The organism is Pseudomonas sp. FG47, assembly GCF_057809115.1.
In genome coordinates this window covers 1-56541 of the sequence record NZ_JBMDJI010000024.1, presented here as the reverse complement: position 1 = coordinate 56541, position 56541 = coordinate 1, and the positions used below count along the sequence as shown (strand labels likewise).

Here is a 56541-nt window from a genome sequence, read left to right as displayed (position 1 = left end):
CTTCGGTATCATCACCTGCATCTTCCTGCCCATGAGTTTTATCACCGGTCTGCTCGGCATCAACGTTGGCGGAATTCCGGGCTCCGACAGCCCCTACGGATTCCTGTTCGCCAGCCTGATCGTGCTGGGCCTGGCCGTGGGGCAGTGGCTGTTGTTCCGGCGGTTGCGTTGGGTATGAAAGGCACCCCCGCGAGGCTCTTTAGCACTCATTTTGAAACATTCGTCCCACTTCAGTGTGTGACCCATCGCCCGGCGCCCACGTCTTTGACTGACATTGCGCGAGGTGCCCATGCACGATCCGTTTGAAGAATCCTTGCGCGACCTGCTCAAGGCGTCGCCGTCCGGCGAGAACCGCGACGACGCTGCCTGCCTGGGTCGCGTGCTCAAGACCGCCAACCGTCAGGTCGGCGCGGGCGATCTGTTCAGCTTGCTTGGCCGTTGGAGCCAGGCGCTGCTGATTGCCGTGAACAATGGCTCGGCGCATGTCGCGCCGGTGCGTCGCAACTCTACCCGCATGCCTGCCGCCGGCAGCAAAGCAGATAAGGCCGATTGAATATGGAACTCGATCTCTGGACCCAGAGCCTGGTCACCGCCATGACTGCCCTTTGGACCAAGGTGGCGAACTTCATCCCCAACCTGTTCGGCGCGCTGGTCGTGGTGCTGCTCGGTTTCGTCGTGGCCAAGCTGCTCGACACCCTGCTGTCCAAGGTGCTGGCCAAGTTCGGCCTGGACCGCCTGATGAGCGGCACCGGGCTGACCAAGATGCTCGCCCGGGTCGGCATCCAGGTGCCGATCTCGACCCTGATCGGCAAGATCGTCTATTGGTTCGTGCTGTTGATCTTCCTGGTTTCGGCCGCGGAATCCCTGGGCCTTGAGCGAGTCTCGGCGACCCTCGACATGCTCGCCCTGTACCTGCCCAAGGTGTTCGGCGCGGCGCTGGTGCTGTTGGCCGGCGTGTTGCTGGCGCAGTTGGCCAACGGCCTGGTGCGCGGCGCCGCCGAAGGTATCGGCCTGGAATACGCCGCTGGCGTCGGGCGGATCGTCCAGGGCCTGGTGATCATCATCAGCATCTCGGTGGCGATCAGCCAGCTTGAGGTCAAGACCGACCTGCTGAACCACGTGATCGTCATCGGTTTGATTACCGTTGGTCTGGCTGTTGCCCTGGCGATGGGCCTGGGCAGTCGTGAAATCGCCGGGCAGATCCTGGCCGGGATCTACGTGCGTGAACTTTTCCAGGTGGGCCAGCAGGTGCGTATTGGCGAGGTCGAAGGGCATATCGAGGAGATCGGCACGGTGAAGACCACCGTGCTGACCGACGAGGGCGAATTGGTGTCGCTGGCTAACCGTGAGCTGCTCGAGCAGCGCGTGAATAGCCGCTAACCGCGCAAAAGCTGTTAATGTATGCCGCCGCGAAATCGGCCCACGGGGCCGAGCGGCGACATTGACCTGACTGTCGGCCAGATCCGTTTTGAATAAAGTTCATTCGCCGCCCATGCGCTATGACCCCCGAGAGCTCACCGACGAGGAGTTGGTGGCGCGTTCGCATGAGGAGCTGTTTCACGTTACCCGCGCCTATGAGGAGCTCATGCGGCGCTACCAGCGCACGCTGTTCAACGTCTGCGCGCGGTACCTGGGGAACGACCGGGATGCCGATGATGTCTGTCAGGAGGTCATGCTCAAGGTGCTCTACGGGTTGAAGAACTTCGAGGGCAAGTCCAAGTTCAAGACTTGGCTCTACAGCATCACCTACAACGAATGCATCACCCAGTACCGCAAGGAGCGCCGTAAGCGCCGGTTGATGGATGCCCTGAGCCTGGACCCTGTCGAAGAGGCGTCCGAGGACAAGGCACCGAAGCCGGAGGAGAAAGGCGGGCTGGATAAATGGCTCGTGCATGTGAACCCAATCGACCGGGAAATCCTGGTGCTGCGTTTTGTCGCAGAGCTGGAATTCCAGGAGATCGCCGACATCATGCACATGGGTCTGAGCGCCACGAAAATGCGCTACAAGCGTGCGCTCGACAAGCTTAGAGAGAAATTTGCAGGGGTGGCTGAAACTTAGTCGCCTGCAAATACCTCTAACCAACCGGCGAGTTCTGCTAGACTTGCCGTCGAGTTGTCCCCCGGATTTTGGTGGGACCGCTTAACTATCACCAGATGGGGATTTAACGGATGAAATTGAAAAACACCTTGGGCCTGGCCATTGGTTCGCTCGTAGCCGCCACCTCGATTGGCGCTATGGCACAAGGCACTGGCGCTGTAGAAGTCGAAGGCTTCTACAAGAAAGAATTCTTCGACAGCCAGCGTGACTTCAAGAACGACGGCAACCTGTTCGGCGGCTCGATCGGTTACTTCCTGACCGACGACGTTGAACTGCGTCTGGGTTACGACGAAGTCCACAACGCCCGTGGCGATGACGGCAAGAACATCAAGGGCTCGAACACCGCCCTGGACGCCGTTTACCACTTCAACAACCCGTACGACGCCATCCGTCCGTACGTGTCGGCTGGTTTCTCCCACCAGTCGCTGGGCCAGACCGGCCGTGGTGGTCGTAACCAGTCCACCTTCGCCAACGTTGGCGCTGGCGCCAAGTGGTACATCACCGACATGTTCTACGCCCGTGCCGGCGTCGAAGCTCAGTACAACATCGACCAGGGCGACACCGAGTGGGCCCCGAGCGTTGGTATCGGCCTGAACTTCGGCGGTAGCCCGAAGCAAGCTGAAGTCGCTCCGGCTCCTGTTGCCGAAGTCTGCTCCGACAGCGACAACGATGGCGTCTGCGACAACGTCGACAAGTGCCCTGACACCCCAGCCAACGTTACCGTTGACGCTGATGGCTGCCCGGCTGTTGCCGAAGTCGTTCGCGTTGAGCTGGACGTCAAGTTCGACTTCGACAAGTCGGTCGTCAAGCCAAACAGCTACGGCGACATCAAGAACCTGGCTGACTTCATGAAGCAGTACCCACAGACCACCACCACCGTGGAAGGTCACACTGACTCCGTCGGCCCAGACGCTTACAACCAGAAGCTGTCCGAGCGTCGTGCCAACGCTGTCAAGCAAGTCCTGACCCAGCAGTACGGCATCGAATCGACCCGTGTTGACTCGGTTGGCTACGGTGAGACCCGTCCGGTCGCCGACAACGCCACCGAAGCTGGCCGCGCCGTTAACCGTCGCGTAGAAGCTCAGGTAGAAGCCCAGGCCAAGTAATTGGTTTGATGCTTCACGAAAAACCCGGCCCCGGCCGGGTTTTTCTTTGCCTGCGATTTAACGGGCCCGCACGTCTGTTTTTTGTAGGAGCGGCCTTGTGTCGCGAAGGGCCGCACAGCGGCCCCGGCAATCTTCGTGGCGAAGCTGAAAATGTGCGGACGTTACGCGCCCCATCGCGACACAAGGCCGCTCCTAAAGGGCGTGTGAGGCGCTCAATGCTTGAGCAAAATCAGCAACAGCACCATATTCAATAGCAGCGACATCAAACCCAGTGTGCGCCAGACTTTTACCGGCTCGCGCTCCAGCAGCGGCCGTGGCCGCTCGGCGGGGGCCTGGCGGTCGCCATGCTCGAGCAGCAGCAACCATTGCTCGGCGGTCTCGAAACGCAGTGCGGGGTTGGCGGTTACCGCCTGCTCGAGGTTGCGCTGCAACCACTCCGGCAGATCGGGACGATAACGCCCGGCATTGACCGGGTTGCCGAAGCGCGGGCGCTGGAAGGCCTCTACCTCGCCATAGGGATAATGACCGGTGAGCAGGTGATAGAGCGTCACGCCGACGGCATACAGGTCCTGGCGCGGGCTCGGCGGCACGCCGTCGAAGGCTTCCGGCGCCAGGTAGGAAGGCGTGCCAGGCAGGGCGTGGGGTTGATCCTCGGATAGACCCGGACAGTAGGCCAGGCCGAAGTCCAGCAGGCGCAACTGGCCATCGTCGCCCAGGTGCAGGTTTTCCGGCTTGATATCGCGGTGCAGCAGATTGCGTCGGTGCAGTACGCCAACCGCCTGCAGCAGCTGGCGAGCGATTTCCAGCCACTGAGCCAGGGGCAGCGGGCCATGGGCTTCGAGTCGGGCGGCGAGGGTCGTGCCGGCATATTCACGCATCAGGTAGTACAGGTACTGGCGCTGGCTGGCTGGGTGGGCTTCGGGGAAGTGGCGGCCGGCAACGCGGCGCAGGAACCACTCTTCCAGCAGCAGGCCCTGGGCGGCTCCAGGTTCGTGTTCACGGCCTGGGGGCAAGGTTTTCAGCAGCCAGGGCTGGCCTTGCTGATCGCGCACCCGATAGAGCAATGACTGCCGGCTCTGGGTCAGCAGCCCTTGTACTTGCCAGCCATCGACCTGCTGGCCTTCGCGCAATGGTCCTGGCAGCGGCCACTGCCCGAGTTGCGCCAGAGTATCGCCGAGGTTGCTTGCGCCCAGGTGCTCGACCTGCACCAGCAGGGCGCTGGCGTTGTCCTGGCTGCCGCTGTGGTGGGCGGTGGCTACCAGCGTGTCGGCAGCGTCCTGCAGGTCGGCTTGCTCACGCAGGATCGCCTGGATGCGCTGGTCGCCGACGCTGGCCCAGACGCCATCGCTGAGCAGCAGGTAGCATTCGCCCTCGTGCAACTCGCCGTCCAGGTAGTCGACCAGCAGGTGCTGGTCCAGGCCCAGCGCGCGCTTGAGCACATGCTGCATGCCGGGCTGATCCCAAACGTGGTCTTCACTCAGGCATTGCAGGTGTCCGGCATGCCAGCGGTAGACCCGGCAATCGCCGACATGGGCGAGGGTGAAGCGCCGCCCACGCAGCACCAGGGCGCTAAGCGTGGTCAACAGTGGCTGGCCGTTGCCCTGGGCGCGCAGCCAGCGGTTCTGCGCGCTGAGCAGGCGATCGAGGGCCTGGGCCACGCCCCAGGTGGCAGGGGTGGCGTAGTAGTCCAGGGCCAGGGCCTGCAAGCTCGCCCGCGCCGCCAGGCCACCGTCGGCGCACTGGCTGACGCCGTCGGCGAGGGCGCACAGGTAGCCTTTACTGGCGGCCAGCTCCGGCGTGGGGGTGACCAGGCGCAGGGCATCCTGGTTCTCCGCGCGCGGCCCGATGGCGCTGGCCTGGGCGAAACGCAGGCGCAAACTCATCAGACCCGCGCCACGGTGACGGCCGCCGCGCCCCAGGTGGTGCGCCAGCGTTGCTTGACGCCATGCAGGCCGAACCAGGCCAGCAGGCCGAGGCTGGCGAACAGCCACAGGCCGAGCTGGTAGTCGCCGCTGTGTTGCTTGATCGCGCCCAGGCCGGCGGCGAGCAGGAAGCCGCCGATACCACCGGCCATGCCGATCAGCCCGGTCATCACGCCGATCTCCTCGCGAAAACGCTGCGGCACCAGTTGGAACACCGCGCCGTTGCCGGCGCCCAGGCCGAGCATGGCGCTGACGAACAGGGCCAGTGCCGCGACCGCGCTGGGCAGGTTGAAGCCGACGGCGGCGATGCACACGGCAGCCACGCCGTACATCGCCAGCAGGGTGCGGATGCCGCCGAAGCGATCAGCCAGGGCTCCGCCCAATGGACGCATCAGACTGCCGGCGAACACGCAGGCGGCGGTATAGTAGCCTGCGGTGACCGGGCTCAGGCCGTACTGGTCGCTGAAGTAGCCCGGCAGGGCGCTGGCCAGGCCGATGAAACCGCCGAAGGTGACGCTGTAGAAGAACATGAACCACCAGCTGTCACGGTCGCCAAGGGCCTTCAGGTAGTCGGCCGTGGCCTTGGGTCTGGGCCGTTGCGGGGCGTTGCGTGCCAGCAGGGCGAACAATGCCAGGGTCAGCAGCAGCGGCAGCAGGGCGAAACCGAACACGTTGTTCCAACCAAAGCCTGCGGCCAGAGCCGGAGCCAGCAGGGCAGCGAACACCGTGCCGGAGTTGCCGGCGCCGGCGATGCCCATGGCCTTGCCCTGGTGTTGCGGCGGGTACCACTGCGAGGCCAAAGGCAAGGATACGGCGAACGAGGCCCCGGCGAAGCCGAGGAACACGCCTAGCAGCAGCGCCTGTTCGTAGCTGTGCACGCCCAGGCACCAGGCACAAGCCAGCGCGGCGATCACCACCACCTGGCCAATCAGCCCCGCGGTCTTGGGTGACAGGCGATCGACCAGCAGGCCCATGGCAAAGCGCAGCAGCGCGCCGGCGAGGATCGGCGTGGCCACCATCAGGCCCCGTTGTTGTGCAGTCAGTTGCAGGTCGGCGGCAATCTGCACCGCCAGGGGGCCGAGCAGGTACCAGACCATGAAGCTCAGGTCGAAGTACAGAAAGGCGGCGAACAGGGTGGGCACATGCCCGGATTTCCAGAAGCTTGTATTCATCGAACACCTCGTTGGGCGCGGAAACGAAAAGACGCCGCTGCCCGGTCCACGGCCGTGGAAGGGCGAGCGACGTCTTTGTCGGGGTATATTGGCAACCGCCGTTGGCTACCTGGGCATTCTCTGAGCAAGAGACGGGCCAAGCGTGTTGGCGCAGGTGGCCGCTCCTACAGTTGAAAAATGGGGTTTTAGCCAAGCATCTGCGACATGGCGATGATTTGTTCGGCCACCTGGATCAGCTTCTGCTGGCGGCTCATGGCCTGGCGGCGCATCAGGGTGTAGGCCTGCTCTTCGTTGCAGTCCTTGAGCTTCATCAGCAGCCCTTTTGCTTGCTCGATACGCTTGCGCTCCGCTAGTTGCTGGTCGCGGGCCAGCAATTGCGCGCGCAAGGCCTGGTCGGCCTCGAAGCGTGCCATGGCCACGTCGAGGATCGGCCGCAAGCGCGTAGCGTGAATGCCCTCGACGATGTAGGCGCTGACCCCGGCTTCGATCGCCTGGCGCATCACCCCGGGGTCGTGTTCGTCGGTGAACAGCACGATCGGCCGAGGGCGGTCGCGGCTGACCAGCACCACTTGCTCCATCACATCGCGGCCAGGTGACTCGGTATCGATCAGCACCACGTCCGGGCGCACCGTTTCGACGCAGGCCGGCAGGTCGATGCTCAAGTTGCCGGCCTCGATCACCTCGAAACCGGCCTCGCTCAGGGCGGCCTTGAGGCGGCCGACTTTTTTCTCGGTGTCGTCGATCAGCAGGATGCGCAACATGTTCGCGCCCTCAGCGTCCGGCCCGCAGGGCGGGTGTCGTATCCAGCGCATGCAGAGCGAAACTGCGCGCGTAGCCATGGGGGTCGCTGCCGTCCCAGCGGCTGCCATCGATCAGCAGGCTGCTGCGCAGGGGCAAGTAGGCGCAGGGCACGCCCAGGGCCTGGGCGGCCTCGCGGTACAGCGTCAGTTGCTGGACCTGGCGTGCCACGCCGAGGTAGTCCGGGTCGTCGCGCAGGATTCCCCAGCGGCGGAACTGGGTCATGAACCACATGCCGTCGGACAGGTAGGGCAGGTTGGCCCGGCCCTGGTCGAACAGGCGCAACCCATGGGGGTCGTGCCAGCGGTTGCCCAGGCCATCCTGGTAGTCGCCGAGCAGGCGCGGCTGGATGCTGCCCAGCGGGCTGTCCAGATAGGCGCTGCCGCTGAGCAGTTGCGCGGTGCCACGACGATTGTCCTGGCTCTGCTCGATGAAGCGGGCGGCGGCCAGCACCGCGCGGATCAACGCACGAGCGGTGTTGGGGTAATGCGTGACGAAGTCCTGGGTGCAGGCCAGGACCTTCTCGGGGTGGCCGGGCCAGATCGCCTGGCTGGTGGCCAGGGTGAATCCCTGACCCTCGGCCACGGCGTCGGCCGACCAGGGTTCGCCCACGCAGAAACCGTCGATGCGTCCGGCCTGCAGGTGGGCGCGCATCTGCGCCGGCGGCACCACCACGCTGTCGACGTCGCGTAGCGGATGGACGCCCAGGCTGGCCAGCCAGTAGTACAGCCACATGGCGTGGGTGCCGGTGGGGAAGGTCTGGGCGAAGGTCAGGCGTGCGCCACCCTGGTGCACCCGCCGCGCCAGTGCCTCGGCGCTGGTCACCCCCTGGCGTTGCAGCGTGGGGGAGAGGTTGATGGCCTGGGCGTTCTGGTTCAGCCCCATGAGTACCGCCAGGGCATTGGCCGGCCCGCCGCCCACGCCAAGGTGCACGGCATAGACCAGCCCATACAGGCAGTGGGCGGCGTCCAGCTCGCCATTGAGCAGGCGGTCGCGCAGGCCGGCCCAGGAGGCCTGGCGGTGCAGGTTGAGGGTCAGCCCCTGTTGCTGGGCGAAACCCTGGGTGGCGGCGACCACCACCGAGGCGCAGTCGGTCAGGGCCATGAAACCGATGTTCAGACAGGGCTTTTCCGGTGCATCGCTGCCGTTGACCCAGGCCAGTGGCAGTGTCGGTAGGGGTGTGTTCAAGGCATTCCTCGGACGTTGACAGATGACGACACGAGGTTGGCTTAGCAACCCATGTGCCATGACCCTGTCGCCGTGGCGACGCGCTGGCTATAATCGCTCCCTCACACACCGCGAGTCCGCCCGCCCATGTATACCCTGGCCCGCCAGTTGCTGTTCAAGCTCTCCCCGGAAACCTCCCACGACCTGTCGCTGGACCTGATCGGCGCCGGTGGCCGCCTGGGCCTCAATGGTTTGCTGTGCAAGCAGCCGGCGGCGTCGCCGGTGACCGTCATGGGCCTGAACTTCGCCAACCCGGTGGGCCTGGCCGCCGGCCTGGACAAGAACGGCGCGGCCATCGACGGCTTCGCCCAGCTGGGCTTTGGCTTCGTCGAGATCGGCACCGTGACCCCGCGTCCGCAGCCGGGCAATCCCAAGCCACGGCTGTTCCGCCTGCCGCAAGCGAGCGCGATCATCAACCGCATGGGCTTCAACAACCTAGGCGTCGACCACCTGCTGGCAAGAGTTCGCGCGGCGAAATACACCGGTGTGCTGGGCATCAACATCGGCAAGAACTTCGACACCCCGGTCGAGCGCGCCCAGGACGATTACCTGATTTGCCTGGAGAAGGTCTACAACGACGCCAGCTACATCACTGTCAATGTCAGCTCGCCCAATACCCCAGGCCTGCGTTCGCTGCAGTTCGGCGACTCGCTCAAGCAACTGCTCGATGCCCTGGCCGAGCGACGCGAGCAGCTTGCCCAGGCGAATGGCAAGCGCGTGCCATTGGCTATCAAGATCGCCCCGGACATGAGTGACGAAGAGACCGCCCTGGTCGCCGCGGCGCTGCGTGAGTCGGGCATGGACGCGGTGATCGCCACCAACACCACTTTGGGCCGCGAAGGGGTCGAGGGGCTGCCGTTCGGTGGCGAGGCCGGCGGTTTGTCGGGCGCCCCGGTGCTGGCCAAGAGCACCCATACGGTTAAGGTGCTGGCGGGTGAGCTGGGTGGAAAGTTGCCGATCATCGCTGCCGGCGGCATTACCGAAGGGCGTCATGCCGCTGAGAAGATCACTGCCGGGGCCAGCCTGGTGCAGATTTATTCGGGCTTCATCTATAAAGGGCCAGCGCTGATTCGCGAAGCGGTGGACGCTATTGCGGCGATGCCGCGGTCGTAACCGACAGGTATAAAAAAGGGGTCCCTCAAGGGACCCCCTGGGCCGCAGCCCGCCGCCCGGATGGGGCGCGCATGGTGACTCGAATTCAGTGTCCTCGTTCAGCCAACGGCGTGATTTTCGTTGAGTCTATGGATGCCAGCGGTGCCAGTCATGCCGTCCCAGTTATCGCCGCGGCCCTCGCGCCAGCCGTTGATCCAGGCTTGACGGACGGACGGCAGATTGAACGGGCAGAGTTCGCGGGATTTGCCGGTGACGCCATACTGGTAGCCACGTGAATATGCTCTTTCCAACGGATCACGCTTAAGTCTTCTCATAGGGTGTTGCCCTCACTTGTTGACTGTAATGTCCCGTCGGCCTCTCCGAGGCCGGGCAGAATCGTTCTGCCGGTATGCGCCCGCTGCCGGCGTGGCGGGCTGAAAGTGCCGCCCCGTTGCGGGACGACCTGAGATCAGTTCTATCGAATGCGAGTCACAGTGTGAATGATCGATTTGTCATAAGGACGTAACCTTTCAGAGGGTGAAAGGATAAGTAAATAAATGCGACTCAACCTTGTTTGCCGTTGGGCCCGCTATGATCAGGGTTTAGTCAGCGTTGACGTCATATGGCCAGTGTTGCTGGTTGATGACTGAAATATTTGGTAATGCGACGAAGGGTCACATGCGTACCCGTCGTCGAGGAAATTTTCATACTGCTCAGCGATCAAAGCCACTTTCGCCATCGGCGAAGGCGCGATCTGCCGAGCGGCCCGGCCCGGCGAGAGGTCTCGCCAGGCCACCCGGGCGCCTGCTGGAAGGGTGTGCGGGAAAACATCGGTCGCCGATGCGTCGGCGGCCATCTACCTAGCCCAAGGCTCTGGATTGCACATGTCGGACCGTTTCGAACTTTACCTTACCTGCCCCAAAGGCCTTGAAGGCCTGCTCGCCGAAGAGGCTCGCCAACTGGGCCTGAACGAGGTGCGTGAGCACACCTCGGCCATTCGCGGCGATGCCGACATGGAAACCGCCTACCGCCTGTGTCTCTGGTCGCGCCTGGCCAACCGCGTGCTGTTGGTGCTCAAGCGTTTCCCGATGAAGAACGCCGACGACCTGTACGACGGCGTGCACGCGGTCGACTGGGCCGATCACCTGGCCGCCGACGGCACCCTGGCCGTTGAGTTCAGTGGCCATGGCTCGGGCATCGACAATACCCACTTCGGCGCGCTCAAGGTCAAGGACGCCATCGTCGACAAGCTGCGCAACCGCGAGGGCCTGCGCCCGTCGGTGGAGAAGCTCGACCCGGATGTACGGGTGCACCTGCGCCTGGACCGCGGCGAGGCGATCCTGTCCCTGGACCTGTCCGGCCACAGCCTGCACCAGCGCGGCTATCGCCTGCAGCAGGGCGCTGCGCCGTTGAAGGAGAACCTGGCGGCGGCGGTGCTGATCCGTGCGGGTTGGCCGCGCATCGCCGCCGAGGGCGGCGCCCTGGCCGACCCGATGTGCGGCGTGGGTACGTTCCTGGTCGAGGCGGCGATGATCGCCGCCGACATGGCCCCTAACCTCAAGCGCGAACGCTGGGGCTTCAGCGCCTGGCTCGGCCATGTGCCGGCGCTGTGGCGCAAGGTGCATGACGAGGCCCAGGCCCGTGCCGAGGCCGGCCTTGCCAAGCCGGCGCTGTGGATTCGTGGCTACGAGGCTGACCCGCGGCTGATCCAGCCAGGTCGCAACAACGTCGAGCGTGCAGGCCTGGGTGACTGGGTGAAGATCTACCAGGGCGAAGTGGCCAGCTTCGAGCCGCGTCCGGACCAGAACCAGAAGGGCCTGGTGATCAGCAACCCGCCCTACGGCGAGCGCCTGGGCGACGAGGCCAGCCTGCTGTACCTCTACCAGAACCTCGGCGAGCGCCTGCGCCAGGCCTGCATGGGCTGGGAGGCGGCGGTATTCACCGGTGCGCCCGAGCTGGGCAAGCGCATGGGGATTCGCAGCCACAAGCAGTACGCTTTCTGGAACGGCGCGCTGCCGTGCAAGTTGCTGCTGTTCAAGGTCCAGCCCGACCAGTTCGTCACCGGCGAGCGCCGCCAGGGTCCCGTCGAGGCGGTGGAGGGCGAGTCTCGTCGTCCGCAGCCGGTGGCCAGCGAGCCAGCACGCCTGTCCGAAGGTGCGCAGATGTTCGCCAACCGCCTGCAGAAGAACTTCAAGCAGTTGGGCAAGTGGGCCCGCCGCGAGAAGATCGATTGCTACCGGGTCTACGATGCCGACATGCCCGAGTACGCCCTGGCGGTCGACCTGTATCACGACTGGGTGCATGTTCAGGAATACGCCGCACCGCGTTCGGTCGATCCGGAAAAAGCCCAGGCGCGCCTGCTCGATGCCTTGACCGCGATCCCCCAAGCCTTGGGCGTCGACCCGCAGCGCGTGGTGCTCAAGCGCCGCGAGCGTCAGAGTGGCACCCGTCAGTACGAGCGCCAGGCGACCGAAGGACGTTTCATGGAAGTCGAGGAGGGCGGCGTCAAGCTGCTGGTCAACCTCACCGACTACCTGGACACCGGGCTGTTCCTCGACCACCGGCCAATGCGCCTGCGCATCCAGCGCGAGGCCGCCGGCAAGCGCTTCCTCAACCTGTTCTGCTACACCGCCACGGCCAGCGTGCACGCAGCCAAGGGCGGCGCGCGCAGCACCACCAGCGTCGACCTGTCCAAGACTTACCTGGATTGGGCTCGGCGCAACCTGTCGCTGAATGGCTTCTCCGAGCGCAACCGCCTGGAGCAAGGTGATGTGATGGCCTGGCTGCAGGGGGCGACGGAGAGCTACGACCTGATCTTCATCGACCCGCCGACCTTCTCCAACTCCAAGCGCATGGAAGGGGTGTTCGATGTGCAGCGCGATCATGTCGAGCTGCTCGACCTGGCCATGGCCCGCTTGGCGCCGGGCGGCGTGCTGTACTTCTCCAACAACTTCCGCAAGTTCCAGCTCGACGAACATCTGGCCGCGCGCTATGCGGTAGAGGAAATCAGCGCCCAGACCCTGGATCCGGATTTCGCGCGCAACAGCCGCATCCACCGCGCCTGGCAGCTACGTTTGAAGTAAGCCGACGAGGTACATGGCGCGGCCACTGGCCAGTGGCTATAAAGCACTACAGGGCAGGACAATTCGCAGGACGCTGACGTTGGTGAGAGTCCTCTATGTCGAACCCGGACGTACCTGCGAAGCTGCTGGGCCTGCTCGGCGACCAGCTGTCGGCCTGGGGCGTGGCCCTGGCGGCGCTGGTCGCCGGGTGCCTGCTCACGGCTGCGTTGGCTACCGCCACCCACGCCTTCCACAAGCAGCAACTGCGCCAGCGCTTCGAGCTGCTGGCCAGTGAGCGCTACAGCCGTATCGCCGAGCGTTTCGAGGAACAGGAGCAGCGCCTCGATGGCTTGCGGCGGTTCTTCAGTTATTCGAGCCAGGTCACCCCCCGCGAATTCGACGGCTATGCCCGGCCGCTGTTGCACCGCACCCAGGCCTATTCGTGGGCGCCCCGGGTCGAGGCGGCGCAGCGCGAAGCCTTCGAGCAGCATGCCAGTGCCTGGCTGGGGCAGCCTTACCTGATCCGCGACCGCGACGCCCAGGGTGCGTGGCACCCCGCGCCTGCGCGTGACTATTACTACCCGGTGCTGTTCACCCAGGCGGCCAGCCGGCAGGGCCAACCCTACGGCCTGGATCTGCGTGGCCAGCCGCTGCGCGAGGCGACCCTGGCCAGGGCCTTGAGCCCCGGCAGCATGGCGGTGTCGGCACCGCTGGACATGCTCAATGTCGAGCCGGCCTACAGCCGTGGCCTGCTGATGGTCGCCCCGGTGTTCGCCGACTCGGCGTTCGCCGATGCGCCGCCCAGCGGTTATGTCATGGCATTGCTGAGCCTGCGCCAGCTGATCGTCGAAAGCCTACCCACCGTGGCCGACGGCAACCTGGTGGTGCGTATCCACGACCTGTCCAGCGAAGGTGCGCGCGAAGTGCTGTTCGATTCCGGCAATACGCCGGCGCGCATGGCCCTGGCCAGCAGCCACCTGCTGCATCTGGCCGACCATCATTATCAGCTGGATATCCGTCCCAGTCTGGATTTCCTGGCGGCCAACCGCTCTTCGGCGGTGAACGTGGTGAGTGTGCTGGGCGGGCTGCTCAGCCTGCTCTTGGCGGCCTTGCTGTACAGCCTGTTCGGCCAGCGCCAGCGTGCCCTGGGCCTGGTCGCGCGACGCACGGCGGAACTGCGTGTCAGCGAGCAGTCCTTGCGCGAGACCCACAACCAGTTGCGCAGCGTGCTCGATGCCGCGACCCAGGTGGCAATCATCGCCACCAGCCTGCGCGGGGTGATCGACACGTTCAACGCCGGCGCCGAGCGCATGCTTGGCTACTCGGCCAGCGAGGCCTTGGGGCAACTGACCCTGGAGGATCTGGTGCAGCCCGACGAGCTCCACCGGCGCGCCCATGCCTTGAGCCAGCGCTATGGTCGCGAGGTGGGGGCGGGCCAGGCGATGTTCGCCGAAACGGTGCAGGAGGGAGCGGGCGAGCCGGCCGATTGGACCCTGGTGCGCAAGGATGGCAGCCACTTGCTGGCCAACATGCTGGTGACCGCTGTGCTCGACGAGCAGGGGCTGTGGGTGGGGTACCTGGCGATCTGCATCGACGTCACCGAGCGCCGCCGGGTACATGAAGCACTGGCGGCCCGTGACCGCCTGTTGGAGAAGCTCAGCGACGAGGTGCCGGGAGGCATCTACCAGTACCGCCTGGACGTCGATGGCCATTCCTGTTTTCCCTACGCCAGCCGGGGCTTGCACGACATCTACGAGGTCGACCTGGCGTTGTTGCGCCAGGACGCCTCGGCGGTATTCGAGCGCATTCACCCTGACGACCTGGAGCGGGTGCGGCGCTCAGTGCGCTATTCCGCCGAGCAACTGACGCCGTGGCGAGAGGAGTACCGGGTGTGCTTGCCGCGCGCGGGGCTGCGCTGGGTTAGGGGCGAGGCGACGCCGGAGATCGGCGACCATGGCTGTACGCTCTGGCATGGCTATCTCACCGATATCTCCGACCTCAAGCGGGTGGAGGAGGAGCTGCGCACGTTGTCGATCACCGACGCACTGACCGGTATTTTCAACCGTCGCTATTTCCAGGAGCGTTTACGCACTGAATTGGACCGGGCGCAGCGCGGTGGGCTGGACCTGGCGGTTATCATGCTCGATATCGATCATTTCAAGCGGATCAACGATCAGTTCGGCCACGCGGTGGGGGACCATGTGCTGCGCAGCCTGTGCCAGCGCATCGGGCGTCGGCTGCGGCGCACGGATGTGTTCTGCCGGCTGGGAGGCGAGGAGTTCATGGTGCTGTGCCCGGGCAGTCATGCGGGTCAGGCACAGGTGCTGGCGCAGGAGTTGTGGCAGGGGGTGCGCAGTGTGCCGGTGGAAGGGGTGGGGCGGGTAACGGCGAGCTTTGGCGTGGCAGGGTGGCGGCCCGGGGAAGGCGCGGATGCGCTGTTGTTGCGGGCGGATGCGGGGGTGTATGCGGCCAAGCAGGCTGGGCGGGATCGAGTTGAGGGGGAGTTGCCTTGAGGTTGGTGGGTGTCCGGCGAAAGCCTGGCAGCGCTCGATCTCATCGGCGCCGCAAGGCTTTCGCCTGGCCTGCTAAGGTATCACCCCAACCGTACCATTACCCACCTTCGGCTGCCGGTAAAGGTCCAGCAACACCTGGTCCAGCACCTGCGAAGCGCCCCATGGCTTGGGGTCATTGAGAATGGCCGCCACCGCCCAGGTGTGACCGTTGCTGTCACGGCTGAACCCGGCAATCGCTCGCACGGTGTTCAGGGTGCCGGTCTTGATATGCCCCTCGCCGGTCATGGCCGTGCGCTTGAGCCGCTTGCGCATGGTGCCGTCCATGCCCACCAGCGGCATCGAGCTGATGAACTCTGCCGCATAGGGGCTCTTCCACGCCGCCTGCAGCAACGCCGCCATTTCCCGGGTGCTAACCCGCTCGGCACGGGACAGCCCCGAGCCGTTCTCCATCACCAGGTGCGGCGAGGTAATGCCTTTTTTCGCCATCCATTGGCGTACTACCCGCTGGGCGGCACGGGCATCGTCGCCGTCGGCGTCGGTGCGGAACTGCGCGCCGAGGCTGAGGAACAGCTGCTGGGCCATGGTGTTGTTGCTGTACTTGTTGATGTCGCGGATCACTTCCACCAGGTCCGGCGAGAAGGCTCGGGCCAGCAGGCGTGCGCTCTTGGGCACATTCTCGAAGCGGTCGCGGCCCTGAATGCTGCCGCCGAGCTCATTCCAGATGGCCCGTACCGCGCCTGCCGCATAGGTCGGGTGGTCGAGCAGTGCCAGGTAGGTCTGCGAGTTGCAGCCATCGGCCAGTTGCCCGCTGACCGTCACGCTGACGCCGTCGGGCTGCACCACTGGGTTGTAGCGCACCTCACCGCTGCATTGCTTGCCCGACAAGGCCTTGACCTGGTTGTCGATGCGAATGCTGGCGATCGGCGGTTCGACCGAGACTGTCACCTTGCCGCCGTCGTTGCGGGCAACGAAGCGCAGGGCCTTGAGGTTGACCAGCAGCGAGTCCGGCTTGACCAGGAACGGCTTGTTGTCGTCGCCGCCGTCGTCGTTGAACTGCGGCAGGTTGGGCTGCACGAAGTGGCTGCGGTCCAGCACCAGGTCACCGGTCACGGTGCGCACGCCGTTGGCGCGCAGGTCGCGCATCAGCAGCCAGAGCTTTTCCATGTTCAGCTTGGGGTCGCCGCCGCCCTTGAGGTAGAGGTTGCCGTTGAGAACGCCATTGCTCAGGCTGCCATCGGTGTAGAACTCGGTCTTCCACTGGAAAGTCGGCCCCAGCAGCTCGAGGGCGGCATAGGTGGTGACCAGCTTCATGGTCGAGGCCGGGTTCACCGACACATCGGCGTTGAACACGGTCGCGGCCCCTGGGCCGTCGAGTGGCAGCATCACCAGGGACAGGGCCGAGTCTTGCAGTTTGTTGGTCTTGAGTGCCTGCTGCACCTTCGCTGGCAGGCTGGTGTTGACGGCGGCGGCCTGGACCGACAGGGAGAAGGGCAGGAACAGGCCGGCGAACAGTAGTGGGCGGAGCGTCTTGATCATGAGTGCGCGAACCCTGCGGGCGAGGGAAAAGACAACGGGGCTGTAAGAAATGATGGCCCCAGGACGAAATATAGTGCGCATTATGCCCCAAGCGAGGCGCGCATGGGCCGCGTTTGACGGAAAAGCGCCGTTACCCTGCGGAAACTGGTAAAGTGCCGCGCGTAATTAATTGAGAGGATTGTTTCATGGCTACCAACCGTTCCCGTCGTCTGCGCAAGAAACTGTGCGTTGACGAATTCCAGGAGCTGGGTTTCGAACTGAACCTGGGCTTCAAGGAAGACCTGTCCGATGAAGCCATCGATGCCTTCCTCGACGCCTTCCTGGCTGAAGCCATGGATGCCAACGGCCTGGACTATGTCGGCGGCGACGACTTCGGCCTGGTCTGCAAGGCTACCCGTGGTTCGGTCAGCGAAGAGCAGCGCGCTGCTGTCGAGACCTGGCTCAAAGGCCGTAGCGAACTGACCGAGATCGAAGTCAGCCCGCTGCTGGACGCCTGGTATCCGGAAAAGCCGGTCAACCCGGCTTCTTGATCGGCGCAGGCGGTGCGCGCCTCAGCGCGCCGCCTCACCCGACCTGGCCAGGTTCAAGTGCCTGGCCAGGGCCATCTCCGCGCGCCGCATATGCCGCGCCAACGCCTGCCGGCGTATCCTCTGCTCACCCACGGGCAGTTCTGAGTCCTCCAGTGCTTCGCACGCCTGCATCAACGCCCTTGCCTCCAGCATCCGCGCCGCGCTGAGGATCTTGTGTGCCTGCGCCGATAGCGCCGTGGGTGCCTGCTCGGGGTCGATGGCCATGAGTTTGTCCAGGTCCTGACCCAGGCTCTGGTGCAGGGCACTGAGCAGCCGCTCGCGGTCGGCGACGCTGTCACCCACGATCACGGACAGACCTGCGAGGGTGAAGGGCGCCGTTGGTGCAGGGCAATGGCCGCACTGGCGCGGCAGGCGGGCAGCCTGGGCAAGGTGCTGGCCGAGGACCTGCAGACCGATGGGTTTGAGCAGGCAGTCGTCCATGCCCGCATCGAGGCACTGCTGGCGCACCTCGGGCTGTGCATTGGCGGTATAGCCGAGCAGGCAGCAGGGCGGCCGACCTTGTTGGCGTTCTTCGGCGCGCACGGCCCTGGCCAGTTCGTAACCATTCATCAGCGGCATGTTGCAGTCGACGATCAGGACGTCGAAACAGCCCTCGCGCCATTTGTGCAGCCCGTCGCGGCCATCGCTGGCGGACTCCTGGTCCAGCCCCAGGTAGCTCAACTGCTGGGCCATCAGCAACAGGTTGGCCGGGTGATCGTCGACGACCAGGATCCGCAGGTGCGAATCGGGTCGGGCGATATCGCTGGCGAGCAACGGCACGCTTTCGCTCGGGTCGATGCAGTGCAGCGGCATCACCAGGCGAACCCGGGTGCCCACGCCTTGCAGGCTCTGCAGGTCGAGCTCGCCGCCCATCATGGCGCACAGGTTGCGGCTGATGACCAGGCCCAGCCCTGTGCCGGCCCGCGCACCATCGCTGTAGGGGTTGGCCTGCACGAAGGGCGAGAACAGGCGTTGCAAGTCCTGCGCATGGATGCCAATGCCGCTGTCGCGTACTTCCAGTTCGAGCATGGGGGTATCGGACCCGGTGTCCTGGCGCAGGTCGACGGTAATGCGTACCTGGCCTTGTTCGGTGAACTTGATGGCATTGCTGACCAGGTTCGACAGCACCTGCTTGAAGCGTACCGGGTCGAGCATTGCATGGCAGCGCGCGCGTTCATTGATCATCACGTCCAGCGTCAGGCCCTTGTGGCGGGCCAGGCCTTCGAACACCCGCCCGACCGACTCGACCAGTGCCGCCAGGTCCACCGGCTCGGGCGCCAGGGACAGGTGTCCGGACTCGATCCGGGCGATATCCAGGATGTCGCCGATCAGCCCCAGCAGGTCGTTGGCCGAATGATGGGCGACCTCCAGCGCCGGGCGGTCGAGCTTGCCTTGGTCGGCGCGCCTGAGGGCCAGCTCGAGCATGCCGATCAGGGCATTCATCGGCGTGCGAATTTCATGGCTGATGGTCGCCAGGAAGGTGCTCTTGGCGCGGTTGGCGTCATCGGCCTGCTGTTTGGCCATGCGCAGGTCCTGGACCAGTGCGCGACGTTCGCTGATGTCGATCCAGCCGCCGATGATGCCTTGCATTTCGCCAAGCGAGTCGCGATAGGGCAGGATCCAGTGGTAGATCGTCAATTGCGCGCCATTCAGGCGCAAGGGGCGATCGATGATCAATGGCCCTCCCTGGGCCATGACCTGACGATAATCGTCCTGAACCTGTCGGGAATATTCGTCATCGCTGAACGGGCTGTCCTCAAGGCGCTTGCCGATGACCTGCTCGAGGTCCACGCCCAGGGCCTGTAGGTAGCTGTCGTTGCAACTTTTCAGGCGTCCCTCACGGTCGCGCACGTACATGGGATGAGGAGTGCCGTTGAGCAGTGCGCCCATGAACTCCAGCTGGTCGTTGAGGGCCCGCTCGGCACGTTGGCGCTGCTTGATCTGGCGGCGCAGGCGGGCATTCCAGGCCAGGGAAATCACCAGCAAGACGCCGATCACCCCCAGCACTTGCAGGATGATGCGGCGAAAGCTTCGCCAGTAGGCGTCGTCACGCACACCGTGGTCGCGCCAGCGACTGTTGATTACCCCCAGCTCTTCCGGCGAGATGCTCAGCAGTGCCTTGTCGAGTATCGACGCCAGCTCGCTGTCCTTGGAGGTGGTCGCCATCGAGAAGGTGGCAGGTTCGGTGCCCACGGTGTTGCGAATGACCAGGCCGGTGCTGCTGGCGAGCATGTGGTTGGCGTCGATCAGGGTGGCGATCGCGGCGTCCACCGCACCGCTGTTGAGCAGGGCCAAGGAGTAGTAGGTGCTTTCGGTGGCCACTTGATGGACCTGCGGGTGGCGGGCGCTGAGTAGCGTGGTCACGGCACTGTCGCGGGGCACGGCGACACGTTTACCCTTTAGTTGCTTGAGGCTGGCCGGCTGATCTGCGCCGGCTTGACTGACCAGCACATAGGCGCTTTCCAGGTAGGGCCTGCTGACCTGTAGCGGATCTCCCTGGCGGTTATCGGTGGACAGGCTGGCGATAATGTCGGCGCGGCCGGTATCGAGCTGTTCGAGCATGTCGCTATCACCGCTGGCGCGGCGGATCTCGAAGCGCAGGCCTGTGCGCAGGCGAATCAGTTCGAGTAGGTCGGCGACGATGCCGCGCAGACGGTCATTGCTGTCGAAGAACGTCAGCGGTGCGGCGGTCTCGTTGACCACTACACGCATGATCGGATGGTTGTGCAGCCAGTTTTCCTCCCGTGGCGACAATTGCAGCTTGCGGTCGGTCAGCAGGCTGCCGCTGCTGGCACTCCAGCGTTTGAAGATATCGTTGCGGGTGGGCAGGGTCTGGGCATCGAGGGCGGCATCGACCAGTGTGCGCAGCATGAGGTCGTTCTCACGCAAGGCGAAGCTGAAGCCCACGGCTTCATGTTTGCCGAAATTGGCCATGCGCAGGTGGGGCAGGTGGCCCTGGCGGATCAGGTAGTGGGTGGACACGGTGTCGCCGATGAACACGTCGGCCTGCTCGAAAGCCACCGCGTTCAAGGCCTGGGTCGATGACTCGAACGTCAGCAGTTCGGCCTTGGGGTAGTTGGCGTGGATTTCTTCGGTTGGCAGGTAATGGTAGAGCATGCTCAAGCGCATGCCTTCCAGGCCAGTGTCCAGCGCTCGGGTTTCGTCTTCGCGGGTCACCAGCACAGGCTGGTCGATGGCATAGGGGCGGGACAGCGCCAGCCCTTCGGTGGTCGCCTCATAGCCGTTGGCGCTGCCGAGCAGGTCGATCTGGCCGTTCTTCAGGGCGGCCACCGCCGCTGGCCGGCTAGGGAAGCGTTGCACTCGCACCGCCAGCCCCAGGGCGTTGCCGATCAGGCCAGCGTAGTCGGCGGTGAGACCCTGGTACTCGCGGCCACCAGTGGCGATGTCGAATGGCGGGTAGTCGGGGGCCGAGGTGCCTAGGACCAGTTCGCGGCGGGTCGACAGCCACTGGTACTGATCAGCGGTCAGGCTCGGTCGGATTACCGCCGGCGATGACCGGCTGAGCAAGGTGTAGGTGCGCCCCTGGTCCACGGTGACGCAGGCGCCTTGCAAAGGCGCGCCCAGGCTCAGGCAGAGCATTGATGTCGCCAAATACCTCCACATGCCGACCTCAGACCAGTGCGTTGCGCTTGGCGATTTCGATCAATTCCACCAAGGTGCTGGCCCGCAACTTGTGCATCAGGCGCTTCTTGTAGGTGCTGACGGTTTTGCTGCTGAGGAACATGCCAGTGGCAATTTCCTTGTTGCTGCGGCCTTGGGCAAAAAGTTGCAGCACCATCAACTCACGGTCGTTGACCTGACGGAACAGTTCGAGCTCCTGGCTGCTGCTTGCCAATGCCGGAGTGAGTGCCTGGCTGGGGAAATAGTTGTACCCGGATAATACTGCCTTGATGGCGCTGAGCAGTTCGCTGAGGTCCTCTTGTTTGCAGACATAACCGGCGGCGCCGGAATGCATGCAGCGAATGGCGAACAGCGCGGGTGACTGAGCCGTCAGCACCAATATTTTCAAGGGTGTGGCCATGGCCTGGAAGCGAGATAGCACTTCCAGGCCATCGAGCTTGGGGATGCTGATATCGAGGATAACCAGGTCGGGCAAGGTTTCGCGGATCATCTGCATGGCATCTACACCATTGTCCGACTCGCCTGCGATGGTGTATCCCTGTGTTTCCAGCAGCATCCGGATCGCCAGGCGAATAACTGGATGGTCATCGACAATAAAGACTGTTTGCATATTCAACATTCCATGCTGCACGGTGAAATCAGCAGGCACATTAGCGTAGTTGAAAGAGCAGTGGCAGGCGCTGGGTTGCCGAAACAGGGATATAGGAATTGACTTACAGTATAAGAGCTATATTGCTACGTGTCGTGTGGAAGTAGGCGGGTAAATATCGGAATCTTGTAATTATTTACTGTGAGTGGGTTGGTTGAGTTTATTTGTGGCTTGTTGTTGTAGGAAGTTTCATCGTTCAGAGTATTGCCGCTGTCGTGATGTGTGCGCCTTGCCGGCAAACCACACACTAGTGCCTGGTTTGCCGGCAAGGCTGGCGCCTGCGGGTTGCGTGCTTGACCGGACATCCCTTACTTCGGGCTGGAGCGCCCGGTCATTTCCAGGGCCATCTCACTGGCGAAGCTGTCGGTCATGCCGGCGATGAAGTCGATCATCCGCAGGAATGCCCCGTGCAACGAACCGTGGGGGTCGGGCGCATTGTTGCCGATCAGGTCGAGCACTCGCCGGCTCTTGAACGACGGCGTGCGCCCGCCGTGTTGTTCCAGGGCCGCGCCACAGAAGGTATTGAGGAGAATTTCCAGGGTGGTGTAGGCGCCGATCTCGTGTAGGGTCTTGCGTTTGTCCTGGAAGATTTTCTTGCGCGCCATATCCTTGGCCTGGAGCACACAGCGCTGGGCCGGACCGTGCATGTGCTCGACCAGGTCGCCGGGCAGGCGTCCGGCCAGCAAGGCGGTCTGCTGCTCGACGAAGGCCTGGGCGGCGGCGTTGGTCAGGTGCTCGATGGCCTTGCCGCGCAGGATCGCCAGCTTGCGGCGGCGCGAATCGCCCGGCCCGAGCAGGCGGTAGGTGTCCGGCAGGTCGTCGCCGACCAGATCCAGCAGCAGCGCCTCGACTTCAGCGTACTGCAGCAGGTCCATTTCCAGCCCGTCCTCGAGGTCGATCAAGGCGTAGCAGATGTCGTCGGCGGCTTCCATCAGGTACACCAACGGGTGGCGCGCCCAGCGCTGGTGTTCGAGCTGCGGCAGGCCCAGCTTGCCGGCGATCTGTTCGAGCAGGCCCAGCTCGCTCTGGTAGCAGCCGAACTTGTGTTTCTTGTAGCCCAGGGCATCGGCATGGCGTGCGGCCCAGGGGTACTTGAGGTAGGCGCCGAGGGTGGCGTAGGTCAGGCGCATGCCGCCGTCGAACTGGTGGTATTCCAGTTGGGTGAGCACGCGAAAGCCTTGGGCATTGCCCTCGAAATTGAGGAAGTCGGCGCGTTGGTCGTCGCTCATGTCGTCCAGCCAGCCGCGCCCGGCGGCCTGCTGGAACCAGTGGCGGATGGCGTCTTCGCCGGAGTGGCCGAACGGTGGATTGCCGATGTCATGGGCCAGGCAGGCGGATTGCACGATCATGCCCAGGTCGCTTGGCTCGCACCAGTCCGGCAAGCTGGCGCGTAGGGTCTCGCCGACGCGCATGCCGAGCGAGCGGCCGACACAGCTGACCTCCAGGGAGTGGGTGAGGCGAGTGTGGATATGGTCGTTGCTGGAGACCGGGTGCACCTGGGTCTTGCGCCCGAGGCGGCGGAAGGCGCCCGAGAAGATCACCCGGTCATGGTCCTTGTGGAAGGGGCTGCGGCCAAGTTCCTCGGGGCTGTAGAGGGCTTTGCCGAGGCGTTCGCGGGTCAGCAGGGTGTGCCAGTCCAAGGCGTGTTCTCCCGTCGTTGAATCGGCATAGCTTCGGGTGTCCGAGGCGCGCGCGCAAGGGCGGCGCGCGTCGTGTTTCAGGGACGACGACCGTTGAGGAACAGACGCACCAAGGGTACCAGGCTGGTACCCACGCGGATCAGCCGCGCCAGGTTGCCGCTGCGCACGCCCTTGCCGGTGAGAAAACCCAGCGCGACCACGGCGCCGATGCCCCACAGCGAGCCGTGCTTGAACCCGAGGCCTTCGCCGAACGAGCCGCCCATGCCGCGCAGGCGCCGCACCGGTTCGAGCAGTTGGCCGGATTCGTGGCGAATTTCCTGGCGGTGCATTTCCATGCGTAGACGCAGCAGGGCCTTGCGCAGTTCCCGTGGATTACGGGTATTGGGAAGTTCGGGCAGGCTCATGGCAGCAGGCGCTCCCGATCCTTGGCCAGCTCTTCGAGCGTGGCGTTGAATGGCGAGGATTCGTCGAACACCGCGGCTTTCAGGCGCAGCCCGCAGTACAGCGCGGCAACGCCATAGAAGACGCACAGGCCGATGATCCCGGCCAGCCGGTAGCTGTCCCACAGCAGCACCAGCACCAGGCCGGACAGGGCGGTCAGCAGCAGCAGGGCGAACACCAGTGCCAGCCCGGCGAACAGCAGCAGGCTGAGGGTGCGTGCCTTCTGCTCCTGCAACTCGATGCCGAACAGTTCGATATGGCTGTGCAGCAGTCCGAGGATGGCCGCGCCGAGGCGCCTGCCGGAGGCGCTGGCGCCGATGGCGTCGTTATCCATGAAGGTTCCTCAACGCTTGGCCAGCAGGCCGATCAGCAGGCCGACGCCGGCGGCGATGCCGATCGCCTGCCAGGGGTTGTCCTGCACGTACTGCTCGGCGCTGCCCAGGGCCGCCTGGCCGCGCTGGCGCACCGAGTCCTGGGTCAGTTGCAAGGTTTCGCGGGCCTGCATCAGGCGGTCGTGGATTTGCTCGCGCAGTTCGTCGGCCTGGTCGCCAGCCAGGTTGGCGGTATCGGCGAGCAGTTTCTCGGTGTCGCGGACCAGGGCCTGGAAGTCAGCCATCAAAATGTCTTGTGCAGTCTTTGCCGATTTGCTGGCCATGGATGGGCCTCTCCCTGTGGATGTGTGTGGCTATTTCGAGTGACCGCGCGCACCGAAGGTTCAGCGCGATGTGCTGGTACAGCGCTTGCTAATAGCTCTGCGTCGAATGTGCCGCATGCCGTGCGCCACTTCGGCGGATACCGATAAACCTTAACCCAATCCACGACAAACCCAAGAAAAAACCACGCAGGCGCCGCCCGGTTCAGCGAAACGGGACAGGGGCCTGGCACTGATTCGGTGCAAGGATGCCGGCTCTTGAACTGTCCTGGTGCCTTTTTGCAGGTCTGCCTTCTATGCAAAACACGCTCAGCGCGATGGACTCCCTGGTCCATGGCTCCAACACCTTGTTCATCCTCATGGGGGCGATTCTGGTCCTGGCCATGCACGCCGGCTTCGCCTTTCTGGAAGTCGGTACCGTGCGCCACAAGAACCAGGTCAACGCCCTGTCGAAGATCCTCAGCGACTTCGCCGTCTCGGCGTTGGTGTACTTCTTCGTCGGCTACTGGATCGCCTACGGCGTGAGCTTCCTGCAGCCGGCCGCGGTGCTGGCCGGCCATCACGGCTATGCGCTGGTCAAGTGCTTCTTTTTGCTGACCTTCGCCGCGGCGATCCCGGCGATCATTTCCGGTGGCATCGCCGAGCGGGCGCGTTTCGTCCCGCAGTTGTGCGCGACGGCGCTGATCGTGGCGTTCATCTACCCGTTCTTCGAGGGGGTGGTGTGGAACGGCAACCTGGGCTTGCAAGCCTGGTTGCAGGCGCGCTTCGGTGCGCCGTTCCATGATTTCGCCGGCTCCGTGGTGGTGCACGCCATGGGTGGCTGGTTGGCGTTGGCGGCGGTGTTGCTGCTGGGCGCGCGGCGTGGCCGTTATCGCGACGGGCGCCTGGTGGCGTTCGCGCCGTCGAGCATTCCATTCCTGGCGCTGGGTTCGTGGATCCTGATCATTGGCTGGTTCGGCTTCAACGTCATGAGCGCCCAGACCCTGCAAGGGGTCAGCGGGCTGGTGGCGATCAACTCGCTGATGGCCATGGTCGGCGGCACCTTGTCGGCCTTGCTGGCCGGACGCAACGACCCGGGCTTCCTGCACAACGGCCCGCTGGCCGGGCTGGTGGCGGTGTGCGCCGGTTCCGACCTGATGCACCCGGTCGGCGCATTGGTCACCGGGCTGGTGGCCGGCGGGTTGTTCGTCTGGTGCTTCACCGCGGCGCAGAATCGCTGGAAGATCGACGATGTGCTCGGCGTGTGGCCGCTGCACGGCCTGTGTGGCGTATGGGGCGGTATCGCCTGTGGCGTGTTTGGCCAGGCAGCGCTTGGCGGGTTGGGCGGCGTCAGCCTGGTCAGCCAGTTGCTGGGTAGCCTGGTCGGGGTGTTGGTGGCACTGGCCGGTGGCTTTGTCGTGTACGGTCTGATCAAGGCGTTGCTTGGCCTGCGCTTGAACCATGAGCAGGAATTCCAGGGTGCGGACCTGGCGCTGCACCGAATTGGCGCCACCAGCCAGGATTGAGGCAGGTCAGGTGCGCGATGGCGGGGGCGGGCCTAGAATGAGCATCCATTCATGCGATTGGCGGATGTTTGCATGCTCCCCGAAACCCAACTGTTCGGCACCCTAGGGTGCCACCTGTGCGAAGTGGCCGAGGCCCTGCTGATGCCGTTCGTCGAGCATGGCCTGCTGGTCGAGCTGGTCGATATAGCCGACAGCGAAGCGTTGTTCGAGCGCTACGGCCTGAGCATCCCGGTGTTGCGTCGCTGCGACACAGGCGCCGAGCTCGGCTGGCCGTTCGACGCCGAGCAGGTGGTGGCCTTCCTTCGTTGAACCGCGCATTGACGGCAGGGCGGCTGGCTTCGTATGCTGTATATAAATACAGTATCGAGGTAACGTCATGCTCAATGTCGAGCAACTCAAGTACAGCATCAACCACATGTCCCCCGAGCGTGTGTGCGACGCCGTGCTGGAACTGCGCCTCGACGGCATCGTCACCGACGAGCGCACGCCCTTCGGCAAGGTCCACTTCAATACCTGCTTCGCGGAAATCGAGGCGCTGTTCCAGCGCGCCGGGTTTCACCGTCCGCTGGATGTGGTGGGCTACCAGGGTCTGAGCTACGCCCTCTTTGACCCCGGTCGCTGGGACGCGGTGCAGGTACTGCGCTGGCTCAAGGCGCGTTGCGAGCCGGCCTGCGAGGCTGGTTGAGGCGCGCGGGGTAGGGGATAATGCCTGTCCCTGAAGAACCGAGCCCGCCAATGACCACGCCTTTCGACCCAGCCCGCCAGCAAGCCAGCACCGTATGCCTGCCGCCAGGGCCCTGGGCGACCGTGCTCGATTGCTTGAGCGATCACTTCAAGGGCATCACCCGCGAGCAGTGGCTCGATCGCTTTGCCCGGGGCCGGGTGCTCGATGCCCAGGGGCAGGCTATCGCAGCCGAATTGCCGTATCGGCGCGGCATGCGCCTGCATTATTTTCGTGAAGTGCCCAACGAGAAGGCGATACCGGTGCAGGAGGAGATTCTGCATATCGACGAGCACCTGGTGGTGGCGGACAAGCCGCATTTTCTGCCGGTCACGCCCACTGGCGAATACGTCGAGCACACCCTGCTGCGCCGCCTGATCCGGCGCCTGGACAACCCCCATCTGGTGCCGCTGCACCGTATCGACCGGCACACTGCCGGGTTGGTGTTGTTCTCGGCCAACCCACAAAGCCGTGGTGCTTACCAGCGCCTGTTCCCGGAACGACGCATCGACAAGCACTACCAGGCCATTGCCGCTGCGATGCCGCAGCATGACTACCCGCTGGTGCATCGCAGCCGTCTGGTGCATGGCGAGCCGTTCTTCCGCATGCATGAGGTCGAGGGTGTTGAGAACAGCGAGACTCACGCCTGCGTGCTGGAGAAAAATGGCGAGCTGTGGCGCTATGGCTTGTCGCCGGTCACCGGCAAGACCCATCAGTTGCGGGTGCATATGGCGGCGTTGGGGGCGGGTATCTGCAACGACCCGTTCTATCCGCGGTTGCTCAGTGAACAGGACGATTATGCGAAACCGTTGAAGCTGCTGGCCCAGAGCCTGAGTTTCGCGGACCCGTTGACGGGTGAGGCGCGCTATTTCGAAAGCCGCTTGCAATTGGACTGGTAAAGATCAGTCACAAACCTTTGAGCAGGCGCTGGGATGGTCGTCGCAGGCGTCGGTGCCAGCACCGCGGCGCCTGATTCGCCAGCAAGGCTGGCTCCTACGGGGAGCGAGCAGGTCGCGAACATCGTAGGAGCCGGCTTGCCGGCGAACACCGGCAAGGCTCCTACGGTTCGTCGCCGCTGCTCAGCGGTTGAAGCGCTCCACCAGCGAATACTGCGAACCGGCGGTGCTGGTCAGTTCTTCGCTGAGCAGCGCCGAACGCTGGGCCTGGCCGGCCGTCTGGTCGGCCAGGTCGGCGATGGTGCTGATGTTGCGGCTGATCTCCTCGGCCACCGCGGACTGCTCCTCGGTGGCGGCGGCGATCTGCGTGGCCATGTCGGTAATATTGGCCACCGCTTCGCTGATACCCACCAGCGCCTGGTCGGCCTCCATTACCCGCTCGACACCTTCCTGGGCCTGGCGATGACCGGTCTCCATGGTCTGCACCGCGTTGTTGGCGGTTTGTTGCAGCTTGGCAATCAGGGTGTGGATCTGCCCGGTGGACTCGGCCGTGCGTTGCGCCAACTGGCGAACCTCGTCGGCGACCACGGCGAAGCCACGGCCCATCTCGCCGGCCCGTGCTGCCTCGATGGCGGCGTTGAGCGCCAGCAGGTTGGTCTGGTCGGCGATGCCCTTGATCACATCGACCACGCCGCCGATCTCGTCGCTGTCCTTGGCCAGCTGGGTGACAGTCAGCCCGGTTTCACCGACGGCGGCGGACAGGCGCTCGATTGCGTCGCGGGTTTCACCGGCAATGTTGCGACCCTGGCTGGTCAGGCGGTTGGCTTCCTGGGTGGCGTCGGCGGTGCGCTGCACATGGTTGGCCACTTCCTGGGTGGTGGCCGCCATCTGGTTGACCGCGGCAGCCACCTGTTCGGTTTCCACGCGCTGGCGCTCCAGGCCCGAGGAGCTCTGGTGGGCCAGGGCATCGGACTGGCGCGCCTGGTCGCTGAGCTGTTCGGCGCTGTCCTGCAGGCGGGTCAGACAGGTCTTCATCCGCGCGTCCTGGCTGAGCATGGCCATTTCCAGGCGCGCCTGCACGCCGCGGCTGTCGGTGTACATCTGCGCGATCAACGGGTCGGAGGTGGTCTGCTCGGCCAGGCGCAGCAGGCGCTTGAGACCGCGTTGCTGCCAGCTCAGGCCCAGCAGGCCCAGTGGTACCGACAGCCCGGCGGCCAGGGCGAAGCCCCAGGAGTGGCCCAGCCAGTTGCCGATCAGGAAGCCGATCTGGCTGACCAGGATGAACGGCAGCCAGTCCTGCAGCACTGGCAGCCATTTGTCACGCTTGGGAATGGCCGAATGGCCCTGGTTGATGCGTTGGTACAACGCCTCGGCGCGGCGGATCTGTTCGGCGGTGGGCTTGACCCGCACCGACTCGTAGCCGACCACCTGGTTGCTATCGAAGATTGGCGTGACGTAGGCATTGACCCAGTAATGGTCGCCCGACTTGCAGCGGTTCTTGACGATGCCCATCCACGGCAGGCCCTGCTTGAGGGTCTGCCACATGTGGGCGAACACGGCCGGCGGTACATCGGGGTGGCGCACCAGGTTGTGTGGTGCGCCCATCAGGTCCTCGCGGGAGAAACCGCTGATCTCGATGAAGGCATCGTTGCAGTAGGTGATCACGCCCTTGGCGTTGGTGGTCGAGATCAACCGCTGCTGGGCAGGGAAAGTCCGTTCTCTCTGGGTAATCGGCTGGTTGTTACGCATTGGCTGTTCAATCCGCGAGGCTTTCCATGGGTATCGGCAAGCCTCTGGTTTTATTGAATGAATAATTAACTGCGTTGATCTGGCGCAAAATGCGTGAGCTGTACCTGGGGTAGCGCGTAGATCGCGCAAGTTGCCGCCAAAAATTACAGTTTTCTTTATAAATGATGACGATTTGGTCTGATCATGACCGATTGTTCAATGCAGGGCCAGCATCGGGTAGCTGAAAGCGGCGAAGTGCGCCAGGTTGACGCAGGCGTGACACAGCACCGCCGCCGTGAGGCCGCCATGGCGATAAGCCAGACCATACCCAACCCCCGCCAGGGTGGCCAGGTAGAACCACTGCCAACCTCCAGCCAGGTGCGCCAGGCCGAATACCAGTGCGGCCACCAGCAACGCCAGCCCATCATGTTTGAACAGACGTTGCAGGCCGCCCTGGATATAGCCGCGGAACAATAATTCCTCGGTCAGGCTCACCAGCAGCAGGTTGTTGGCCAGCCAGAGCCAGGCCTGATCAGGCCATTTTGGTGCCCAGGCCACCAGGCCGAGGGCCCAGGCGCCGCCCAGGCAGGCGAGCAGGGTCAGGGGCAAGATCAGCGCCAGGCTCAGGGCCACGCCGCGCGCGCGCAGCATCACCAACCACGGACAGGCCAGTAGTAGCCACAGGCCAATCAGCGGTTTGTCCAGGTTCAGGTACATGGAGAACGGCACCGCGCCTTCGCTGAGCACGGCCTTGTCGATGACGCGGGCGCCGTGGAAGCCGGGCAGCCAGTGCAGCGCCAGGGCGATGGCGAGGACGATGAACAGCAGGTGGCCGAGGGTCTGTTGCCAGCGTACCCGGCGCCGTGCGAGCAGGCCGCTGCACAGCAGGGCGAGCAAGGCGGGCAGGGCGATCAGGCCGAGGCTGCCGTGGGTCAGTGCGAGGGTGTAGCCGAGGCCGAGCAGGAGCAGGGCGATCCAGTGGGGAAGAGGCATGAGGGGTCCTTGTGCCGGTGGGTCCATGGAGGGTAGGACTTACCCCAAGGCCTTCAGGACACTTGGATGTTTGCGCGCTTGGACGGGGAATGCCGGGACCGCGTTGCGGTCCTTTCACGGCACAAGGCCGCACCTACAGGGGACCGCGCCGTCCTGTAGGAGCGGCCTTGTGCCGCGAAAGGGTCGCAAAGCGACCCCAGCAATCTTGAATTGGAAAGGGATGGGCCCAGCTTTACCCTGCGATCAATTGCCGCAGCACATAATGCAGGATCCCCCCCGACTTGAAGTACTCCACCTCATTGAGGGTGTCGATCCGGCACAACACCTCGATCTGTTCCTGCTCGCCGCTCTCGCGGGTGATGCGCAGCGCCAGGCTCATGCCCGGGCGGATCTGCGCCCCGCCAAGGCCCAGCACATCGATGCGTTCCTTGCCGGTCAGCCCCAAGCGCTTGCGATCGTCCCCAGCCTTGAACTGCAGCGGCAGCACGCCCATGCCCACCAGGTTGGAGCGGTGGATGCGCTCGAAGCTCTCCGCCAGCACCGCCTTGACCCCCAGCAGGTTGGTGCCCTTGGCCGCCCAGTCGCGGCTGGAGCCGGTGCCGTACTCCTGCCCGGCGATCACCACCAGCGGCGTGCCATCCTGTTGGTAGCGCATGGCCGCGTCATAGATCGACAGCTTCTCGCCGGAGGGCACATACAGGGTGTTGCCACCTTCCTCGCCGCCGAGCATCTCGTTGCGAATGCGGATGTTGGCGAAGGTGCCGCGCATCATCACCTCATGGTTGCCGCGTCGTGAGCCATAGGAGTTGAAGTCGCGTGGCTCCACGCCTTTTTCGCGCAGGTAGCGCCCGGCTGGGCTATCGGCCTTGATGTTGCCGGCCGGCGAGATATGGTCGGTGGTCACCGAGTCGCCGAGCAGGGCGAGGATGCGCGCGCCCTGGATATCGGCGATCTCTGGCGGCGGCCCGGCGATGTCGTCGAAGAACGGTGGGTGCTGGATATAGGTGGAGTCGTCCTGCCAGACATAGGTGGCCGCCTGCGGCACCTCGATGGCCTGCCACTGGGCGTCACCGGCGAAGACCTCGGCGTATTCCTTGTGGAACATCCGCGTGTCGACCTTGGCCACGGCCTCGGCGATTTCCTGCTGGCTCGGCCAGATATCGCGCAGGTACACCGGCTGGCCGTCCTTGCCGGTGCCCAGCGGGTCCTGGCCGAGGTCGACGCGCACGCTGCCGGCCAGGGCATAGGCCACTACCAGCGGTGGCGAGGCCAACCAGTTGGTCTTGACCAGTGGGTGCACCCGGCCTTCGAAGTTGCGGTTGCCCGACAGCACCGAGGCGACGGTCAGGTCAGCGCTGCCGATGGCTTGTTCGATGGCCTCGTCCAGGGGGCCGGAGTTGCCGATGCAGGTGGTGCAGCCGTAGCCGACCAGGTCGAAGCCAAGCTGGTCCAGGTACGGGGTCAGGCCCGCGGCCTTGTAGTAGTCGGTGACCACTTTCGAGCCGGGGGCGAGCGAACTCTTGACCCACGGCTTGCGCTGCAGGCCCTTCTCCACGGCTTTCTTCGCCACCAGTCCGGCGGCCATCATCACGCTGGGGTTGGAGGTGTTGGTGCAGGAGGTGATGGCGGCGATCACCACCGCGCCGTCGCGCAGGGTGTGGGTCTGGTTTTCGTGGGTGTAGTCGATCTCGCCAGCCTGGTCGGCGTTGCCCACCGCCACGCCACCGCCGCCTTCGCTTTCCAGGCGGCCGACTTCCTTGGCCAGGGGCTTGGGCTGCAGCTCGATGAAGTGGTCGAAGGCCTGGCGCACCTGGCCCAGGGCGACGCGGTCCTGCGGGCGCTTGGGCCCGGCCAGGCTGGCTTCCACATCGTTCATGTCCAACGCCAGTGTGTCGCTGAACAGCGGCTCTTGGCCGGGCAGGCGCCATAGGCCCTGGGCCTTGCAGTAGGCCTCGACCAGTTGCACTGTCTGTTCGGGGCGGCCGGACAGGCGCAGGTAGTCGAGGGTCACCTGGTCGACCGGGAAGAAGCCGCAGGTGGCGCCATACTCGGGCGCCATGTTGGCAATGGTGGCACGGTCGGCCAGTGGCAGGTCGGCCAGGCCGTCGCCATAGAACTCGACGAACTTGCCGACCACGCCCTTCTTGCGCAGCATCTGCGTGACGGTCAGCACCAGGTCGGTGGCGGTAATGCCTTCGCGCAGCTTGCCGGTGAGCTTGAAGCCGATCACCTCGGGGATCAGCATCGACACCGGCTGGCCGAGCATCGCAGCTTCGGCCTCGATACCGCCGACGCCCCAGCCGAGCACGCCGAGGCCGTTGATCATGGTGGTGTGTGAGTCGGTGCCGACCAGCGTGTCGGGGAAGGCGTAGGTGCGGCCGTCCTCATCGCGGGTCCATACCGTGCGCCCCAGGTACTCGAGGTTGACCTGGTGACAGATACCAGTACCCGGCGGCACCACGCGGAAGTTGTCGAAGGCGCTCTGGCCCCAGCGTAGGAAAGCATAACGCTCGCCATTGCGTTGCATCTCGATGTCGACGTTCTGGGCGAAGGCGCTGGGGCTGGCGTAGCGGTCGACCATGACCGAGTGGTCGATCACCAGGTCCACCGGCGACAGCGGGTTGATCCGCTGCGGGTCGCCGCCGGCCTTGGCCATGGCCGCGCGCATGGCGGCCAGGTCGACCACCGCCGGCACGCCGGTGAAGTCCTGCATCAGCACCCGCGCCGGGCGGTACTGGATCTCACGGTCGCTGCGGCGCTCCTGCAGCCATTTGGCCAGGGCGAGCAGGTCGTCGCCGGTGACGGTCTTGCCGTCCTCCCAGCGCAGCAGGTTTTCCAGCAACACTTTCAGCGACATCGGCAGGCGCTGCAGGTCGCCGAGTTGGTGGGCGGCTTCGGTGAGGCTGAAATAGTGGTAGGCGCGGTCGGCCACCTGCAGGGTCTTGAGGGTTTTCAGGCTATCGAGCGAGGGCATTTACAACTCCTTGTGCTCCGGTGCCCGGCGGCTGCCAATGGCTCGCCGGTGTCACCGCTCTGGATTGGTCCGCACGGCACGGACCTGGCTGAACAGTCAGGTTAGACCGGTTTGCCCGACCTGACCTTTTTCTGGACCGATGGGGCGTGTCGCAGGTTCCGATCTTCCTTTATCATTCGCCGCCCTGGCGCCATCTGCGCCAGTGATGTGGAGTGAGAAATGAATACCCTGTTCATGCATTGCCGGCCCGGCTTCGAGGGCGAGGTCTGCGCCGAAATCAGCGAACACGCCGCCCACCTGGGCGTGGCCGGTTATGCCAAGGGCAAGCCACAAAGCGCTTGCGCCGAATTCGTCTGCACCGAGCCTGGCGGCGCCGAACGCATGATGCGGGAGCTGCGCTTCGCCCAGTTGATCTTCCCGCGCCAGTGGGCGCGTGGCGCCTTCGTCGAACTGCCCGAGACCGACCGCATCAGCGTGCTGCTCGAACACCTGGCTGAACTGCCGGTGTGTGGCAGCCTGTGGCTGGAGGTGCTCGACAGCAACGAGGGCAAGGAGCTGTCGACCTTCTGCCGCAAGTTCGAGGTGCCGCTGCGCAAGGCCCTGGAGAAGGCTGGCCGGCTGGTGGACGACGCCCGCCGTCCGCGCTTGCTGCTGACTTTCATCAGCGGCCGCCGGGTGTTCCTCGGCCTGTCCGAGGCCGACAACTCGGCGTTGTGGCCGATGGGCATCCCACGGCTGAAGTTTCCCCGCGAGGCCCCGAGTCGCTCGACCCTCAAGCTCGAGGAAGCCTGGCACCAGTTCATCCCGCGCGAGCAATGGGACGCGCGCCTGAACGACGACATGACCGGCGTCGACCTGGGCGCATCCCCCGGTGGCTGGACCTACCAGCTGGTCAAGCGCGGCATGCTGGTGACCGCCATCGACAACGGCCCGATGGCCGAGAGCCTGATGGACACCGGCCTGGTCACCCACCTGATGGCCGACGGTTTCACCTGGCAGCCGAAGCGCACCGTGGACTGGATGGTCTGCGACATCGTCGAGAAACCGGCGCGTACCGCGTCGCTGATCGAGACCTGGCTGGGCGAGGGGTTGTGCCGTGAAGCGGTGGTCAACCTGAAATTGCCGATGAAGCAGCGCCATGCCGAGGTGCGCAAGCTGCTGGACCGTATCGAGGCGGGGTTCAAGGCGCGCAAGGTCAAGGTGTCGATCGCCTGCAAGCAGCTGTACCACGACCGCGAGGAAGTGACCTGCCACTTGCGCCGGCTCGACCTGAAGTAACCCCTGCAGGCGCCAGCAAGGCTGGCGCCCGCAGGGAGACGTGGGCCTGCTTATGCGCCACAATGACGATCATTTTGCGGAGTCCTTCATGACCGATTTCACCCACGACGCGATCCTCGATGCCAGCGGCCTGAGTTGCCCGGAGCCGGTGATGATGCTGCACAAGCATGTGCGCGAGCTGGTATCCGGCGGCGTGCTCAAGGTCATCGCCACCGACCCGTCGACCCGCCGCGACATCCCCAAGTTCTGCATTTTCCTCGGCCACGAGCTGCTCGGCCAGGAAGAAGACGCCGGAACCTACCTGTACTGGATCCGCAAGAAGGCCGACTGAGCCCGCCGCGATCGCGCTACACTGCGCTCCCCTGACAGGAGAGCGCCATGCTGATAGTTGCCGACGAGAATATCCCGCTGCTCGATGCCTTCTTTGCCGGTTTCGGTGAAATCCGCCGTTATCCCGGCCGGGCCATCGACGCCGCCTGCGTCAAGGACGCCGACGTGCTGCTGGTACGCTCGGTGACTCGCGTCGATCGGCAACTGCTCGCAGGCAGTCGGGTACGCTTCGTCGGCACCTGCACCATCGGCACCGATCACCTCGACCTCGAACACTTCGCCGAAGCCGGCATCCACTGGAGCAGCGCGCCGGGCTGCAACGCCCGTGGCGTGGTGGACTACGTGCTGGGCAGCCTGCTGACCCTGGCCGAACTCGAGGGTGCCGACCTGGGCAAGCGCGTTTATGGCGTGGTCGGCGCGGGTGAGGTCGGCGGACGACTGGTGCGGGTGCTGCGCGGCCTCGGTTGGAAGGTGCTGGTGTGCGACCCGGTGCGACAGGCCAGCGAGGGCGGTGCCTTCGTCGACCTTGAGACGATCCTTGAACAGTGCGATGTGATCAGCCTGCATACGCCGTTGCAACGCGCTGGTGAGCATCCCACCTGGCACCTGCTCGACCAGCCACGCCTGGCGCGGTTGCGCGCCGGTGCCTGGTTGATCAATGCCAGCCGTGGCCCGGTGGTGGACAACGCGGCGTTGCGCGAACTGCTGCTTGACCGTGAAGACCTGCACGCGGTGCTCGATGTGTGGGAGGGCGAGCCGCAGGTCGACCTGCAACTGGCCGACCTGTGCACCCTGGCCACCCCGCATATCGCCGGCTACAGCCTGGATGGCAAGCAGCGTGGCACCGCGCAGATCTACCAGGCGTTCTGCCGCTGGCGGGGCGAGGCCGAACAGGTGCGCCTGGTCGATTTGCTGCCGGCGCCAGCGCTGGCACAGCTCGAGCTCGATGCCAGCGCGGAGCCGGCCTGGGCGCTGGCCACCTTGTGCCGGGCAGTGTATGACCCACGCCGTGACGATGCGGACTTTCGGCGTAGCCTGAGCGAGGAGGTGGCCGAGCAGCGTGCCGCCTTCGACCTGCTGCGCAAGCATTACCCAGTGCGACGAGAGATCGAGGGGCTGGCGGTGCGGGTGCGCGGCGAAGCGCCGCAGTTGGCGCAGATGGTCAGCGCCTTGGGCGCGATACTGGTGTAGCAGCCGGCTTGCCGGCCAACCACTGCGTTGCCTGGTTCGCCGGCAAGCCGGCTCCTACCGGTATCAAGGGTCAATAAAAACCCGGCGCCTGGCCGGGTTTTAGTGAATACCTAGGCTCAACCCTGCTTGACCTTCTCGACCCGGCTCTGCTCCAGGTCCTTGCAGGCCTTCTGGATCATCTGCTCGGTAATCGGGATCTCGCGCCCCTGGGCATCGATGATCGAGCCGCATACCTGAGGTTGCGGTGGGGTCTTGGGCTTATCGGTGCTGTGCTGCAAGCTCATGTCCTGTCTCCTCATCAGGTTCAAGCTCAAGGGTATCGCTGCGCCGTGACTGGCCTGTGACAGCTTCTGCGGCATCACGACAGCCACAGTCCAACAGACAGCGCGGCAAAGCTCCAGTGACGCATTAGACCGAATGGGTATAGGGCCTGCGGCACCGGCCTTAGCTGCGACGGCGTCTTATTCACGGGAGTTCCGCCACAGTGGACCAGTGGTAGGCTTGCAGGGTCTTCCTGCCGAAAACTGCTCGCCATGCCTGATCCGATGTCGTCTCGCCAGCGCCGTGCCCTGCACCTGGGCTGGCAGTTCATCCGTCCGTATCGCCGGCGGGCCTTGTTGGCCTTGTTGGCCCTGGTGGTCACCGCCGCCATCACCTTGTCCATGGGGCAGGGCATTCGCCTGCTGGTCGACCAGGGCTTCATGACCGGTTCCGCGCACCAGCTCAACCAGACCATCGGCCTGTTCCTGTTGCTGGTCATGGCCCTGGCGGTGGGCACTTTCGCCCGTTTCTACCTGGTGTCATGGATCGGCGAGCGCTGCGTGGCCGATATCCGCCGCGCGGTGTTCGACCATCTGATCGGCCTGCACCCAGGTTTTTTCGAGGACAACCGCAGCTCGGAGATCCAGTCGCGGCTGACCGCCGACACCACCTTGTTGCAGTCGGTGATCGGGTCTTCGTTGTCGATGTTCCTGCGCAACGCACTGATGGTGATCGGTGGAGTGATCCTGTTGTTCGTCACCAACCCCAAGCTGACCAGTATCGTGGTGTTGGCGCTGCCATTGGTGCTGGCGCCGATCCTGTTGTTCGGGCGGCGGGTGCGCAGCCTGTCGCGGCAAAGTCAGGACCGGGTGGCTGATGTCGGCAGCTATGTGGCCGAGACCCTGGGCCAGATCAAGACGGTGCAGGCCTACAACCATGAGGCGCGCGACCGGGCGTTGTTCGGTGAGACGGTCGAGGCGGCGTTCACCGTGGCGCGCCGGCGTATCGCCCAGCGCGCCTGGCTGATCACCCTGGTGATCATGCTGGTGCTCGGTGCGGTGGGGGTGATGTTGTGGGTCGGTGGCATGGATGTGATCGCGGGGCGTATCTCCGGTGGCGAGCTGGCCGCGTTCGTGTTCTACAGCCTGATCGTCGGCAGTGCCTTCGGTACCCTGAGCGAGGTGATCGGCGAGTTGCAGCGGGCCGCCGGCGCCGCCGAGCGTATCGCCGAGCTGTTGGCGGCGCGCACCGCGATCCTGCCACCGGCGCAGCCGCTGCGGTTGCCGGGCACGCGGGCTCGGGGCGCGATCGAACTGCGCGAGGTGCGCTTTGCCTATCCGTCACGGCCGGGCATGGCGGCTATCGATGGCTTGAGCCTGCAGGTACAGCCGGGGCAGACCGTGGCGCTGGTCGGGCCTTCGGGCGCAGGCAAGTCGACCTTGTTCGACTTGCTGCTGCGCTTTCACGACCCGCAGGCGGGGGAGATCTTGCTCGATGGCCAGGCGATCACCGGGCTCGAGCCTGCCGAGCTGCGTCGCCAGTTCGCCCTGGTGGCGCAACAACCGGCGCTGTTTCGCGGCACGGTGGCGGCCAATATCCGCTATGGCCGACCCGAAGCCAGCCAGGCCGAGGTCGAGGCGGCGGCGCGTAGCGCTTATGCCCATGAGTTCATCGTGCAACTGCCCGAGGGCTATGAGACGCCCTTGGGCGAGGGCGGCGTCGGCCTGTCCGGTGGCCAGCGCCAGCGCCTGGCGATTGCCCGGGCGTTGCTGCTGGACGCGCCTATCCTGTTGCTGGACGAAGCCACCAGTGCTCTCGATGCGCAGAGCGAGCACCTGATCCAGCAGGCATTGCCGCCGTTGATGGCCGGGCGCACCACCCTGGTGATCGCCCACCGGCTGGCGACCGTGCAGCATGCCGAGCGCATCGCCGTGATCGACCAGGGGCGCCTGGTTGCGGTGGGCACGCACCGCCAGTTGATCGAGCAAAACCCGCTGTACGCACGTTTGGCGGCGTTGCAGTTCAGCAGCGGCTGAGTGTTGTCGGTGTGCGCTGGCAAGGCCGGCGCCTCCCGAGGCGAGGCAGGGCTCGAGCGCTGTAGTCGACCTGTAACAATTCTGTAGCAATTGCCTGAGACTATGCTGCTCAACTGTTGCGCAAGTGCTCTACCTGGCTGCTATCGATCGATGGCGGCTTTTTTTTGGCCGGCGAACGAGGACAAGGATGTCTGTCGGCGGCGCGGCTGCGCGCCGTTTCCTTCCCTCCTTGTTCCGAGATCCGCGATGTTGCGTAAATCCCTCAGAGTGCAAATCCTCAGCTTGCTCGGCGTCAGCCTGGCGACGATCTTGCTGATCGCCCTGGTGTGCTTCCAGTTCCTGTCCTCCAGCGTGCGCGGCTATGCCGAGCTGGTTGATGGCCCTCTGCGTGCCTCGCAGTTGATCGACGAGGCCAACCTGCAGTTCAAGATCCAGGTGCAGGAGTGGAAGAACGTGCTGTTGCGCGGGCGCCAGCCGGCCGAGCTGGACAAGTACTGGCAGCAGTTCCAGGCTCGTGAGCAACAAGTGCAGCAGCTGTTGGGGCAACTGGTCGACAGCGCGGAGCCGGCGCTCAAGGCGCCTCTGGAGCAGCTCAGGGCCAGCCACCGGCAGTTGGGCGCGAAGTATGAGCAGGGTCGCCAGGCCTTTCTGGCGGCCGGCGGCGATCCGTTGGCCGGCGACCTGGCGGTCAAGGGTGTGGATCGTGCCACCAGCGACCAGTTGAGCGCGCTGGTCGAGCAGTTGCGTGCCGATGCCGGTGGCCGCGCCGCTGAGATCAGTAGCAGTGCCGAGCGTACCGTGTGGCTGGGCCTGCTGGTGATGCTGGCCTCGGCGCTGCTGGTCGGGTTGTTCAGCCTGTGGTTGGTCAACCGCAGCCTGGTCGAGCCGATCCGGCAATTGATCGAGTACGTTGCCCAACTCAGCCAGGGTCGTTTTGCTGCGCGGGTCGACAGTCGCCGCGAGGACGAGCTTGGCCGCCTGGCGCGGGCGGCCAATACCCTGCGTGATTTTCTTGCCGACACCGTCAGCCGGCTCAAGGACAACGCCGACGAACTGGAGAGCGCCAGCGGCCAGTTGCGCAGTATCGCCAGCGACATGGCCCATGGCACCCAGGACCAGTTCCAGCGTACCGACCAGGTGGCCACGGCCATGCACGAGATGTCCGCCACTGCCCAGGAGGTCGCCCGCCATGCCGCCGATGCCGCGCGGGCGGCGGACCAGGCTGACCACAGTGCCCAGGCAGGCGAGCAGGTGATGCAACAGACCATCGACATCATTGGCCTGGTCAACCGCGAGATCGCCGGCACGGCTACGGTGATTCGCCATCTGGAAAACGACAGCACGCGAATCGGCAAGGTACTCGAGGTGATTCGCGGGATTGCCGAACAGACCAACCTGCTGGCGCTCAATGCGGCCATCGAGGCGGCCCGCGCTGGCGAGGCGGGGCGTGGTTTTGCGGTGGTGGCCGATGAAGTGCGCAGCTTGGCCCAGCGCACGGCAGCGTCGATCGCCGAGATCCACCAGATCATCGAGGCGGTGCAGTCGGGGGCGGTGGACGCGGTCAAGGCCATCGAGAGCGGCCAGCAGCGCAGCGAGCTAGGGGCCGAGCAGGTGCAGCAGGCGGGGCAGATGCTGCAGCGCATCACCGCGGCGGTAGAGGCTATTCGCGACATGAACCGGCAGATCGCCACCGCGGCGGAGGAGCAGACCAGCGTGGCGGAGGATATTTCGCGCAACCTGGTCGAGATTACCCGGATTGCCACGGACAACCAGCAGGCGGTGCGGCATACCGAGCAGGCGGGGCAGCGCTTGCATGGGCTATCGGGGCAGCTTGGCGAGGTGACTTCGCGGTTGAGTGCCTGAGGGTTGGTCAACCCATTGGCGTAAGGCGCTGATTGCCAGTGTCGGGTCTGCGCATCGCCATCGCGGGGCAAGCCCGTTCCCACGTCTGCTCATCCTCATGGGGCTGGCGTGGAAGCGGGGCTTGCCCCGCGATGGCGATCGTTCGTCGGCACGCCGGTCCTGCCGTGCAGATTCCCTCTGTTACGTAACTGTAATCTTGACTATCCTGCGATCTGTCCCAGTACACTTTGCAACTGTTACGGTATTCTGGTTCCAGCAGTGAGCCGCACAAGAACAACGATCCCGTCCGTGCTTCGAGACAACGCCATGACCAACCTGCTGTTGTACCAGCGCATCGCCCAGCAACTGGCCGACGATATCCGGCGTGGTGTCTATCAGCCCGGCGAGCGCGTGCCTTCGGTGCGCAAGATGAGCGCCCAGCTCAATGTCAGCCATGCCACCGTGCTGCAGGCGTACGCCAACCTCGAGGATCAGGGCCTGATCCGCGCCCGGCCGCAGTCGGGCTATTACGTGCACCAGACCCCCGCGCTGACCGCGCAAACTCCGGACATCGCCCGCGTCGAACGGCCTGGCTTGGTCACCCGTGCCAGCATCATCCAGCAGGTGCTGGTCGAGGCGCGCCGTGACGGCGTGTTCCCGTTCGGCGCGGCGGTGCCCCATGTGGACTACCTGCCGGTGCGCGCTCTGCACCAGCAACTGGCCAAGGTCACCCGCTTCCACAGCCCACGCGCCTTCAGCTACATGTTCAGCCCCGGCTTCGAGCCGCTGCGTCGGCAGATCGCCATTCGCATGCGCGACGCCGGGGTCCTGGTCGATCCGCGCGAAGTGGTGGTGACCCACGGTTGTGTCGATGCCCTGCAAATGTCGTTGCGAGTGCTGACCCGCCCTGGGGATCTGATTGCCGCCGAATCGCCGACCTACTATGGGTTGCTGCAGTTGGCGGACCTGCTGGGCCTGAAGGTCATCGAAATTCCCAGCGATCCGGCTACCGGGATCAGCCTCGAAGCCTTGCAGCTGGCGGCCAACCAGTGGTCGATCAAGGCCCTGGTGTTGACGCCGCGCTTGAGCAACCCGCTGGGCGGAACCATGCCGGAGGAACGGCAGAAGCAATTGCTGCGCCTGGCCTCGGACTTCGATATCCAGATCGTCGAGGACGACATCTATGGCGAGTTGATGTTCGAGCAGGGGCGCACCAAGGCGCTCAAGGCGTTCGATCGTCTCGACCGGGTGATCTACTGCTCAAGCTTTTCCAAGACCTTGTCGCCGGGCGTGCGCGTCGGCTGGATGATCGCCGGGCGCTACCAGGACGAGATCCAACGCCTGCAGACTTTCACTACCCACTCGGCGTGCAGCGTGACGCAAATGGGGGTGGCGGCTTACCTGGAGAACGGCGGCTATGACCGCCACCTGCGCTACATCCGCCAGGAATACCGCAAGAACCTCAGCGCCTACCAGTTGGCCGTGCAGCAGCACTTCCCCGAAGGCACGCAGATGACCCGGCCCACCGGCGGGTTCATTCTCTGGGTGAGCCTGCCGGGGCGGGTCAACACCCAGGATTTGCACGTGCGGGCGCTGGAGCAGGGCATCAGCATTGCCCCAGGGCTGATCTTCAGCAATACCGAGCAGTTCAACCACTGTATCCGGCTCAATTGCGGCATTCCCTGGAACAAGGAGGCCGAGCGCGCGGTGATCACGCTGGGCCTGCTGGCCCGGCAATTGTGCCAGGAGACGTCGCTCTCACTTTTGTAGGCTTGTCAGATGCGCGGGGAACAGGGAGCATACGCGTTTTAAAGGTTGCTCCCGGTACTCATGAACGCGCTTCGTCCCCTCGCCCTCGCCCTGTGTCTCGCCTTGCCCTGGTTGCCAAGTGCGGCGGCCCAGGCCGCCGAGCCCGTGGCCAAGGCTCGGAGTGCCCAAGCCAAGCCTGCGGCCAAGGTGCCTGCCAAGCCAAAGGCGAGCGCCAAGCCCAAGGTGCCGGCAAAGCCGCAGGCCAAGGCTAAATCCAAGCCTAAGCCTAAGCCTAAGCCGAAGGCAAAACCGGTCAGCAAGGCGCTCGCCAAGCCCCTGCCCAAGGCCAAAGTCGACCTGAGCCTGCCCAGCGAGCTGGTCAGGCACCTCGAGCCAGACTTGGGGGATACGCCGGTGGTGCGCAAGCCCTTGCTCCCCTCGATGTTTCCCACCAAGCCTGAATCCGACAGTAGCCCCTTCCAGCTCAATGGTCGGTTGATCAGCAACGAAATGCAGCTGCAGCTGCGCAACGACAGCCGCCGGGAAGTGGAAGGGGCGGCCATCGATTTCGAATTTCGCAACTGACTATTGGGTCACGCGCGATTTCATCCGTCCGGTAATTTCAAACGTGTGTTTGGGCGGTTAGTATCCAGGGACGTTCGTCCCGCTTTGCTCCTGGGAGTCCTGTTGTCATGAAATGCCGCGAGGGTTGTGGTGCCTGCTGCATCGCCCCGTCCATCAGTTCGCCGATCCCGGGCATGCCCCAGGGCAAGCCGGCCGGCGAACGTTGCCTGCACCTGAATGTCGATAACCTCTGTGCGCTGTTCGGCAAGCCCGAGCGGCCGCCGGTATGTGGCGGCTTCAAGGCGCAAGCGGACATCTGTGGCAATGATCGGGATGAGGCCATCCGCATCATTGGGTGGCTGGAGCGGATGACGGCGGCGTGACAGGTTGGATCTTCGACAACAAGGAACAACATGATGAGATCGATCAAGCGTATTGCCCTGCTGTGTGGCATGGGAGTGGTGCTGGCGCCAGCGGCCTGGGCCGAGAACTGGCAGGTAGCCAAGGACGAGGAGGGCATCAAGGTCTCTCTCAGTGAAGTGGTGGGTTCCAAGTACAAGGCTTATCGCGGTGTGACCGTGATCAAGGCGCCGCTGGCCAAGGTCAAGGCATTGCAGGAAGACGTGGCGGGCGCCTGCGCCTGGATTCATGAGTGCAAGACCCAGAAGTTGCTCAAGACCGAGGGTGACCAGAGCTGGACCTACACCCAGTTCAACACGCCCTGGCCGGTGACGCCGCGCGACTCGATCCTGCACGTGACCACGGAGCAGGGCGCCGACGGCAGCATTACGCGCAAGCTGCAGGAAGAGCCGAAGTACCAGCCGGAGGAGAAAGGTTTCGTTCGGGTTGCCCAGGTGGAGGGTTTCTGGAAGCTGGTGCCCAAGGGTGACAGCACCGAGGTGACTTACCAGGTGCATACCGAGCCGGGCGGCAGCGTGCCGTCGTGGCTGGCCAACAAGTTCGTGGTCGATGCGCCGTTCAATACCCTGAAGGGGCTGAAGGAGCGCGCCGAGAAGAACTAAAGGCAGGCGTGTTTCCTGTATAGGAGCGGCCTTGTGTCGCGAAAGGGCTGCGTAGCGGCCCCAGGATCTCGAGTCAGTCTCAAGATCGTCGGGGCCGCTGCGCGGCCCTTTCGCGACACAAGGCCGCTCCTACAGAGAAGCGGATCGTGTGCCGGAACAATAAAAAAGGCTGCCCGAGGGCAGCCTTTTTGCGTTCGGCCGGCAGGCTTACTTGCGGTCTTTCAGTGCAACGATGTCGCGCTGCTCGTGACCGGTGTACAGCTGGCGCGGACGGCCGATCTTGTACGGGCCGGAGAGCATTTCCTTCCAGTGCGAGATCCAGCCCACGGTGCGTGCCAGGGCGAAGATCACCGTGAACATGCTGGTCGGGATGCCGATGGCCTTGAGAATGATGCCCGAGTAGAAGTCGACGTTCGGGTACAGCGAGCGCTCGACGAAGTACGGATCGGTGAGGGCGATCTCTTCCAGGCGCATGGCCAGTTCCAGCTGCGGGTCGTTCTTGATGCCCAGCTCGCCGAGCACTTCGTCGCAGGTCTTCTTCATCACGGTGGCGCGCGGGTCGCGGTTCTTGTACACGCGGTGACCGAAGCCCATGAGCTTGAACGGATCGTTCTTGTCCTTGGCCTTGGCGATGAACTTGTCGATGTTCGAGACATCGCCGATTTCATCGAGCATGGTCAGCACGGCTTCGTTCGCGCCACCGTGGGCAGGGCCCCACAGCGCGGCGATGCCGGCGGCGATACAGGCGAACGGGTTGGCGCCCGAGGAGCCCGCCAGGCGCACGGTGGAGGTGGAGGCGTTCTGCTCGTGGTCGGCATGGAGGATGAAGATCCGGTCCATCGCCTTGGCCAGTACCGGGCTGATCGGTTTGATCTCGCACGGGGTGTTGAACATCATGTGCAGGAAGTTTTCCGCGTACGACAGGTCGTTGCGCGGGTACATCATGGGCTGGCCCATGGAGTACTTGTAGACCATCGCCGCCAGGGTCGGCATTTTCGCGACCAGGCGCACGGCGGAGATCTCGCGGTGCTGCGGGTTATTGATGTCCAGCGAGTCGTGATAGAACGCCGACAGGGCGCCGACCACGCCGCACATCACCGCCATGGGGTGAGCGTCGCGACGGAAGCCGTTGAAGAACGACTTCAACTGCTCGTGAACCATGGTGTGGTTCTTCACGGTGCTGACGAACTGGGCCTTCTGCTCGGCATTGGGCAGTTCGCCGTTGAGCAGCAGGTAGCAGGTCTCGAGGTAGTCCGATTGCTCGGCGAGCTGTTCGATCGGGTAGCCGCGGTGCAGCAGGACACCCTTGTCGCCGTCAATATAGGTGATCTTCGACTCGCACGAGGCGGTCGCCATGAAGCCGGGGTCGAAGGTGAAGTGGCCGGATGCCCCCAACCCGCGGACGTCGATAACATCGGGACCAACGGTGCCGGTTAAAATGGGCAGCTCGACGGGGGCAGCGCCCTCGATGATCAACTGCGCTTTTTTGTCAGCCATGTGGCCTCCTATTAATGCTTGAAATCATCAGACAGACCCCCCACGCAGGGCCCGCACCACTATAGAGGGATAAATTCGAATGTCAATTTGCCTAAAGGCTGGTTGAAACACCCTCTAAGGCCTGGTTTTTCACGAAATTCTCGCCCGTTTACGCCTTTTGTTCATTAAAGGCAATGCGCTATTTGGGCGATCCCCTCACGTTGTCATGAGCAGCCTAACTGTCTATACTCGGCAGCCGACTCCCAGGGGCTTTCCAGCCCGTCCTGCTGGGTGTCGTCGCTCTCCTGGGTGGTGGGTACCTGACCAGTACACTTACCAACAACTTTGCCCTGTTAGCTAGGGGCTCTTCAGTGTGAAAAAAGCCGTGAAAAGCCAACGACCTGTAAACCTAGACCTAAGGACCATCAAACTCCCGATCACCGCGTACACGTCCATTCTTCACCGTATCTCCGGCGTCATCCTGTTCCTCGGCCTTGCCATCATGCTTTACGCACTGGGCAAGTCGCTGGGTTCCGAGGAAGGCTTTGCCGAGGTGAAGGCGTGTCTGACCAGTCCGCTGGCCAAACTGGTGACCTGGGGCCTGCTGTCCGGCCTGCTGTACCACCTCGTGGCAGGTGTGCGCCACCTGATCATGGACATGGGGGTCGGTGAGACGCTGGAAGGCGGCAAGCTGGGCTCGAAAATCGTGATCGTCATCTCCGTGGTGCTGATCGTTCTGGCGGGAGTTTGGGTATGGTAACTAATGTCACGAACCTGTCGCGTTCGGGCCTCTATGACTGGATGGCGCAGCGCGTCTCGGCGGTCGTTCTCGCGGCTTACTTCATCTTCCTGATCGGCTACCTCGCCGCCCACCCGGGCATCGACTACGCCCAGTGGCACGGTCTGTTCTCCAACAACGCGATGCGTATCTTCAGTCTGCTGGCCCTGGTTGCCCTGGGCGCTCACGCCTGGGTCGGCATGTGGACCATTGCCACCGACTACCTGACGCCGATGTCCTTCGGCAAGTCGGCGACTGCGATTCGTTTCCTGTTCCAGGCGGTATGCGGCGTTGCGATGTTCGCTTACTTCGTCTGGGGTGTGCAGATTCTCTGGGGTATCTGATTCATGGCTAACATTCCAACCATTTCCTTCGACGCCATCATCATCGGTGGCGGCGGGGCAGGCATGCGCGCAGCGCTGCAACTGGCTCAAGGCGGCCACAAGACCGCCGTAGTCACCAAGGTCTTCCCGACCCGTTCGCACACCGTTTCCGCCCAGGGCGGCATCACCTGCGCCATTGCTTCGGCCGACCCGAACGACGACTGGCGCTGGCACATGTACGATACCGTCAAGGGTTCCGACTACATCGGTGACCAGGACGCTATCGAATACATGTGTCAGGAAGGTCCGGCCGCGGTCTTCGAGCTGGATCACATGGGCCTGCCGTTCTCCCGTACCGAAACCGGTCGCATCTACCAGCGTCCATTCGGTGGCCAGTCCAAGGACTTCGGCAAGGGTGGCCAGGCTGCCCGTACCTGCGCCGCCTCCGACCGTACCGGTCACGCGCTGCTGCACACCCTGTACCAGGGCAACCTGAAGGCAGGCACCACTTTCCTCAACGAGTACTACGCCGTTGACCTGGTGAAGAACCAGGACGGCGCTTTCGTCGGCGTGATCGCGATCTGCATCGAAACCGGCGAAACCATGTACATCAAGTCCAAGGCCACCGTATTGGCCACTGGCGGTGCCGGCCGTATCTACGCCTCCACCACCAACGCCCTGATCAATACCGGCGACGGTATCGGCATGGCCCTGCGTGCCGGCGTGCCGGTGCAGGACATCGAGATGTGGCAGTTCCACCCGACCGGCATCGCCGGCGCCGGCGTACTGGTCACCGAGGGTTGCCGCGGTGAGGGTGGCTACCTGATCAACGCCCACGGCGAGCGCTTCATGGAGCGTTACGCGCCGAACGCCAAAGACTTGGCCGGCCGCGACGTGGTTGCCCGTTCCATGGTCAAGGAAATCATCGCCGGCAACGGCGTGGGCCCGAACAAGGACCACGTGCTGCTGAAGCTGGACCACCTCGGCGAGGAAGTGCTGCACAGCCGCCTGCCAGGCATCTGCGAACTGTCCAAGACCTTCGCCCACGTCGACCCTGTGGTCGCGCCGGTTCCGGTCGTGCCGACCTGCCACTACATGATGGGCGGCGTTGCCACCAACATTCACGGCCAGGCCATCACCATGGATGCCGAAGGCAAGGATCACATCATTCCGGGTCTGTTCGCCGTGGGTGAAGTGGCCTGCGTATCGGTTCACGGTGCCAACCGCCTGGGTGGCAACTCGCTGCTCGACCTGGTGGTCTTCGGTCGCGCCGCCGGCCTGCACCTGGAAAAGGCCCTGAGCGATGGCGTCGAGTACCGCGATGCCAGCGACACCGACGTCGATGTTGCCCTGAACCGCCTGAACAAGCTCAACGAGCGCACCACTGGCGAAGACGTTGCCAGCCTGAAGCGCGAGCTGCAGAGCTGCATGCAGAACTACTTCGGTGTGTTCCGTACCGGCGAATACATGCAGAAGGGTATCGAGCAACTGGCCGGCCTGCGTGACCGCATCGCCAACGTCAAGATCAACGACAAGTCCCAGGCCTTCAACACCGCGCGTATCGAAGCGCTGGAGCTGCAGAACCTGCTGGAAGTCGCCGAAGCTACCGCCATTGCCGCCGAAGCCCGTAAAGAGTCCCGCGGCGCGCACGCCCGTGAAGACTTCGAAGACCGTGACGACGAAAACTGGCTGTGCCACACCCTGTACTACCCGGGTGAGAAGCGCGTCGCCAAGCGTGGCGTCAACTTTGCGCCGAAGACAGTTCCTGCCTTCGAACCAAAAGTCCGGACTTACTAAGGGTGGCCGCTATGTTGAAAGTCGAAGTTTATCGTTACAACCCGGACACCGACTCGGCGCCCAAGATGGAGTCGTTCGACGTCGATACCGGCGGCAAGGACCTGATGGTGCTGGACGTGCTGGCGCTGATCAAGGAGAAGGACGAGGGCTTCTCGTACCGTCGCTCCTGCCGTGAAGGCGTTTGCGGTTCCGATGGCATGAACATGAACGGCAAGAACGGCCTGGCCTGCATCACCCCGCTGTCGGGCGTGGTCAAGGGCAACAAGCTGGTGCTGCGTCCGCTGCCTGGCCTGCCGGTCATTCGTGACTTGGTGGTCGATATGAGCATCTTCTACAAGCAGTACGAGAAGGTGAAGCCGTTCCTGCAAAACGACACGCCGGCCCCGGCCATCGAGCGTCTGCAGTCGCCGGAAGATCGCGACAAGCTGGACGGTCTGTACGAGTGCATCCTGTGCGCTTGCTGCTCGACCTCCTGCCCTTCGTTCTGGTGGAACCCGGACAAGTTCCTGGGCCCTGCCGCGCTGCTGCAGGCCTATCGCTTCCTGGCCGACAGCCGTGACACCAAGACTCAGGAGCGCCTGGCGTCCCTGGATGACCCGTTCAGCGTATTCCGCTGCCGCGGGATCATGAACTGCGTGAACGTTTGCCCGAAGGGTCTGAACCCGACCAAGGCAATCGGTCATGTGCGTAACATGCTGCTGCAAAGCGGCACCTGATTCACCGTTGTACCTGCAGTAAGCCGAGGTGCGGGTGGTGAGCCCGCACTGAGGTAAAACCCGAGCAAGGGCCCACAAAGCCCGCGCTCATTACCTATGAAGATATGAGACCAGCAGGGGCTTCCGGGCTGGTACCCGGAAAATCAGCAGGATCCAGGTGGCGTGGTTCAGTCGCTGTGTTCGGACTTTTCCAGGTTTGCTGTGGCTCTCGCCGATCAGTCCCCTAACCGAGGGTGACCAAGCATGCAAGAAAGCGTGATGCAGCGCATGTGGGAAAGCGCCCACCTTTCAGGTGGTAACGCTGCATATGTGGAAGAGCTTTATGAGCTCTACCTGCACGACCCTAACGCTGTGCCAGAAGAGTGGCGCACTTACTTCCAGAAATTGCCCGCCGACGGCAGCACCGCTACCGATGTATCGCACTCGACGATCCGCGACCATTTCGTATTGCTGGCAAAGAACCAGCGCCGCGCCCAACCGGTTTCCGCCGGGAGCGTGAGCAGTGAACACGAGAAGAAGCAGGTTGAAGTTCTGCGACTGATCCAGGCCTATCGTATGCGCGGCCATCAGGCTGCCAAGCTCGACCCGTTGGGGTTGTGGCAGCGTCCTGCGCCCGTAGACCTGTCGATCAATCACTACGGCTTGACCAATGCCGATCTTGATACGACCTTCCGTGCCGGCGACCTGTTCATCGGCAAAGAGGAAGCGAGCCTACGCGAAATCTTCGAGGCGCTCGAGAAGACATATTGTCGCACCATTGGTGCCGAATTCACCCACATCGTCGATTCCGAGCAGCGCAGCTGGTTCCAGCAGCGCCTGGAAAGCGTACGTGGCCGTCCGGAATTCTCCGCCGACGTGCAGGCTCACCTGCTCGAGCGCGTCACGGCCGGTGAGGGCCTGGAGAAGTACCTGGGCACCAAGTACCCAGGCACCAAGCGTTTCGGTCTGGAAGGCGGCGAAAGCCTGATCCCGATGCTGGACGAAATGATCCAGCGCTCCGGTTCCTATGGCACCAAGGAAGTCGTGATCGGCATGGCCCACCGTGGCCGCCTGAACGTGCTCGTCAACACCTTCGGCAAGAACCCGCGCGAGCTGTTCGACGAGTTCGAAGGCAAGAAGATGAACGAGCTGGGCTCCGGTGACGTGAAGTATCACCAGGGCTTCTCCTCCAACGTGATGACCACAGGTGGCGAAGTGCACCTGGCCATGGCGTTCAACCCTTCCCACCTGGAAATCGTCTCGCCAGTGGTGGAGGGTTCGGTTCGCGCCCGCCAGGACCGTCGTAACGACACCGTTGGCGACAAGGTTCTGCCGATCTCCATCCACGGCGACGCTGCGTTCGCCGGCCAGGGTGTGGTCATGGAAACCTTCCAGATGTCGCAGACCCGCGGTTTCAAGACCGGCGGGACCGTGCACATCGTGATCAACAACCAGGTTGGCTTCACCATCAGCAACCCGCTGGACGCGCGCTCCACCGAGTACGCCACCGACGTTGCCAAGATGATCCAGGCGCCGATCCTGCACGTGAACGGCGATGACCCGGAAGCGGTGCTGTTCGTCACCCAGCTGGCCATCGACTACCGCATGCAGTTCAAGCGTGACGTGGTCATCGACCTGGTCTGCTACCGTCGTCGCGGCCACAACGAGGCCGACGAGCCGAACGGCACCCAGCCGTTGATGTATCAGCAGATCAGCAAGCAGCGCACCACTCGCGAATTGTATGCAGAGGCGCTGATCCAGGCCGGTCGCATCGACGCCGAGCGCGCCCAGGCCAAGATCGACGAGTACCGCAACGCGCTGGACAACGGTCTGCATGTGGTCAAGAGCCTGGTCAAGGAGCCGAACCGCGAGCTGTTCGTCGACTGGCGCCCTTACCTGGGCCATGCCTGGACCGCGCGTCACGACACCCGCTTCGACCTCAAGACCCTGCAGGAACTGTCGGCCAAGTTGCTGGAACTGCCGGAAGGCTTCGTCGTCCAGCGCCAGGTCGCGAAGATCTACGAAGACCGCCAGAAGATGCAGGCCGGTGGCCTGCCGATCAACTGGGGTTATGCAGAGACCATGGCCTACGCCACCCTGCAGTTCGAAGGTCACCCGATCCGCATGACCGGCCAGGATATCGGCCGTGGCACCTTCTCGCACCGTCACGCGGTGCTGCACAACCAGAAGGACGCCAGCACCTACGTACCGCTGAAGAACCTGTTCCCGGGCCAGCCGCGTTTCGACCTGTACGACTCCTTCCTCTCGGAAGAAGCGGTACTGGCCTTCGAATACGGCTACTCGACCACCACGCCGAACGCGCTGGTGATCTGGGAAGCCCAGTTCGGCGACTTCGCCAACGGTGCGCAAGTGGTTATCGACCAGTTCATCACCAGCGGCGAGCACAAGTGGGGCCGCCTGTGCGGTCTGACCATGCTGCTGCCACACGGTTATGAAGGGCAGGGCCCGGAGCACTCCTCCGCGCGTCTGGAACGCTACCTGCAGCTGTGCGCCGAGCACAACATCCAGGTCTGCGTACCGACTACCCCGGCACAGATCTACCACCTGCTGCGTCGCCAGGTCATCCGTCCGCTGCGCAAGCCACTGATCGTGCTGACGCCGAAGTCGCTGCTGCGCCACAAGCTGGCCATCTCGACCCTGGAAGACCTGGCCGAAGGCTCGTTCCAGACCGTGATCCCGGAAATCGACGCGATCGATCCGGCCAAGGTCGAGCGCCTGGTGCTGTGTGGTGGCAAGGTCTACTACGACCTACTGGAAAAACGCCGTGCCGAAGGCCGCGAAGACATCGCCATCGTGCGTATCGAGCAGCTGTATCCGTTCCCTGAGGACGACCTGGTCGAAATCCTGGCACCGTACACCAACCTCAAGCATGCGGTGTGGTGTCAGGAAGAACCGATGAACCAGGGCGCCTGGTACAGCAGCCAGCACCACATGCGCCGTATCCTGGGCCGCCACAACAAGGCGCTGGTCCTGGAATATGCCGGCCGCGACGCATCCGCCGCGCCAGCCTGTGGTTACGCATCGAAGCACGCCGAACAGCAGGAAAAACTGCTGCAAGACGCCTTCACTGTCTAACGCCTTCGCGCACCTGAAACCGAATTTAAGGAAACACTGCTAATGGCTATCGAGATCAAAGCCCCAACCTTCCCGGAATCGGTCGCCGACGGCACCGTTGCCACCTGGCACAAGCAGCCGGGCGACGCCGTCAAGCGTGACGAGCTGATCGTCGACATCGAAACCGACAAAGTCGTCCTGGAAGTCCTGGCCACCGCCGATGGCGTGCTGGGTGCCATCGTCAAGGGCGAGGGCGACACCGTCCTGTCCGACGAAGTCCTGGGCTCGATCGTTGAAGGTGCCGCCGCCGCCGCCGCGCCCGCTGCCGCCCCGGCCGCTGCTGCTCCGGCTGCCGCCGCCGCTGCCGACGCAGGCGAAGACGACCCGGTTGCCGCCCCGGCCGCGCGCAAGCTGGCTGAAGAGAACGGCATCGACCTGGCTACCGTTTCCGGCACCGGCAAAGGCGGTCGCATCACCAAGGAAGACGTCGTCGCCGCCGTCGCCAACAAGAAATCGGCACCGGCGCCGGCTGCCAAGCCTGCCGCTGCCGCCGCTGCCCCGGTTGTGGTTGCCGCAGGCGACCGCACCGAGAAGCGCGTGCCGATGACCCGCCTGCGCGCCAAGATCGCCGAGCGTCTGGTCGAAGCCCAGTCGAACATGGCCATGCTGACCACCTTCAACGAAGTCGACATGACCGAAGTCATGGCCCTGCGTTCGAAGTACAAGGACCTGTTCGAGAAGACCCACAACGGCGTACGCCTGGGCTTCATGTCGTTCTTCGTCAAGGCTGCCACCGAGGCGCTGAAGCGCTTCCCGGCCGTCAACGCCTCGATCGACGGCAACGACATCGTCTACCACGGTTATGCCGACGTCGGTGTCGCGGTCTCCAGCGACCGTGGCCTGGTGGTACCGGTACTGCGCAACGCCGAGTCGATGTCGCTGGCCGAGATCGAGAACGGCATCGCCACCTTCGGCAAGAAGGCCCGTGACGGCAAGCTGGCCATCGAAGAGATGACCGGCGGTACCTTCACCATCACCAACGGTGGTACCTTCGGTTCGATGATGTCGACCCCGATCGTCAACCCGCCGCAGGCCGCGATCCTGGGCATGCACAACATCATCCAGCGCCCGATGGCCATCAATGGCCAAGTGGTGATCCGCCCGATGATGTACCTGGCGCTGTCCTACGACCACCGCCTGATCGACGGCAAGGAAGCGGTAACCTTCCTGGTGACCATCAAGAACCTGCTGGAAGATCCGTCTCGCCTGCTGCTGGACATCTAATCAACTAGCTGTCTATCGTCCGGCCCCGGCCTCGCAAGAGGCGGGGCCGCACGGTTCGCGGCTTGTAGCTTGTAGCTGATAAGGAATCTTTTATGACCCAGAAATTCGACGTAGTGGTGATTGGTGCAGGTCCTGGCGGCTATGTGGCTGCCATCAAGGCTGCCCAGCTTGGTCTGAAGACTGCCTGTATCGAGAAATACACCGACGCCGAGGGCAAGCTGGCCCTGGGCGGTACCTGCCTGAACGTAGGCTGCATTCCGTCCAAGGCGCTGCTGGACAGCTCCTGGAAGTACAAGGAAGCCAAAGAGAGCTTCAACGTCCACGGTATCTCCACTGGTGAAGTGAAGATGGACGTCGCCGCGATGGTTGGCCGCAAGGCTGGCATCGTCAAGAACCTGACCGGTGGCGTCGCCACCCTGTTCAAGGCCAACGGCGTTACTTCGATCCAGGGCCACGGCAAGCTGCTGGCTGGCAAGAAAGTCGAAGTCACCAAGGCTGATGGCACCACCGAAGTCATCGAAGCCGAAAACGTGATCCTGGCTTCCGGTTCGCGTCCGATCGACATTCCACCGGCTCCGGTCGACCAGAACGTCATCGTCGACTCCACCGGCGCCCTGGAATTCCAGACCGTGCCAAAACGCCTGGGCGTGATCGGTGCTGGCGTCATCGGCCTGGAACTGGGCTCGGTATGGGCCCGTCTGGGCGCTGAAGTGACCGTCCTGGAAGCTCTGGACACCTTCCTGATGGCTGCCGACACCGCAGTGTCGAAAGAAGCCCAGAAGACCCTGACCAAGCAAGGCCTGGACATCAAGCTGGGCGCGCGCGTCACCGGCTCGAAAGTCAACGGCAACGAAGTCGAAGTCACCTACACCAACGCCGAAGGCGAGCAGAAGATCACCTTCGACAAGCTGATCGTCGCGGTCGGCCGTCGTCCGGTGACCACCGACCTGCTGGCCGCCGACAGCGGCGTGACCATCGACGAGCGTGGCTACATCTTCGTCGACGATCACTGCGCCACCAGCGTGCCGGGCGTGTTCGCCATCGGTGACGTGGTGCGTGGCATGATGCTGGCGCACAAGGCCTCGGAAGAGGGCATCATGGTCGTCGAGCGCATCAAGGGCCACAAGGCCCAGATGAACTACGACCTGATCCCCTCGGTCATCTACACCCACCCGGAAATCGCGTGGGTCGGCAAGACCGAACAGGCGTTGAAAGCCGAAGGCGTTGAGGTTAACGTGGGCACCTTCCCGTTCGCGGCCAGCGGCCGTGCGATGGCGGCCAACGATACCGGCGGTTTCGTCAAGGTCATCGCCGATGCCAAGACCGACCGCGTACTGGGTGTGCACGTGATTGGCCCATCGGCTGCCGAGCTGGTGCAGCAGGGCGCGATCGCAATGGAATTCGGCACCAGTGCCGAGGATCTGGGCATGATGGTCTTCAGCCATCCGACCCTGTCCGAAGCGTTGCATGAAGCAGCGCTGGCGGTGAATGGCGGTGCCATTCACGTCGCCAACCGTAAGAAGCGTTAATTATAAGAAACCACGGCGGGCTGCCCGTCGTGGGTCTTGCGTGCAAGACTCACCGCGGAACGTCCGCCGGACCGGATCACACGGGAAACCCGGGGTCAACGGTCACAGGTGGTGCGGCGCCAGTAATGGCGCAGCGCCGAAGCGCAGTACCTAACGAAGACGGTAAAAAGCATGAATCTTCACGAGTATCAGGGTAAGCAGCTGTTCGCTGAATACGGCCTGCCAGTTTCCAAGGGTTTCGCAGTCGACACCCCTGAAGCTGCAGCAGAAGCCTGCGACAAGATCGGCGGTTCCGAGTGGGTTGTAAAAGCCCAGGTTCACGCTGGTGGTCGCGGTAAAGCGGGCGGCGTCAAGCTGGTTCGCAGCAAGGAAGACGCCAAGGCGTTCGCTGCCCAGTGGCTTGGCAAGAACCTGGTTACCTACCAGACCGACGCCAATGGTCAGCCAGTTTCCAAGATCCTGGTCGAATCCTGCACCGACATCGCCAAAGAGCTGTACCTGGGCGCTGTCGTCGATCGTTCGAGCCGCCGTATCGTGTTCATGGCTTCCACCGAAGGTGGCGTGGACATCGAGAAAGTCGCTCACGACACTCCTGAGAAGATCCTCAAGGCCACCATCGACCCGCTGGTCGGCGCTCAGCCGTTCCAGGGCCGTGAACTGGCATTCCAGCTGGGCCTGGAAGGCAAGCAAGTTCAACAGTTCGCCAAGATCTTCGTAGGCCTGGCCAAGCTGTTCAAGGATCACGATCTGGCCCTGCTGGAAGTGAACCCGCTGGTGATCAAGGCCGATGGCGATCTGCACTGCCTCGATGCCAAGATCAACATCGACGCCAACGCCATGTACCGTCAGCCTAAGCTGAAAACCTTCCACGACCCGTCCCAGGACGACGCCCGTGAAGCCCACGCCGCCAAGTTCGAACTGAACTACGTTGCCCTCGAAGGCAACATCGGCTGCATGGTCAACGGTGCCGGCCTGGCCATGGGTACCATGGACATCGTCAACCTGCACGGCGGCAAGCCTGCCAACTTCCTCGACGTTGGCGGCGGCGCTACCAAAGAGCGCGTTACCGAAGCGTTCAAGATCATTCTGTCCGACAGCAATGTCGCGGCCGTACTGGTCAACATCTTCGGCGGCATCGTTCGCTGCGACATGATTGCCGAAGGCATCATCGGCGCGGTGAAAGAAGTCGGCGTCAAGGTTCCGGTCGTCGTTCGCCTCGAAGGCAACAACGCCGAACTGGGCGCTAAAGTACTGGCAGAAAGCGGTTTGAACATCATTGCGGCAACCAGCCTGACCGACGCTGCTCAACAAGTTGTCAAAGCTGCGGAGGGCAAGTAATGAGCGTCCTGATCAATAAAGACACCAAAGTCATCTGCCAGGGCTTCACCGGCTCGCAGGGTACCTTCCACTCCGAACAGGCTATCGCCTACGGCACCAAGATGGTCGGCGGCGTCACCCCAGGCAAGGGTGGCACCACCCATCTGGGCCTGCCGGTGTTCAACACCGTGAAAGAAGCTGTAGAAGCTACCGGCGCTGACGCGTCGGTGATCTACGTACCGGCTCCTTTCTGCAAGGACTCGATCCTGGAAGCCGCCTTCGGTGGCATCAAGCTGATCGTCTGCATCACCGAGGGTATTCCTACCCTCGACATGCTGGACGCCAAGGTCAAGTGCGACGAGCTGGGCGTGACCCTGATCGGCCCTAACTGCCCAGGTGTCATCACCCCGGGCGAGTGCAAGATCGGCATCATGCCAGGCCACATCCACCTGCCAGGCAAGGTCGGTATCGTTTCGCGTTCCGGCACCCTGACCTACGAAGCCGTCAAGCAGACCACCGACGCCGGTTTCGGCCAGTCGACCTGCGTCGGCATCGGCGGTGACCCGATTCCGGGCTCCAACTTCATCGATATCCTGAAGCTGTTCCAGGAAGATCCGAAGACCGAAGCGATCGTCATGATCGGTGAGATCGGCGGTTCCGCTGAAGAAGAAGCCGCGGCCTACATCAAGGCCAACGTGACCAAGCCTGTCGTTTCCTACATCGCCGGTGTTACCGCACCTGCGGGCAAGCGCATGGGCCACGCTGGCGCCATCATCTCTGGTGGCAAGGGTACTGCGGACGAGAAGTTCGCCGCCCTGCAGGACGCCGGTGTGAAAACCGTGCGTTCCCTGGCTGACATCGGCAAGGCTCTGGCCGAGCTGACTGGCTGGGAAGTCAAGAAGTAAGTAACACGTAGTACCCCCCACGCGCACAAAGGCCACCCTCGGGTGGCCTTTGTCGTTATTACGTCGAGAAAAAGTGATCTTGCCTGTTTTTTGTAGGAGCGGGGGGGGGGGGGGGGGGGGGGGGGGGGGGGGGGGGGGGGGGGGGGGGGGGGG

The 56541-nt window shown here is 63.9% G+C and carries 48 protein-coding genes and 1 pseudogene (1 of these 49 only partly in view); 32 read left to right on the top strand and 17 right to left on the bottom strand.

Going from position 1 to position 56541, the window contains the following annotated elements:
- The 5 genes from ACODS5_RS17645 to ACODS5_RS17625 form a co-directional block, all read left to right on the top strand.
- On the top strand, positions 1–178 hold the 3' end of the coding sequence (locus tag ACODS5_RS17645) for a zinc transporter ZntB (protein ID WP_134693843.1). The gene continues 818 nt to the left of window position 1, outside the view; 178 of the gene's 996 nt are visible here — the last part of the coding sequence; the start codon falls outside the window, past its left edge; the stop codon is at positions 176–178.
- Positions 179–289: 111 nt separating this feature from the next.
- The gene (locus ACODS5_RS17640) at positions 290–553 is read left to right on the top strand and encodes a CrfX protein (protein WP_134693844.1); all 264 of its coding nucleotides are present in this window, start codon (positions 290–292) and stop codon (positions 551–553) included.
- Positions 554–555: 2 nt separating this feature from the next.
- A complete protein-coding gene (locus ACODS5_RS17635; RefSeq protein WP_134693845.1) occupies positions 556–1380 on the top strand; it encodes a mechanosensitive ion channel family protein in 825 nt (274 codons plus the stop codon).
- Between the two features lie 112 nt (positions 1381–1492).
- Positions 1493–2059: an RNA polymerase sigma factor SigX gene (sigX, locus tag ACODS5_RS17630; protein WP_046854750.1), complete on the top strand. Its 567-nt coding sequence runs from the start codon at positions 1493–1495 to the stop codon at positions 2057–2059.
- Between the two features lie 110 nt (positions 2060–2169).
- Positions 2170–3204: an OmpA family protein gene (locus ACODS5_RS17625; RefSeq protein WP_134693846.1), complete on the top strand. Its 1035-nt coding sequence runs from the start codon at positions 2170–2172 to the stop codon at positions 3202–3204.
- Between the two features lie 212 nt (positions 3205–3416).
- Here ACODS5_RS17625 and ACODS5_RS17620 read toward each other — a convergent pair whose 3' ends face one another.
- The 4 genes from ACODS5_RS17620 to ACODS5_RS17605 all read right to left on the bottom strand — a co-directional run bounded on the left by ACODS5_RS17620 (position 3417) and on the right by ACODS5_RS17605 (position 8284).
- Positions 3417–5087: a bifunctional protein-serine/threonine kinase/phosphatase gene (locus ACODS5_RS17620; RefSeq protein ID WP_134693847.1), complete on the bottom strand. Its 1671-nt coding sequence runs from the start codon at positions 5085–5087 to the stop codon at positions 3417–3419.
- Positions 5087–6298: a nitrate/nitrite transporter gene (locus ACODS5_RS17615; protein WP_134693848.1), complete on the bottom strand. Its 1212-nt coding sequence runs from the start codon at positions 6296–6298 to the stop codon at positions 5087–5089. The genes ACODS5_RS17620 and ACODS5_RS17615 overlap by 1 nt, the downstream gene beginning before the upstream one ends.
- Positions 6299–6483: 185 nt before the next feature.
- Positions 6484–7059: an ANTAR domain-containing response regulator gene (locus ACODS5_RS17610; RefSeq protein ID WP_489109266.1), complete on the bottom strand. Its 576-nt coding sequence runs from the start codon at positions 7057–7059 to the stop codon at positions 6484–6486.
- A gap of 10 nt (positions 7060–7069) precedes the next feature.
- Positions 7070–8284: a CmpA/NrtA family ABC transporter substrate-binding protein gene (locus ACODS5_RS17605; RefSeq protein WP_489109265.1), complete on the bottom strand. Its 1215-nt coding sequence runs from the start codon at positions 8282–8284 to the stop codon at positions 7070–7072.
- A 126-nt stretch (positions 8285–8410) separates the two neighbouring features.
- On the opposite strand from ACODS5_RS17605, the gene ACODS5_RS17600 reads away from it, so the two are divergent.
- Positions 8411–9436, top strand: a complete 1026-nt coding sequence (locus tag ACODS5_RS17600; RefSeq protein WP_489109264.1) for a quinone-dependent dihydroorotate dehydrogenase — start codon at positions 8411–8413, stop codon at positions 9434–9436.
- 98 nt (positions 9437–9534) lie between these two features.
- Here ACODS5_RS17600 and rmf read toward each other — a convergent pair whose 3' ends face one another.
- Entirely contained in the window at positions 9535–9750 is a 216-nt protein-coding gene (gene rmf, locus ACODS5_RS17595; protein WP_003248687.1) for a ribosome modulation factor, read from the bottom strand.
- 549 nt (positions 9751–10299) lie between these two features.
- Between rmf and rlmKL the strand changes: the two genes are divergently transcribed.
- Positions 10300–12498 carry a bifunctional 23S rRNA (guanine(2069)-N(7))-methyltransferase RlmK/23S rRNA (guanine(2445)-N(2))-methyltransferase RlmL gene (gene rlmKL / locus ACODS5_RS17590; protein ID WP_134693852.1) on the top strand — a complete coding sequence of 733 codons (2199 nt, stop codon included), beginning with the start codon at positions 10300–10302 and terminating at the stop codon, positions 12496–12498.
- 95 nt (positions 12499–12593) lie between these two features.
- Positions 12594–14990 carry a sensor domain-containing diguanylate cyclase gene (locus ACODS5_RS17585; RefSeq protein ID WP_489109263.1) on the top strand — a complete coding sequence of 799 codons (2397 nt, stop codon included), beginning with the start codon at positions 12594–12596 and terminating at the stop codon, positions 14988–14990.
- A 72-nt stretch (positions 14991–15062) separates the two neighbouring features.
- Here ACODS5_RS17585 and dacB read toward each other — a convergent pair whose 3' ends face one another.
- Complete coding sequence (dacB, locus tag ACODS5_RS17580) at positions 15063–16526, bottom strand: D-alanyl-D-alanine carboxypeptidase/D-alanyl-D-alanine endopeptidase (RefSeq protein WP_134693172.1); 1464 nt, start codon at positions 16524–16526, stop codon at positions 15063–15065.
- 185 nt (positions 16527–16711) lie between these two features.
- Here dacB and ACODS5_RS17575 point away from each other — a divergent pair, with 185 nt between their 5' ends.
- On the top strand, positions 16712–17056 hold the full coding sequence (locus ACODS5_RS17575; protein WP_134693171.1) for a YggL family protein: 345 nt from the start codon (positions 16712–16714) through the stop codon (positions 17054–17056).
- 21 nt (positions 17057–17077) lie between these two features.
- On the opposite strand, the gene ACODS5_RS17570 is transcribed toward ACODS5_RS17575, so the two are convergent.
- The 6 genes from ACODS5_RS17570 to ACODS5_RS17545 form a co-directional block, all read right to left on the bottom strand.
- Entirely contained in the window at positions 17078–20695 is a 3618-nt protein-coding gene (locus ACODS5_RS17570; RefSeq protein ID WP_489109262.1) for an ATP-binding protein, read from the bottom strand.
- Between the two features lie 31 nt (positions 20696–20726).
- Positions 20727–21347, bottom strand: coding sequence for a response regulator (locus ACODS5_RS17565; protein WP_489109272.1), 621 nt, complete (start codon positions 21345–21347; stop codon positions 20727–20729).
- 347 nt (positions 21348–21694) lie between these two features.
- Positions 21695–23026 (bottom strand): deoxyguanosinetriphosphate triphosphohydrolase, encoded by a 1332-nt coding sequence (locus ACODS5_RS17560; protein WP_134693168.1) that lies wholly within the window; start codon positions 23024–23026, stop codon positions 21695–21697.
- A gap of 77 nt (positions 23027–23103) precedes the next feature.
- Positions 23104–23430 carry a hypothetical protein gene (locus ACODS5_RS17555; protein ID WP_134693167.1) on the bottom strand — a complete coding sequence of 109 codons (327 nt, stop codon included), beginning with the start codon at positions 23428–23430 and terminating at the stop codon, positions 23104–23106.
- Positions 23427–23801, bottom strand: a complete 375-nt coding sequence (locus ACODS5_RS17550) for a phage holin family protein (RefSeq protein WP_134693166.1) — start codon at positions 23799–23801, stop codon at positions 23427–23429. Before ACODS5_RS17550 ends, ACODS5_RS17555 begins: the two co-directional genes overlap by 4 nt.
- 9 nt (positions 23802–23810) lie before the next feature.
- Positions 23811–24122, bottom strand: coding sequence for an ElaB/YgaM/YqjD family protein (locus ACODS5_RS17545; protein ID WP_134693165.1), 312 nt, complete (start codon positions 24120–24122; stop codon positions 23811–23813).
- A gap of 293 nt (positions 24123–24415) precedes the next feature.
- Here ACODS5_RS17545 and ACODS5_RS17540 point away from each other — a divergent pair, with 293 nt between their 5' ends.
- The 4 genes from ACODS5_RS17540 (at position 24416) to ACODS5_RS17525 (ending at position 27244) form a co-directional block, all read left to right on the top strand.
- On the top strand, positions 24416–25624 hold the full coding sequence (locus ACODS5_RS17540) for an ammonium transporter (RefSeq protein WP_134693164.1): 1209 nt from the start codon (positions 24416–24418) through the stop codon (positions 25622–25624).
- 72 nt (positions 25625–25696) lie between these two features.
- Complete coding sequence (locus ACODS5_RS17535) at positions 25697–25933, top strand: glutaredoxin family protein (protein WP_134693163.1); 237 nt, start codon at positions 25697–25699, stop codon at positions 25931–25933.
- Positions 25934–26000: 67 nt separating this feature from the next.
- Positions 26001–26309 carry a transcriptional regulator gene (locus ACODS5_RS17530; RefSeq protein WP_134693162.1) on the top strand — a complete coding sequence of 103 codons (309 nt, stop codon included), beginning with the start codon at positions 26001–26003 and terminating at the stop codon, positions 26307–26309.
- Between the two features lie 50 nt (positions 26310–26359).
- Entirely contained in the window at positions 26360–27244 is an 885-nt protein-coding gene (locus ACODS5_RS17525) for a pseudouridine synthase (RefSeq protein WP_489109261.1), read from the top strand.
- Positions 27245–27424: 180 nt separating this feature from the next.
- Here the strand turns inward: ACODS5_RS17525 and ACODS5_RS17520 are convergent, their stop codons facing one another.
- The 3 genes from ACODS5_RS17520 to acnA all read right to left on the bottom strand — a co-directional run bounded on the left by ACODS5_RS17520 (position 27425) and on the right by acnA (position 32936).
- Positions 27425–28990 carry a methyl-accepting chemotaxis protein gene (locus ACODS5_RS17520; protein WP_134693160.1) on the bottom strand — a complete coding sequence of 522 codons (1566 nt, stop codon included), beginning with the start codon at positions 28988–28990 and terminating at the stop codon, positions 27425–27427.
- A 195-nt stretch (positions 28991–29185) separates the two neighbouring features.
- A complete protein-coding gene (locus ACODS5_RS17515) occupies positions 29186–29962 on the bottom strand; it encodes a CPBP family intramembrane glutamic endopeptidase (RefSeq protein WP_134693159.1) in 777 nt (258 codons plus the stop codon).
- Between the two features lie 232 nt (positions 29963–30194).
- The gene (acnA, locus tag ACODS5_RS17510; RefSeq protein WP_489109260.1) at positions 30195–32936 is read right to left on the bottom strand and encodes an aconitate hydratase AcnA; all 2742 of its coding nucleotides are present in this window, start codon (positions 32934–32936) and stop codon (positions 30195–30197) included.
- 219 nt (positions 32937–33155) lie between these two features.
- On the opposite strand from acnA, the gene rlmM reads away from it, so the two are divergent.
- The 3 genes from rlmM to pdxB all read left to right on the top strand — a co-directional run bounded on the left by rlmM (position 33156) and on the right by pdxB (position 35735).
- Entirely contained in the window at positions 33156–34214 is a 1059-nt protein-coding gene (gene rlmM / locus ACODS5_RS17505; protein WP_489109259.1) for a 23S rRNA (cytidine(2498)-2'-O)-methyltransferase RlmM, read from the top strand.
- An 88-nt stretch (positions 34215–34302) separates the two neighbouring features.
- A complete protein-coding gene (gene tusA / locus ACODS5_RS17500; RefSeq protein ID WP_134693156.1) occupies positions 34303–34545 on the top strand; it encodes a sulfurtransferase TusA in 243 nt (80 codons plus the stop codon).
- A 47-nt stretch (positions 34546–34592) separates the two neighbouring features.
- Positions 34593–35735: a 4-phosphoerythronate dehydrogenase PdxB gene (pdxB, locus tag ACODS5_RS17495; RefSeq protein WP_134693155.1), complete on the top strand. Its 1143-nt coding sequence runs from the start codon at positions 34593–34595 to the stop codon at positions 35733–35735.
- 116 nt (positions 35736–35851) lie between these two features.
- On the opposite strand, the gene ACODS5_RS17490 is transcribed toward pdxB, so the two are convergent.
- The gene (locus ACODS5_RS17490) at positions 35852–36019 is read right to left on the bottom strand and encodes a PA1571 family protein (protein WP_167659508.1); all 168 of its coding nucleotides are present in this window, start codon (positions 36017–36019) and stop codon (positions 35852–35854) included.
- A gap of 249 nt (positions 36020–36268) precedes the next feature.
- Here ACODS5_RS17490 and ACODS5_RS17485 point away from each other — a divergent pair, with 249 nt between their 5' ends.
- From ACODS5_RS17485 to ACODS5_RS17455, 7 genes and pseudogenes are all read left to right on the top strand, one after another.
- The gene (locus ACODS5_RS17485) at positions 36269–38032 is read left to right on the top strand and encodes an ABC transporter transmembrane domain-containing protein (protein WP_489109258.1); all 1764 of its coding nucleotides are present in this window, start codon (positions 36269–36271) and stop codon (positions 38030–38032) included.
- 102 nt (positions 38033–38134) lie between these two features.
- Positions 38135–38962, top strand: a pseudogene (locus ACODS5_RS17480) (HAMP domain-containing protein); the annotation flags it as partial.
- Between the two features lie 165 nt (positions 38963–39127).
- Positions 39128–39895, top strand: coding sequence for a methyl-accepting chemotaxis protein (locus tag ACODS5_RS17475; RefSeq protein ID WP_372239527.1), 768 nt, complete (start codon positions 39128–39130; stop codon positions 39893–39895).
- Positions 39896–40201: 306 nt separating this feature from the next.
- Positions 40202–41644, top strand: coding sequence for an aminotransferase-like domain-containing protein (locus tag ACODS5_RS17470; RefSeq protein ID WP_134693174.1), 1443 nt, complete (start codon positions 40202–40204; stop codon positions 41642–41644).
- Positions 41645–41704: 60 nt separating this feature from the next.
- The gene (locus ACODS5_RS17465) at positions 41705–42208 is read left to right on the top strand and encodes a hypothetical protein (protein ID WP_489109257.1); all 504 of its coding nucleotides are present in this window, start codon (positions 41705–41707) and stop codon (positions 42206–42208) included.
- Positions 42209–42315: 107 nt separating this feature from the next.
- On the top strand, positions 42316–42570 hold the full coding sequence (locus ACODS5_RS17460; protein WP_134693151.1) for a YkgJ family cysteine cluster protein: 255 nt from the start codon (positions 42316–42318) through the stop codon (positions 42568–42570).
- Positions 42571–42603: 33 nt separating this feature from the next.
- A complete protein-coding gene (locus tag ACODS5_RS17455; protein ID WP_134693173.1) occupies positions 42604–43209 on the top strand; it encodes an START domain-containing protein in 606 nt (201 codons plus the stop codon).
- A 207-nt stretch (positions 43210–43416) separates the two neighbouring features.
- Here the strand turns inward: ACODS5_RS17455 and gltA are convergent, their stop codons facing one another.
- Positions 43417–44706: a citrate synthase gene (gene gltA / locus ACODS5_RS17450; protein WP_134693150.1), complete on the bottom strand. Its 1290-nt coding sequence runs from the start codon at positions 44704–44706 to the stop codon at positions 43417–43419.
- A 352-nt stretch (positions 44707–45058) separates the two neighbouring features.
- Here gltA and sdhC point away from each other — a divergent pair, with 352 nt between their 5' ends.
- The 9 genes from sdhC (at position 45059) to sucD (ending at position 56388) form a co-directional block, all read left to right on the top strand.
- Positions 45059–45445, top strand: coding sequence for a succinate dehydrogenase, cytochrome b556 subunit (gene sdhC / locus ACODS5_RS17445; RefSeq protein WP_023628897.1), 387 nt, complete (start codon positions 45059–45061; stop codon positions 45443–45445).
- Positions 45439–45807 (top strand): succinate dehydrogenase, hydrophobic membrane anchor protein, encoded by a 369-nt coding sequence (sdhD, locus tag ACODS5_RS17440; RefSeq protein WP_011534754.1) that lies wholly within the window; start codon positions 45439–45441, stop codon positions 45805–45807. The genes sdhC and sdhD overlap by 7 nt, the downstream gene beginning before the upstream one ends.
- Before the next feature lie 3 nt (positions 45808–45810).
- Positions 45811–47583: a succinate dehydrogenase flavoprotein subunit gene (gene sdhA, locus ACODS5_RS17435; protein WP_065861960.1), complete on the top strand. Its 1773-nt coding sequence runs from the start codon at positions 45811–45813 to the stop codon at positions 47581–47583.
- A gap of 11 nt (positions 47584–47594) precedes the next feature.
- Positions 47595–48299: a succinate dehydrogenase iron-sulfur subunit gene (locus ACODS5_RS17430; protein WP_012315348.1), complete on the top strand. Its 705-nt coding sequence runs from the start codon at positions 47595–47597 to the stop codon at positions 48297–48299.
- A 243-nt stretch (positions 48300–48542) separates the two neighbouring features.
- A complete protein-coding gene (locus ACODS5_RS17425) occupies positions 48543–51374 on the top strand; it encodes a 2-oxoglutarate dehydrogenase E1 component (protein WP_134693149.1) in 2832 nt (943 codons plus the stop codon).
- Between the two features lie 42 nt (positions 51375–51416).
- Positions 51417–52637 carry a 2-oxoglutarate dehydrogenase complex dihydrolipoyllysine-residue succinyltransferase gene (odhB, locus tag ACODS5_RS17420; RefSeq protein ID WP_489109256.1) on the top strand — a complete coding sequence of 407 codons (1221 nt, stop codon included), beginning with the start codon at positions 51417–51419 and terminating at the stop codon, positions 52635–52637.
- Positions 52638–52729: 92 nt separating this feature from the next.
- A complete protein-coding gene (lpdA, locus tag ACODS5_RS17415) occupies positions 52730–54166 on the top strand; it encodes a dihydrolipoyl dehydrogenase (RefSeq protein ID WP_012273351.1) in 1437 nt (478 codons plus the stop codon).
- Positions 54167–54337: 171 nt separating this feature from the next.
- Complete coding sequence (sucC, locus tag ACODS5_RS17410) at positions 54338–55504, top strand: ADP-forming succinate--CoA ligase subunit beta (protein ID WP_023629628.1); 1167 nt, start codon at positions 54338–54340, stop codon at positions 55502–55504.
- Positions 55504–56388, top strand: a complete 885-nt coding sequence (sucD, locus tag ACODS5_RS17405) for a succinate--CoA ligase subunit alpha (protein WP_004376004.1) — start codon at positions 55504–55506, stop codon at positions 56386–56388. The genes sucC and sucD overlap by 1 nt, the downstream gene beginning before the upstream one ends.
- Positions 56389–56541 lie beyond the last annotated feature (153 nt).

What these genes read in the sequence shown, in the direction of transcription:
- ACODS5_RS17640 (WP_134693844.1), top strand. Translation starts at nt 290, where the DNA reads ATGCACGATCCGTTTGAAGAATCCTTGCGCGACCTGCTCAAGGCGTCG.
- ACODS5_RS17635 (WP_134693845.1), top strand. Translation starts at nt 556, where the DNA reads ATGGAACTCGATCTCTGGACCCAGAGCCTGGTCACCGCCATGACTGCC.
- sigX (WP_046854750.1), top strand. Translation starts at nt 1,493, where the DNA reads ATGCGCTATGACCCCCGAGAGCTCACCGACGAGGAGTTGGTGGCGCGT.
- ACODS5_RS17625 (WP_134693846.1), top strand. Translation starts at nt 2,170, where the DNA reads ATGAAATTGAAAAACACCTTGGGCCTGGCCATTGGTTCGCTCGTAGCC.
- ACODS5_RS17620 (WP_134693847.1), bottom strand. Translation starts at nt 5,087, where the DNA reads ATGAGTTTGCGCCTGCGTTTCGCCCAGGCCAGCGCCATCGGGCCGCGC.
- ACODS5_RS17615 (WP_134693848.1), bottom strand. Translation starts at nt 6,298, where the DNA reads ATGAATACAAGCTTCTGGAAATCCGGGCATGTGCCCACCCTGTTCGCC.
- ACODS5_RS17610 (WP_489109266.1), bottom strand. Translation starts at nt 7,059, where the DNA reads ATGTTGCGCATCCTGCTGATCGACGACACCGAGAAAAAAGTCGGCCGC.
- ACODS5_RS17600 (WP_489109264.1), top strand. Translation starts at nt 8,411, where the DNA reads ATGTATACCCTGGCCCGCCAGTTGCTGTTCAAGCTCTCCCCGGAAACC.
- rmf (WP_003248687.1), bottom strand. Translation starts at nt 9,750, where the DNA reads ATGAGAAGACTTAAGCGTGATCCGTTGGAAAGAGCATATTCACGTGGC.
- rlmKL (WP_134693852.1), top strand. Translation starts at nt 10,300, where the DNA reads ATGTCGGACCGTTTCGAACTTTACCTTACCTGCCCCAAAGGCCTTGAA.
- ACODS5_RS17585 (WP_489109263.1), top strand. Translation starts at nt 12,594, where the DNA reads ATGTCGAACCCGGACGTACCTGCGAAGCTGCTGGGCCTGCTCGGCGAC.
- dacB (WP_134693172.1), bottom strand. Translation starts at nt 16,526, where the DNA reads ATGATCAAGACGCTCCGCCCACTACTGTTCGCCGGCCTGTTCCTGCCC.
- ACODS5_RS17575 (WP_134693171.1), top strand. Translation starts at nt 16,712, where the DNA reads ATGGCTACCAACCGTTCCCGTCGTCTGCGCAAGAAACTGTGCGTTGAC.
- ACODS5_RS17570 (WP_489109262.1), bottom strand. Translation starts at nt 20,695, where the DNA reads ATGCTCTGCCTGAGCCTGGGCGCGCCTTTGCAAGGCGCCTGCGTCACC.
- ACODS5_RS17565 (WP_489109272.1), bottom strand. Translation starts at nt 21,347, where the DNA reads ATGCAAACAGTCTTTATTGTCGATGACCATCCAGTTATTCGCCTGGCG.
- ACODS5_RS17555 (WP_134693167.1), bottom strand. Translation starts at nt 23,430, where the DNA reads ATGAGCCTGCCCGAACTTCCCAATACCCGTAATCCACGGGAACTGCGC.
- ACODS5_RS17550 (WP_134693166.1), bottom strand. Translation starts at nt 23,801, where the DNA reads ATGGATAACGACGCCATCGGCGCCAGCGCCTCCGGCAGGCGCCTCGGC.
- ACODS5_RS17545 (WP_134693165.1), bottom strand. Translation starts at nt 24,122, where the DNA reads ATGGCCAGCAAATCGGCAAAGACTGCACAAGACATTTTGATGGCTGAC.
- ACODS5_RS17540 (WP_134693164.1), top strand. Translation starts at nt 24,416, where the DNA reads ATGCAAAACACGCTCAGCGCGATGGACTCCCTGGTCCATGGCTCCAAC.
- ACODS5_RS17535 (WP_134693163.1), top strand. Translation starts at nt 25,697, where the DNA reads ATGCTCCCCGAAACCCAACTGTTCGGCACCCTAGGGTGCCACCTGTGC.
- ACODS5_RS17530 (WP_134693162.1), top strand. Translation starts at nt 26,001, where the DNA reads ATGCTCAATGTCGAGCAACTCAAGTACAGCATCAACCACATGTCCCCC.
- ACODS5_RS17525 (WP_489109261.1), top strand. Translation starts at nt 26,360, where the DNA reads ATGACCACGCCTTTCGACCCAGCCCGCCAGCAAGCCAGCACCGTATGC.
- ACODS5_RS17520 (WP_134693160.1), bottom strand. Translation starts at nt 28,990, where the DNA reads ATGCGTAACAACCAGCCGATTACCCAGAGAGAACGGACTTTCCCTGCC.
- ACODS5_RS17515 (WP_134693159.1), bottom strand. Translation starts at nt 29,962, where the DNA reads ATGCCTCTTCCCCACTGGATCGCCCTGCTCCTGCTCGGCCTCGGCTAC.
- acnA (WP_489109260.1), bottom strand. Translation starts at nt 32,936, where the DNA reads ATGCCCTCGCTCGATAGCCTGAAAACCCTCAAGACCCTGCAGGTGGCC.
- rlmM (WP_489109259.1), top strand. Translation starts at nt 33,156, where the DNA reads ATGAATACCCTGTTCATGCATTGCCGGCCCGGCTTCGAGGGCGAGGTC.
- tusA (WP_134693156.1), top strand. Translation starts at nt 34,303, where the DNA reads ATGACCGATTTCACCCACGACGCGATCCTCGATGCCAGCGGCCTGAGT.
- pdxB (WP_134693155.1), top strand. Translation starts at nt 34,593, where the DNA reads ATGCTGATAGTTGCCGACGAGAATATCCCGCTGCTCGATGCCTTCTTT.
- ACODS5_RS17490 (WP_167659508.1), bottom strand. Translation starts at nt 36,019, where the DNA reads ATGAGCTTGCAGCACAGCACCGATAAGCCCAAGACCCCACCGCAACCT.
- ACODS5_RS17485 (WP_489109258.1), top strand. Translation starts at nt 36,269, where the DNA reads ATGCCTGATCCGATGTCGTCTCGCCAGCGCCGTGCCCTGCACCTGGGC.
- ACODS5_RS17475 (WP_372239527.1), top strand. Translation starts at nt 39,128, where the DNA reads ATGGCCCATGGCACCCAGGACCAGTTCCAGCGTACCGACCAGGTGGCC.
- ACODS5_RS17470 (WP_134693174.1), top strand. Translation starts at nt 40,202, where the DNA reads ATGACCAACCTGCTGTTGTACCAGCGCATCGCCCAGCAACTGGCCGAC.
- ACODS5_RS17465 (WP_489109257.1), top strand. Translation starts at nt 41,705, where the DNA reads ATGAACGCGCTTCGTCCCCTCGCCCTCGCCCTGTGTCTCGCCTTGCCC.
- ACODS5_RS17460 (WP_134693151.1), top strand. Translation starts at nt 42,316, where the DNA reads ATGAAATGCCGCGAGGGTTGTGGTGCCTGCTGCATCGCCCCGTCCATC.
- ACODS5_RS17455 (WP_134693173.1), top strand. Translation starts at nt 42,604, where the DNA reads ATGAGATCGATCAAGCGTATTGCCCTGCTGTGTGGCATGGGAGTGGTG.
- gltA (WP_134693150.1), bottom strand. Translation starts at nt 44,706, where the DNA reads ATGGCTGACAAAAAAGCGCAGTTGATCATCGAGGGCGCTGCCCCCGTC.
- sdhD (WP_011534754.1), top strand. Translation starts at nt 45,439, where the DNA reads ATGGTAACTAATGTCACGAACCTGTCGCGTTCGGGCCTCTATGACTGG.
- sdhA (WP_065861960.1), top strand. Translation starts at nt 45,811, where the DNA reads ATGGCTAACATTCCAACCATTTCCTTCGACGCCATCATCATCGGTGGC.
- ACODS5_RS17430 (WP_012315348.1), top strand. Translation starts at nt 47,595, where the DNA reads ATGTTGAAAGTCGAAGTTTATCGTTACAACCCGGACACCGACTCGGCG.
- ACODS5_RS17425 (WP_134693149.1), top strand. Translation starts at nt 48,543, where the DNA reads ATGCAAGAAAGCGTGATGCAGCGCATGTGGGAAAGCGCCCACCTTTCA.
- odhB (WP_489109256.1), top strand. Translation starts at nt 51,417, where the DNA reads ATGGCTATCGAGATCAAAGCCCCAACCTTCCCGGAATCGGTCGCCGAC.
- lpdA (WP_012273351.1), top strand. Translation starts at nt 52,730, where the DNA reads ATGACCCAGAAATTCGACGTAGTGGTGATTGGTGCAGGTCCTGGCGGC.
- sucC (WP_023629628.1), top strand. Translation starts at nt 54,338, where the DNA reads ATGAATCTTCACGAGTATCAGGGTAAGCAGCTGTTCGCTGAATACGGC.
- sucD (WP_004376004.1), top strand. Translation starts at nt 55,504, where the DNA reads ATGAGCGTCCTGATCAATAAAGACACCAAAGTCATCTGCCAGGGCTTC.